Genomic DNA, 47,275 nt, shown 5'->3' with positions numbered 1-47,275 from the left:
CAKTCGTGCTGGCCGCGATGATCGTCGTACGCCTGCAGACCGTCGTCTCCCGGGAACTGGCCGCCACGACCCCGGCCGTGGYCACGGTCGGCAGCATCCACGCGGGCACCGGCCCCAACGTCATTCCCGACAGCGCCGTCATCGAGCTCAACGTGCGCACCTACGACGACGCCACGCGCCGCCACGTCCTGGACGCGATCACCCGGATCGTCCGTGCCGAGTGCGCGGCGTCCCGCTCGCCCGGGGAGCCCGAGATCGAGCGGACCACCTCCTTCCCGCCCACCGTCAACGACGAGGCGGCGACCCGGAGGGTCGCCGAGGCGTTCGCCGCGCACTTCGGAAAGGACGCGCACACCATCGACCTGCAGACCGCGAGCGAGGACATGAGTGAGATCCCCGGGGCGTTCGGMGTGCCGTTCACCTACTGGGGCATCGGATGCGTCGACCCCGCCCGCTACGCCGAGGCCGCCCGCAGGGGCACCCTCGACCAGGACATCCCCGTCAACCACAGCCCCGCCTTCGCCCCYCTCGTCCAGCCCACCCTGGACACCGGCGTCCGCGCCCTGACCGTGGCCGCCCTCGCCTGGCTCGGCACCTGACACGAGCCCGGCCGTCGGAGGAGGCGCGGCAGACGGTGATCCGCACCGGAGCCGGATTACTCGCCGGCCCAGGCCGTGACACGGCAGTAGATCATGCGGCCCCCAGGCTCGGTGCGGCGATGATCTTTGCTGTCCACCGCGAGCCGCTTCGGTCGCCACAGCGACCGCCGCCAGTTCGTCATGCCGATGCGGGGATAGCCAAACCGAGCCGCTTATGAGGGCTTTCGGCTGACTGGGGACGGTCCGGCGCACCGGCCCGTCCGGCTCCGTCAGGGGATGATCTTGATGGCGCTCTGCCAGTTCCGCCCAAGGGGCTCCTGGACGGCGATATGCAGGAACCCGATCGCCTCCAACTCCCGAGCGCGCCGCAGCGGACCGACGTCCATCGGGCGCATCGAAGCCGAGCGGACGAACTCGGCGACCATGTCCTTGGCGGGCCTGGTCGTCCCCCGCGATGAGGACGTCCAGGGGGTAGCCGTGGGCCTCGCCGCTCTCCAGCAGGGTGGCGAAGGTGGTGTTGAACGCCTTGACCACTTTGGCGTCCGGGCCCGTGAGCTGCTGGATCTCTTCGGCCGCCGAGGCGTCCGGCGGGGTCACCCGCCCATCCATGGTGGAGAAGTCCACCGGGTTGGAGATGTCCACCAGGACCTGCCCGGCCAGGTCGTCGCGTGCGGCCCTAGCGACGTCCAGGGCGGCGTTGTAGGGCATGGCGAACACGGTCATGTCAGCCGTACCGCTGGAGGGCGCGTACTCGACGCTGCCATCCGGGAACCGCTGGGTCATCTCGTCGGCGACCGGCCGCCCGCTCTCCGCGCTGGGGTTGACCAGGCGCACGGCATGGCCGCCGGTGAGCGCGCGGACGGCGAGGCTGCGGCCCATGTTCCCGGTTCCCACGATGTTGATGTTCACGGCTGTGCCTTCCTGCCCTGAAGAGGTGAGGCGAATTCAGCTCGTCCTGGTGCTCGGGCACGGGGGCATCGCTCTGGAACAGCTCGCCCCCGATGTCATGGCAAGGGCGGCATCGAGCGCTATATGCCACCACCGGTGGGCTCGCCGCGCTCGCTCGGCCCGTCCTTTTCCGTACGGGTGGAGCGGGAGCGCAGGAGGTGCTCGATCGCCGCGAGCCTGCTCTCCAGCCCGGCGATGTCGGCCCGGGTCGCCTTCATCTCCTCGGGCCTCGGTACGACGACGAGCCGGCCGTCGGGTTCCAGGCGCCCGAGGGCGACGCCCTTGATCGTCCCGCCGGTCTGGGTGCGCACCGCGTGCTCCAGCTTCCCGGACCGCAGCGCCAGGCGCTTCACGGATCGCTCCACGACCTTGCCGTCCTTGATGACGGTGGTCGAGTTGCCCTCCAGCACGCGGGCGGCGTGCGGGTCCAGCACCTGCCACCGGTTCAGCGCAGCGTTGACGGCGACCAGGGTGACGGCGCCGATCACTCCGCCGAGCAGGCTTGTGTCGTTGCCGATGATGGCGTTCTGAACGACGTTCGACAGCAGGAAGATGACGACGAAGTCGAAGGTGTTGAGATTCGCCAGGCCCCGCTTCCCGGTGAACCGGAAAAGGGCCACGATCACCACGTAGACCAATACCGTCCGCCGCACCTTGTCCACGACCGGGATCTGGACCGTCAGCAGCTCCTGCCACATGGCACCCCCGCGGGCGACATCGGGTGATGAATAGGGCAAATGCACTGGCGGCTACTGAATCCGGCGACCGCCGGAGGCGGGACGGCGGTCATCCCGCGTTCGCCGGGTTTCCTCGCGTCCTTCCGCAGTATCCGGCATCCGGTGCGGGCCCGGACAGCTCACAGAGAAGGCGGCGGAGATGAAAGCGGTCACCGTGGTGCCCGGCGAACCCGAGCGGGTGGAGGTCCCGGAGGTGCCCGAGCCGGCGCCGGAGGAAGGCGCGCTGGTCGTCGAGGGCCATCTGCTGGGCGTCTGCGGGACCGACATCGCCATCGTGGAGGGCGCGGCTACGGCGAGCCGCCGCCCGGCCAGGATCGGTCGGTGGTCGGCCATGAGTCGCTCGGGGTGGTGCTTGAGGCTCCGGACGGCTCCGGCTTCAGCGCCGGGGACCCGGTCGCGGGCATCGTACGGCGCCCCGATCCGGTGCCGTGCGAGCCGCGCTCCCACGGCGAGTGGGACTTCTGCCGCAACAGGCAGTACACGGAGCGCGGGATCAAGGGAAGGAACGGCTACGGTGCCGAGCGGTGGAGGATCGAACCGGACTACGCGATCCGGCTCGCCCCCGGGCTCGGGGCCTACAGGGTGCTGCTGGAGCCCGCCTCGGTGTTGGCCAAGGCGTGGGAGCAGACCGACCGCATCTTCAACCGGGCCTCATGGAAGCCCGAGGTGGTACTGATGACCGGCGCGGGACCGATCGGCCTGCTCGCGGCGCTGCTGGGTATCCAGCGCGGACTCGAGGCGCACGTCCTGGACCTGCACGCCAAGGGGCCGAAACCAGACCTGGTGGACGATCTGGGCGCCACATTCCACGCGGGGGACGTCCAGGACATCGAATTGGAGCCCGACGTCGTCATCGAGTGCACCGGGGCTGGCCCTCTGGTCTTCTCGCTCACCAGCGTGGTGGGGCCCAACTCCGTCATCTGCCTCGCCGGTATCTCGTCCGGTTCGCGGAAGATCCCGCTCGGCCTGGACGAGCTCAACAAGGAGATGGTGCTGGAGAATCTGGTGGTGTTCGGATCTGTCAACGCCGGGCGGCGGAACTACCAGCAGGCCGCGGACGCGCTGGCCAAGGCCGACCGGAGCCGGCTGGAGCGGCTGATCACCCGCCGGGTCCCGATGGACGAATACACCGACGCCCTGCACAAGACCCCGGACGACGTGAAGGTCGTCGTCGACCTGCGAGCCTGAGGGGGCCCGCGGCCGGGCGCACCCGGCCGGGCTGACGGCATCCGGCTGCCGAGGCGCGGCGGGCCGTCTGCCACCGCCGCCCCGGCAGCCGGCAAAGCGTAACCGCAAAGGGTTCGCCAGTGGCGCTCCCGCCGACTCGCCGATGCCCCGGCCCGGGACCAGACTTGAGGGGTGGCAGCCCGGCCGTGCGCCGGTCTGAAACCCGTTCCGCATTCAAGGTGATCACCATGTCGACGCCGTTGTTCGGATCGCAGGATCCCTTCGCCGACCTTCTCAACCGCTTCTTCGGAATGAGCCCGCTGACCTCGCCTCCGGCCGTCCAGCGGGTGCCCATCGGCAAGCTTCTGAGCGCGTCCGCCCAGGAACTGCTCTCCATAGCCTCGGAGCAGGCGGTCAAGGACGGCAGCAGCGAGCTGGACACGGACCATCTGCTGTGGGCCGCCACCCAGGTAGGGCCGTCGCGTAGCGTGCTGGAGCAGGCCGGGGTCGATCCGGACCGCCTCGCCTCCGAGCTGCTGCCCGCCCTCGCCAAGGGCAGCGGGGCCGCCGAGCCGTCCCTGACACCCGCGGCCAAGCGCGCCCTGCTGGACGCCCATGTGCGCTCCCGAGCCGCGGGCGCCTCGTACATCGGCCCCGAGCACATCCTCGCCGCCCTCCTCGCCGCCCAGGAGAGCGGCGCGGGCCAGGCGCTGCGCGGCGAGGGCGCCGCACCAAAGACGGTGACCCGGGCGGCGGCCGGGCCCCCGAGCACGACGCCCACGCTGGACGAGTACGGCCGGGACCTGACCGCGGAGGCCCGGGACGGACGGCTTGACCCGGTGGTCGGCCGCGCCGAGGAGATCGAGGAGACCATCGAGGTCCTGTCCCGGCGGACCAAGAACAACCCCGTCCTCATCGGCGAGCCCGGCGTGGGCAAGACCGCGATCGTGGAGGGCCTGGCCCAGCGGATCGTGGCCGGCCAGGTGCCGCGCAGCCTGAAGGACCGCAGGGTCGTCGGCCTCGACCTGGCGGGCCTGGTGGCCGGAACACGGTACCGGGGGGACTTCGAGGAGCGGCTGAAGAAGGTCATCGACGAGGTCACAGCCGACGAGAACACCATCCTGTTCGTCGACGAGCTGCACACCGTCGTCGGCGCGGGCTCCGGCGGAGAGGGCTCCATGGACGCCGGGAACATCCTCAAGCCCGCGCTCGCCCGCGGCGAGCTGCATGTCGTCGGCGCCACGACCATGGACGAATACCGCCGGTATGTGGAGAAGGACGCCGCGTTGGAGCGCCGCTTCCAGCCTGTCATGATCCCCGAGCCCACCGTCGAGGAGACGGTGCAGATTCTGGAGGGCCTGCGCGACTCCTACGAGGCGCACCACCAGGTCCGCTTCTCCGACGACGCGCTGCGCGCCGCCGCCGACCTGTCCGCCCGCTACCTGACGGAGCGGTTCCTGCCTGACAAGGCCATCGACCTCCTCGACCAGGCGGGCGCCCGGGTGCGGCTGCGCAGCCTGGGCCACAGCGGGGAGGCGCTGGAGATCGAGGACCGCCGCGACCAGCTGCGGCGCGAGGTCGACGAGGCGGTGTCCGACGAGAACTACGAGCGGGCCGCAAAGCTCAAGGAGCGCATCAAGGAACTGGACCTGGAGAAGGCGGCGGTCACCGAGAAGCGCGAGGGCGTAGTGGAGGTGACGGTGAACGACATCGCCGATGTGCTGTCCCGGCGCACCGGCATCCCCGTCAGCCAGCTCGCGCAGAGCGAGCGGGAGCGCCTGATGAAGCTGGAGGAACGCCTCCACGCCAAGGTGATCGGCCAGGACGAGGCCGTCACCGCGGTGGCGCAGGCAGTGCGCCGCGGCCGGGCCGGACTGAGCGACCCCAACCGGCCGACCGGCAGCTTCCTGTTCCTCGGCCCCACCGGAGTGGGCAAGACCGAGCTGGCCAAGACCCTGGCAGCCGAGCTCTTCGGCGACCCGGACCGCATGGTGCGCTTCGACATGAGCGAGTTCCAGGAGAAGCACACTGTCTCCCGCCTCGTCGGGGCGCCGCCCGGATACGTCGGCTACGAGGAGGCCGGGCAGCTCACCGAGGCCGTGCGGCGCAGGCCGTACTCCGTCGTCCTGTTCGACGAGATCGAGAAGGCCCACCCGGATGTGTTCAACCTGCTGCTCCAGGTTCTCGAAGACGGCCGTTTGACGGACGCTCAGGGCCGCACCGTCAACTTCCGCAACACCGTGGTCATCATGACCAGCAACATCGGCTCGCAGCGCATCCTGGCCCACCACGGCGACATCGACGCGATCCGCGACGACCTCCTCGCGGACCTGCGCGGCCATCTGCGGCCCGAATTCCTCAACCGGATCGACGACGTCATCGTCTTCCACGGCCTCGGCCGGGACGAACTGCTGCGCATCGTGGACCTGTTGCTGGACAACAGCCGCCGCCTGCTGCGCGCCCAGAACATCACCATGGAGGTGGAGCAGAGCGCCAAGGAATGGCTTATCGACCACGGCTACCAGCCCGAGTTCGGGGCGCGCCCGCTGCGCCGCACCATCCAGTCGCAACTGGACAACAAGATCTCCAACATGCTGCTCGACGGGACGCTGAACGCCGGGGACACCGTGATGGTGGGGGTCGACGACAGCGGGCTGGTCTGCACCCTGGGCGCCCCCACGCCCTCGCGGACCCACGAGGAGGCGCAGGCCGCCGCCGCACAGGAGGCCGCCCGCACCAACCCTCCTGACGCGGAATAGGCGAAGAAGGCGAGCAGCCCGTCGGGTCCCGGCCGACCGGGACCCGGGCTCACCAAGCCCCTCAGGCGGGCCCGGTCCCGGAATTTGCCGATCATGCCGCTGTCTCCAACGCCAGGAGGGTGTGCTTCGCGGCCGGGCCTCCGGCGTAGCCGCCCGCCGAGCCGTCGGACCGCACCACCCGGCGCAACTCTTCCCGTTCCGTGCTCGTCAGCTCGCCCAGTGCCCCTGGCCCGCGGTCGATCGTGTCCTGCTTGACCCGGTTCCGCAGTCCCTCGGCACTGACCCCGGTCTCCCGGGCGACCTCGGTGACGGTCTTGCCGGAGGACCGGACCAGCGCGACCGCGCCGCGCTTGAACTCCTCCCTATACCGCCTGCTGCGGTTGCTCTCGCTTCCCACCTGGCACTGCTTCCTCTGGGCTCTCACGTCCCGGTCTCCAGGTGTCCACGATCAAGGGGAAGCTTCAGGACACCGCCCAGCGCCCGTAACGCACGTCCGCAACAGGGGCCTGACCAGGCGTGGACGGGTCTGCGGTGACGCCGGCGCTGCCATGGTCGGGGTTGGTCGGGTGGCGGGCGTGCCGTCTGCACCGATGACGGCGGTTTGTTGAGGCCCGGGTGGTCTGCGCTGCCTCGGCCTTGGAGCGTGGTTCCCAGGCCGAGGCAGCGGCATGAGCCAGACCGCCACGGAGCGTGGGCTGCGGGTCGCGGCGCTGGCGGCTGCTGGGGATGTCTCGGCGGTCGTGGCGTCAGCCCGGCTGGACTGGGTTGAGCTTCGGTTCAGCGGGTTTTTGCTGCCATGTGACCCATGCGTGGGCGGCAGTCGGCCGCCTTGGTAAGCGCGCCCGCTCACGAGCGCGGGTGAGCCCTGCGCTGCGGTTCTTCCATGGGGGTACGGATTGAGACCGACCAACTCCCCTGGGTCATTGATTTTGGCCACCGCCTTCTTGGACGGCTGCCTCTGCGGGGCCGGCTCGACGACAACGCGGGGTCAATCTCGGTTAGCGTCGGGCGGTGCCTGTCCGGCCGGTTCCTTGCGGCGCGGCGCCCCCTGGTCCAGGGCGTCGAAGAGGAGGTTGAGGCCCTCACCCATGGTGGGGTGGGTGATGACGGCGTTGCGGACCTGCTGGTAGGGCATGCGGCCGAGGATGGCCATCTGCACGGCGGCGATGACTTCCCCGGCGTTGTGTCCCAGCAGAGCGGCGCCGAGGATCTGGCCCGTCTCGGCATCGACGACGGCCTTCCACGTCCCCACTGTGTCATTGAGGGTCTTGGCCCGTGGGATTGCGGAGACCTGGAGCCGGGCCACTTTGACGTCGTGCCCCTGGGCACGGGCCTCGGTCTCGGTGAGCCCGACGCGCGCGAGCTCGGGGGTGATGAACACGGTGTAGGGCACGAGCCGGCCGGTGGTGGTGGCGTCGCGGCCGGTGAGGTTGGCCCGCAGGATGCGGAAGTCGTTCCAGGAGGCGTGGGTGAACTGCGGGCTGCCGGCTACGTCCCCGGCGGCCCAGACATGGTCGGCGGTGGTTCGTAGGTGGTTGTCGACGGCGACGAACCCGCGCTTGGTGAGCTCGACGCCCGCCGTGTCCAGGCCGAGGTCGGCGGTCACAGGGGTGCGCCCGGTGGCCACGAGCAGCTCTTGGGCGCGGACGCTGGAGCCGTCCGCGAGGGTGACGACCACGTCGCCGTGCCCGGGCTCGCGGCGCACGGCACTCGCACGGGCCCCGAGGTGGACGTCGACGCCCTGGTCGGTGAGGATGTCGGCCACCTGGCCGGCGACGTCCGGGTCCTCACGCGGCAGCAGCTGGTCGCGGCCCTGCAGCAGGGTCACGCGCGTGCCGAAGACGGCGAACATCGAGGCGAACTCGCACCCGACGTACCCACCCCCGATGATCAGCAGCGTCTCGGGCAGGCGCTCCAGGTGCAGGATCGTCTCGGAATTCCACACCTCCGCCTCGGTGACGCCGGGCAGAGCCGGCACGGCCGGGGTGGTCCCGGTATTGACGACGACGTCCCGGCCGCGCACCACCCGGGTGGTGCCGTCGTTGGTGCGAATCTCCACGGTGCGTTCGCCCACGAAACGGGCGGTACCCAGGATGAAGTCCATACCCGAGTCGGCGAACATCTTGGCGTGCGCGCTGACCATCCCGCCGACGACCCCTTCCACGTGCGCGCGGAGCCTGTCCAGATCGACGGCGGGCTCACCGCTGATCTCGACGCCCCTCTCGGCGGCGTTACGCGCGGTGAGGAGGGTCCGCGCCGAGCCGACGAGCGTCTTAGTGGGGATGCACGCAACGTTGATGCAGGTGCCCCCGATCTTGTCCCGCTCGACCATGACAACGCGCCAGCCGGCCTTCGCCCGGTCCATCGCCAGGGACTTCCCGGCCTTGCCGTCGCCGACCACCAGCAGGTCGACGTCCTCGATGTCCTCGTCGCTCATCTCGTCCTCCCTCAGTCGCTCCGGCCGCCAAAAACGTCGGTCGGACTGTTCGGGTCTCTCATCGCCGCTCGACGTGCTGCGCGGACCTCAAGGCCGGGCCGGCGTCGCTCCCATGGCCTTGACCGCCTCGTCGGTCGTGATGACCGAGTTGGCGACGAAGCCGAAGTTGACGACCGCGCCGGGGTAGCCGTCGCCGAGCCGGGGATGATTCGGCGCGGCCGTGGCGTCCTTGACGACGGCGACCTCGAAGCCCTGCTCGACGAGCTCGCGCAGGTGGGACTCGACGCACAGGTTGGCCAGCATGCCGGCGAGGATGACCTTGGTCTTGCCGAGCTTGCGCAACTGGAGGACCAGGTCGTTGGCCTGGGGTCCGAAGACCTTGTGGGGGCTGGTCACGATGGTCTTGCCGTCGTCGATGTACTGCTTGTACTGCTCGAGCCAGTCGGCACCGGACCCCTCGAAGCCCTCCATGCTCAGTGCGCTCGGGCGGGCGAACATGCCTGTCTCGTGCATCATCTGCTCGACCGGGCCGCCGAAACGCCAGCCCTGGTCGGTCGGGTAGTAGTAGTGGGGCGAGATCACCACGTCGTAGCCGTTGCGCTTGGCGCTGCTGAAGAGCTGGTCGAGGTGCTCGACCGTGCCGATCTCGAGGATCTTGTCCCCGACCAGACCCCACGCGGCGCCCTTCTCGCTGAGGACGTCGTTCTGCGGATCCGTGACGACGAAGGCGGTGTCCTGCGGGTTGATGTCCATGCCAGAACTCCGAGGGTGAAGTGATGGGCCCTAGCCCCAAGCCCGCGGCTTCTCGGTCGTCGGCTACTTACAGCGTGCTGCGAGCGGCCCCCAGCGGCATCCTGAGGCGGAGCCACCCACCCCCGCCCTTTACTGACTTCGGCGCTTGGGGGTCTCTTCGCTGTCGGTCTGCCTGGTTGGCGGTGCGGGGTGGCAGCGTTACACCGGAAGGTATGAGGTACTCAGACGGTGGCGGGATAACCGCCAGGGAACGCGCGCGACGGGAGGCGCTGCGGATGCGGGCCGCTGAACTGTTCGCGGCCGGGGTCACCGCGCCGGAGGTCGCCGAGCGGCTGCGGGGGGTCCGCTGCACGGACTGGTGACATCTGATCTGGCTTGCCTGTGGGGCGGCCTGGAAGGATGTTGCTGTGCCTGTCCCGTATCCCCAAGAGTTCCGTGACGACGTCGTGCGTGTGGCCCGCAACCGTGAGAAGGGCGTCACCCTTGCGTAGATCGCGAAGGACTTCGGTGTCCATGAGATGACGCTGTCGAAGTGGCTGCGCCAGGCCGCCGTGGAAGACGGTGAGGAGCCTGGTGCCACGAGGTCCGAGTCCGCGGAGAACCGCGAGCTGAAGAAGCGGATCAGGCTGCTGGAGCAGGAGAACGAGGTCCTGCGCCGGGCTGCGGCGTATCTGCCGCAGGCGAACCTGCCGGGAAAAGGCTCTACCCGCTCGTGAGAGAGCTCGCCGCCGACAAGATTCCGGTCGCGGTTGCGTGCCGGGTACTGGGGCTTGCCCGTCGGCACTACTACCGGTGGCTTCGCCGGCCGGTGACCGAGGCCGAGATCACCGAGGCCCACCGGGCGAACGCGCTGTTCGACGCCCATCGCGACGATCCCGAGTTCGGCTACCGGTTCCTCGCCGGGGAAGCCGAGATGGCTGGCGAGCGAATGAGTGAACGGACCGCGTGGCGTATCTGCCGGGACAACGCCTGGTGGTCAGCGTTCGGGAAGAAGCGGTCGAAGACAGGCAAGAAGCCCGGGCCGCCGGTGCACGACGATCTCGTCCAGCGGAATTTCACCGCCGGCGCGGTGAACGAGCTGTGGCTGACGGACATCACCGAACACTCCACCAGTGAAGGCAAGTTGTATCTGTGCGCGGTCAAGGGCGCGTTCTCCGGCCGGATCGTCGGCTACAGCATCGACAGCCGGATGCAAGCACGGCTCGCGGTGAACGCGCTGAACAACGCCGTCGCCAGGAGAGGTGACGTGTCCGGCTGCACCGTCCACTCCGATCGCGGTTCGCAGTTCAGGTCGCGGAAGTTCATGCACGCCCTGAATCGTCACGATCTCGTCGGGTCGATGGGAGGGGTCGGCGCCGCCGGCGACAATGCGGCTATGGAGTCCTTCTTCGCACTTCTGCAGAACAACGTCCTTGATCGCCGCACCTGGGCCACCCGCGAGGCCCTCCGCACCGCGATCGTGACGTGGATCGAACGGACCTGCCACCGGCGCCGCCGACAACTACGGCTGGGCCGGTTGACCCCCATCGAGTACGAGATCACCATGAAGCCCGCCGCAGCTCTGGCGGCATGAAACCCGACTGTCACCTATCCGTGCAGCAGACCCTCCGCTACCGCCGCAGAAAGCCCGGCAGCCAGGACCCCCAAACCCCTGAGCCCTCCATCCGGCCTGGCTTCGCGGACATGGATGACCTGCCAGGCAAGCCGGTACACGTCACGCTGGTACTCAAGAACCAGCGCGGCGCCACCGTGCTCGACCGACAGAGCAGCGCCACCCCGCAACCCGGCTATCCCAACGGCCGCAACTGCGCGCCAGGCGGCCACCAGTCGCGCCTGACGGGCACGGAAGAGGGCTCGCTGATCCCACGCTGACCGTGTGCTCCACCGGGGACCTGCGGTCGTTGCGCTGACGGGGCGAACCTGATGTCGTCGATCTTGAGCGGTGGCGACCGCCGAGGGGTCGTGCACACGGGCTCCCCCTGCGGCGATGGCTTTACGAGCCCCACACCCTCCGCGGGCGGTCCCGCCGTGCCCGGGAGATGCGCGACCAGGTCGAGGTGGTGCAGCGTCCACTCCAGGACGTACGCGGAGAGGTAGTCTCCCGCGGTGAGGATCTCGTCGCGGGTGCCGACCCGGAGGCCCGGGTCGGCGAGTTCGGCTGCGCGCCCGGCGGCGGAGCCGACGTCGTCGGGGTGGAACTTGAGCAGTCGCGGCTCCTCGTACGCGGCGGCCAGCCGGACGATCAGCGCGTCGAGCGGGTCGGCGGCGTTTCGGCGACGCCCCAGTAGGTCACCGCGTCGCGGGTCGGTTCCGTCTCGGCGGGCGTCACGAGAGTGATCAGGACATCCTGTGTGTCGATGATCAGGTGACACACCAGGCTCCGCACGAGCCAGCAGGTACAGCCGGACGGCCGCGTGAAGTCCTCGTCCGCGAGCTCGGCGACCGTCGTGCGCAAGGCTGTCCACGAGGGGGAAGCCGCCGTCCTGTTCGGCGATGGGCGTCACCACGCCGAGGGCGGTGGCTGCGCTGTCGGGGCCGGGCAGCGGAACGAGGTCCGAGAAGGACGAGACGCCCGGCACAGGTGAGAGAACCGGTAGAACGGGAACAGTTCCCGAGGTATCCGGTGGATATGCAAGGAAAGGTCGTTTGAGGTGAGCGGACCGGTCAGTACCGCCGACGTCCCTGCCGGCCGGGCCGGGACCGGCCGTCTGGAGCCGCCGTGCCCGGACCGAGGTCGCCAGGGCCGCCCGCGACGCAGGTTCGAACCGGACTCTAACCGAACCGGTCGGCATCCGCGCGTCACAGATCGACGGCTGCGCCTCCTGTTCGGATGTTCACGTGCGCGCCGCGGTCAGGGGCGAAGAGCCCCTTCAGCGCATCGCCGTTCTGCCCGTCTGTCGTGACACCGGCCTGTTCGCCCCGGACGAACGCGCTGCTGTGGTCCTGACCGCATCCCTCACCGCCTTCCCGGCCCCGTATCCAGGACCAGGACCACGCCGAAGCCGCCCGGCACCTGACATCCGAGCAGACTTCGGCCGTGACCTGGGCCGTCCTCACCATCCATGCCATCAACCGCGTGCCGGTCGTCAGCCGTCATACCGTGCCGAGCCGGGCGGTCGCCGCACCGCTTGCGGTCCGCCCCAAGAGCCTGCAGGAGGGTCCCGCATGACCACCACCGTCCGCGACAACCCCGAGCAGCGCCGCTACGAGATCCACGACGGGCAGACCCCGGCGGGTTTCTCCGCCCACAGGACCACCGGCCGGAAGAACGCCTTCCCGCCCACCGAGCCCCTCCCGGAGTTCTCCGGCTGCGGCCCGGTCCGGCAACCGGTCGCCGCCGAGCCGGAGGATGCCCGCATCCGGGACCCGGCGGTTCTGCCGTTCCGTCCCTGCGTCCGCAAGACCACCGCCCAGGACCCCGAGGCGTATGGCGGACCTCGTACCCGAGGAAGAACGGCACCACTTCGGTCTCCCCGGGACGGAGACGACGTGGCCACGACACGACGCCGGAGCAACCACTCTCCCCCGGGCGCCTCTGCGGTCCGGGACCCCCGCTGCGGAAGGCGGCCGGCGCTCCACCACCGGAGCGGGGGCGCCTACGGGGGCAGCGGAACGGCGCGGTGGCAACGGTGATGCGGAAGAACAGCACGCGGAAGAACAACGCCCAGGCTCCCCAGACCCCGGCCGGGAGGCGCACGCTGGTGGCTCAGCTCGCCGACCGGGTGCGCGACTTCCTGACGACCGAGACAGGCAGCGTCGGCCTGCTCCTGGCCGCTGTCGTGGTGGCCCTGGTGTGGGCGAACTCGCCCTGGTCGGACGCGTACACATCGCTGTGGGCGACCGAGGCGTCCTTCTCGCTCGGCAGTGCCACTTTGTCGATGGACCTGGGGCACTGGGTCAGCGACGGCCTGATGGCCCTGTTCTTCTTCGTCATCGGCCTGGAGGTCCGGTACGAGATCTCCGTGGGCGTGCTGACCGACCGCCGGCGTGCCGTGATCCCGGCCCTGGCCGGGATCGGCGGCATGCTCGTCCCCGCGTTGCTGTACCTGGCGGTTGCCCCCGGGGGCGAGGCCGCCAGGGGGTGGGGCGTGGTCATCGGCACCGACACGGCGTTCATGCTGGGGGCTCTCACCCTGGTCGGCCCCCGGTTCGTCACGCAACTGCGTGTTTTCCTGCTGGCCATCACCGTTGTCGACGACATCGTGGCCGTCGCCGTGATCGGCCTGGTCTACTCGGGGGCGCTCCACCTGCCGTCTCTGCTGCTCACGATCGCTCTGTGCGTGGTCCTGGCCGGGCTGACCCGCCTGGGCCTTTGGCATACGGCCCCGTATGTGCTGGTCGTTCTCGCGCTGTGGCTCGCCGCCCTCGAAGCCGGCCTGCATGCCTCCATCGCCGGCATGCTCGGCGGTCTGCTCATCCCCGCCCACACCCCCGCACGCCAGGTGGTGGAACGGGCCGCCCGGCTCTTCCGGGCCTTCCGTCAGTCCCCCAGCCCGGATGTGGGTCTGGCGGCACGCAGGGGGCTGAAACGCGCCGTCTCTGTCAACGAGCGGCTGCAGACGGTGCTCCACCCCTGGGCGAGTTACGTCGTCGTCCCGTTGTTCGCGCTGGCCAACGCCGGCATCGACCTGCGCGGCGGTGTCCTCGCCGACGCTCTGTCCTCCTCGGTCACCTGGGCCGTCGTCATCGGCCTGGTCGTCGGCAAATTCCTGGGTCTGGGAGGCGGCGCTCTGCTCGGTGCCCGCCTCGGCCTCGGCAAGCTCCCGCAGGGAGTCGGCCCGGGCCAGGTCCTGGGAGGCGGCGTCCTGTCCGGGATCGGCTTCACCGTCTCCCTGCTGATCGCCGGACTCGCCTTCACCCACCCGGTCCTGCGCGCCCAGGCGACCGTCGGCGTCCTGCTGGCGGCCGTGCTCGCCACGGTCCTGGGATGGCTGACGTTCCGCCTCGCCGCGGTCCTGGGCGGCGAGACGGACGCCGACCTGCCCCGTACCCTCGACCGCCCCGTCGACCCGGCCACGGACCACCTTGCCGGCTCCCCAAACGCGCCCCTGACCCTGGTGGAATACGGCGACTACCAATGTCCCTTCTGCGCCCATGCCACCGGTGTCGCCCAGGAACTGAAGCAGCGATTCGGCGACCGGCTCCGCTACGTCTTCCGGCACCTGCCGCTCCCCGACGTGCACGAGCACGCCGAGCTCGCCGCCCGGGCAGCCGTCGCCGCAGACGCGCAGGGGCGCTTCTGGCAGATGCACGACCTGCTCTTCACCCACCAGGACCAGCTCGAATTCGACGACATCGTCGGCTACGCCGCCCGCATAGGCCTCGATGTCGAGAAGTTCCTCCGGGACCTCGACGAGGAGCACACGGCCGCCCGGGTCCGGGCCGACGCCGCCAGCGCCGAAGCCAGCGGAGCCCGCGGCGTCCCGACCTTCTTCATCGGCAACCGCCGCCACACCGGACCCCACGACGCGGCGACACTCGCCCGCGAACTCGAGGCATCCGACCCTCACGGCCACCCGGCATGACCGCACCGTTCCTCGTTGTGTTCTTCGCGGTCCTGCAAGAGGGCCGCACCAAGGTGTGGGCCGACCCGAACCTACGTGTCCGGGCCGGCCGGGAGTTCGGTCAGCAGAGGGGGACGCCAGGGAGTAGGGCGGCCGGGTGGTCGATGTAGATGTTGCTGATGAAGCCGTTCTGGTCCCGCAGCTTGCTCCACCAGTTGTTGGCGCAGCCCTCGGCGTTCACCGTGTCGCCCTGCTTCTGGCACAGGCCCCGCACGCTGGTGGGGCCGCTGAGCGTGGTCACCACCGGCGCGCTCAGGCGGGCGTCGCTGCACACCCGGACGCCGCTGCCCCACGTCATGAACGGCGTGCCGGCGCCGCTGCAGGCGTTGCCGCTGGTGAGGTAGTACTGGCTGTAGCTGCCGGGGTAGGACATCGGGGCCGATCACCTCGCCACTGCACGGTGATCACCGTCTACCGCTATATCCCGTTCCGATATTCCAAGCGCCGCCAATTGCATCGGATGCGAATAGGCGACACCCGTTCTGGAGATTGCTCCTGAGCCGCGCGGAAGCGGCTCTACCAGGGACGTTGACCTCGACATAGCGCGGAATCACGGTAGCGGTCGCGGCGGCGGTCACCTGTGGGACTCACTCCATCGAGCGATTGAACTGCGAAGGCGCCCCCGAGTCGCATCTGATGCGAAATTTTCGCATCAGATGCGATAGACGGAGAGTGATGGCGGACGGGTGGGGACGGTCTGGTGCCGGGGTCGGCTCAACTACGTCTGGTCGACGGCCTGCCGCTGCTGCGGCCGGACGAGCAGATCTTCGAGGCGATGCTGACGGGGTGGCGCAACCATGGGCGACCTACCGTCTCCCCTCCCGGAGCCCGTCGCCGACCTGATGCGGGCCTACGTCCGATCCCGCCGCCACCTGCCCTACGCCAACAACGGAAGCTCCCGCTGGCTCTTTCCCGGCCGCCAGCCAGGGCAGCCGATGAACCCGGTCGGCCTCCAAGCCCACCTACACGAGATCGGTGTTCCTCCGCAGCGCGGCAGGACCTCCGCGATACCGCCGGCTCGTCCTCCAGGCCCCGGCCCCGTGATCGCCAAGGCTCTCGGCCACCACGACAAGACCACCACCCGCCTGGTCACCGAAGCCGGCGGAACCTGGAGCCGATACGCCCGCGGCGACCGCACACGGTGACTGTGAGGTCTCAGGACTTCCTTGACGGTCCTTCTGGGTGCCCATGCCTTTGACGTAGAGCATGGTGATCGGTCCGGGGTTCTTGCGGGGCCTGCCGGCGAGTTCGTCTTCCCCGTGCAGGATCCGGTAGTGGGTGTCCTCGATGACGACGGTGACGACCTTTCCGGCATGCCACGGACCGAGCTTGATGAGCTGTCCGTTGATCATGAAACGGCCGCTCGCGTGCACCTTCCGCTGGGCCCGGACGGCCTCGGCCGGCAGGGGCGGAGGAGGCAGCGGAGACGTCGCCGTCCGCGCCCCGCTGATCTGCCCCAGACGGTCGGCCGGAACGGGGCAGGGCCATGTCCCCCTCAGGGCGTTGTCGGCGATGGCATGCATCAGGTGCCCGTCCAGCCGGAGGGTGACCGTGCGGCCGGCGAGGGCGAACTCGACCTGGTAGCGGCCTCCGGCCAGGCAGACGATCCCGTCACGCAGGACCTTGCGGTCGGCCTCGACCGGTTTGCCGGCGGCGAGGATGGCCGTGCCGCTGCCGGTCCTGGGCAGGGCGGTGGGTGCGGGCTCGGGCCCGGCCGGGTGGGCGCCGTAGCGCATGGTCAGGTAGGCGATGTCCTCCGGCCGCAGCCGGGACGGGACGGTGGTGACCGGGTGCCCGTCGAGGAGGAAGTGGACGCTGCGGTGGTTCGCCCAGACGGTCAGCGTCCTGCCGGCCAGGGCCTGATGGATGCCGACGCGCTGCCTGCTCGCCACCAGGGTGATCTCGCCGCTGGGCGGCACCCGCACGTCGAACTCGACCGCGGTCCCCTGCGGCGGCAGCGCCGGCGGTTCGACGACATCGACGGACAACTCCGGCTCGACCACCGTCTGTTCGAGATTTTCGTCGTCGCGGACGTCACGCTGCTGGCGCAGGGCAGCCGGGCGCTCGCCGCACGCCTGGCCGACGGCGGGGAACAATGAGGTGACGTACCCCGGGAGTCACCTTGCCCGGGCCGTGGCGAGAGTTCTCTCCGGCCCCGGGCGAGGTGGCCCCCGCCCGGCTCACGCCCCGACCGCGCGCCGCCCCGGCGGGCTCAACGCGGGTCTCATGCCTTGTGCTGCATGGTGCGCCGGGCGGGATTGCCTTGTTCGGCAGCCTTGGGATCCTTCTCCTTCTCCTTGGCCTTGGCGCGAACACCGTCGGCGATGCCCTTGCCGATGTTCTCGCCGCTGTCGGCCCAGTACTCGAAGGCCCGCTCGCGGGCGGGTCCGGTGACACCGTTGAGGAGGTGTCCGACGACGTTGTCGACCAAGCGGTCCCGGGCGGCGTCGTCCACGACCTCGCGCACCAGGGTGCCGGGCTGCCCTCAGCCCGGCTCGACCTCTTCCGACCTGCACCGTCACGCCGAGGAACTCGGTGGTCACTCGATCCCGTAAAGAGCCGCCAGGTCGACCAGGAGCAGATCGTCACGGCCGGCCGCGGCCTCGATCAGGTCCGGATAGAACCCATGCAGGGAGAACAGGGCCGGGGTGGTGCCCGTGGTGTCGTGGCCCTGGTCGGTGAGCAGGGTGCGGGTGTGCTCCAGACGCTGCAGGTCGCCGGTGCCGCGACGGGCGGCGGTGGCCTCGGCCTCGCCGAGGAGATCGACCTGGACCAGTCCGGGATCGGTGGAAGCTCTACGCGTTGACTCCAGCTGCCGGTCGGGGGCCGGTGTTGAGCGTAGTGGTTGGTCTCGTGCTCGTGGGGTGGGATGTCGCCGATCACTGTGTGGAGGTGCTGGTTGTCGAACCGGTCGAGCCTCCCCCAGCCTTCTGCCGGGGGTGCCCCTACCGCGGTGGCGAGTTCGCCACGGCTGCGGGACCCGCCACGAGGACGGAGCCCGCAGCCGGTTGTTCGCCGGACAGAGGTCAGCCGCTGACCGTGATGTTCGAGCTTCCGCTGCTCTGGTAACCCTCGGTGGCCATGATCATGTAGTACCTGAACTGGCCCATGTTCATGCCCGCGCGCGCCCAGGCGTCGAAGTGGCTGCCGGTGGTGATGGTGCCGGAGCCGCTGGTCACCTTCGACTGCCGGACGCTCCAGTACTGGTCGAAGGTGCGGGTGCCCTCGACGGAGGGGGCGTTGTACCGCGTCGTCTTGTAGATGTCGTACGTGCCGCCGTCGCTGTAGACGGTGCCCCTGTACTCGCCGGTGGGCCGGTAGCTGCCCCAGTTGTCGACGATGTAGTACTCCACCAGCGGGTTCGACGTCCAGCCGTAGAGGCAGCCGTAGCCGTTGCCCGACGGGTTGAAGTAGCCGGTGTAGCGGACCGTCCTGCGCCCGCCGGTGTTCCAGCCCTTGCCGGCGACGAAGTTGCCGCAGTTGGTCCACCGGGTGCTGTAACTGCCGCCGCCGTTGAGCGTCATGGAGACGGAGCCGCCGCCGTCGGTCCAGAACGAGTAGTACATGCCGTCGTAGCCGGTCTGGTTGGTGGTGATGGTGGTGGCGGCGTGGGCGGTGCCGGGCAGCAGCAGCCCGGATGCGGTGGCGAGCGCGACGGTGCCGACGCCGCCGAGGAAGCCTCGTCGGCTCAAGCCGCTGAAGGGAGCGGGGTTCTGCTGGATCTGGTCCTGCTGCATGCGTCCTCCCGATGAAGGCTGGTGGGGGGCGGGCGGCTTCTGCTGCCCGCGGCCTTGCATGGAACACGGCGGGGGTCGCCCGTCGTCGTGCCGCAACGACCGACCGCCATCCCCGGTCACACGACGCGGGGGGAATGACGGTCTCCTGTCGTTCGGTGGCCACAGTTTTCGTAGAACGCCATGGACCTGTCAATACTTTCGACATTCTTTCGGAAACAGTTCTTTCACCAGAAGGGGTCTTGAAATTACGTCTTCGCTGGTCAAGCCACCTCTTACGCGAACCGTTGCGGGAGAGGGAATGAGATGAGGAAGGGGCGCAACGCAAGCATGTGAGCAACGTTCGAAACTTTCGAACGGGCGTGGACGCGACTGCGGCGGCCTCACTGGGAACGACTGCGCGCGAACGGCCTGGCCTGGGTCACCGCGTACGACGCGGCGAAATCCGCGACCGTCGCCTACGTCGAGGTGCGGTGCCGCGCGCGGACCCTCGAATCCGTCAGCCTCGCCCTGACGGACGCCTCGGCTCCCTCGACCGCGGGGCGGCGGCCGGGATGAGCGAGCACACCACCCGTCGCCGGCTACAGCGGATGGCCCGGGACAGTGTCATCACCTTCCGCTGCGGCCCGGCCCGCCCCCTCGCGGGGCTCTCGACGCGTGTTCCACCGCACGGTGGTCCCCCGCACCCATCTCGCGGCACGGGCAACGCGCCGGCCCGGAGGGAGGAGGTCCGCCTCGCCGTGTCCGTCAGCGACTCCGACAACCTGCTCGTGATGGTCTGGCTCCGCGGCCCGCACGCCGTCGACCCCTTCGAAGCACAGCTCGCGGAACGCTTCCCGCATCTGAAGATCAGCGACGGCACCGCTTTCCTCCACTCCCGCACACGCATGGGCCGGCTCCCCGACACCACCGGCCGCGCCACCGGATACACCCCCTTCTCCCTGTCGCAGGTTCGACCTCGTTCCACCGCGTCCGGGCGGCATCCCACCAGCCTTCGCCGCACCGCCGCCGGTCTCCGCGATGGTCACTTCTGCGGTGGCCTGGTTGATGCCGAGGATGATGTCGAGCACGTTGCGGCGCGGCAATGGCCACGGCACGGGCGACACCGACGAGGCCGTCGACGTCGCCCAGTCTCTCGGCGGCACGACAGGGAGCATCGACTTCGGCGTCCACCTCGCCGCGACCCTCCCGGTCCCTGGCGGCTACCTCGCCCCGCCCACAGCAGCCCGTACCCGCTCCCGCCCCCAACGGCCGCCAGCCCCGTCGAAGGCCCGACCAGCCGAGTACAGGGCGGACTGAATCGAGGTATCGGCATCCGGCAGACCAGCAGTACCCATCCACCTGATGCCCGATCAGGTCGAGCGTCAAATGAGCGTCGCGGCGATGCACTCCCGTCCATGCGGAATCGGGGCCTTGCATCCGTGATCCCACACACAAGCCTGGGAAACAGCAGATCAGCAGCACTGTCCGACACCTCGACACAGTCCACGTCACACGCCCACGGAAACAGGTCGAGACCACCGCCCGAAGCTAGCAGGAACAGAAGAAACAGCAGCTCATAGGCCCTTTGCTGCAGGCTCCAGAATCGCCACGCACTCCACGTGGTGCGTCATCGGGAACAGGTCGAACACCCTGAGCATCCGCACCCGGTACCCCCCGTCCCGGAAGTACGCCAGGTCGCGGGCCAGGGCGGCCGGGTCGCAGGCGACGTAGGCGATGCGGCGGGCGCCCAGGGAGGTCAGGTGCTCCACCGTCTTGCGGCCGGCGCCCGCGCGGGGCGGGTCGAGGACGACGAGGTCGACCTCGGTGATGCCGGTGCGGGGCAGGACGGAGTCGACCTTGCCCTGCTCTATGCGGACGCGGGGGAAGTCGGCGAGGTTGTGCCGGGCGTCCTCGACCGCGCGCTTGCCGGACTCGATGCCGAGGACCGCGCCCTGCTCGCCGACCCGGTCGGCCAGGGCGCCCGCGAACAGGCCGACGCCGCAGTACAGGTCGAGGGCCGTGTCGCCCTTGCGGGGCAGCAGGCCCTGCATGACCGCGGTGACCAGGGTGTCCGCCGACTTCGGGTGGACCTGCCAGAAGCCGCCGTTCGCGACCCGGTGGGTACGGCCGTCGGCGCGTTCGCGGACGAAGGGACGGCCGTGGACGCGGTGGACCTGGCCGTTGCGTTCGTCGATGCGCAGGACGGAGACGGGGCGGTCCAGCTCGACCAGGGGCAGGCGCGCGCCCGGTTTCGGGGTCAGGACGACCTGGCGGTCCTGCGAGCCCGTCGCGGCGATCGCCTCGACGGAGTCCATGCCCGTCCAGTCCCGCTTCTCGATGCCCAGCTCGCTGACGCCCTCCGCGGCGATCATGCAGTGGTCGATGGGCTCGACCTCGTGCGAGCGGTGCCGCCGCAGTCCCGCGCGGCCGTCGGCGGTCACCGCGTACTGCACGCGCGTGCGCCACGCCGGGACCTGGCCGGCGGGGAGTTTGTCGCCCTCGGCGGGGACCACCGTGCCGTCCCAGCCGACCTCCTCGGGCGTGAGCCCGGCGAGCCGCCGCAGCTGCTCGGCGACGACCTCGCCCTTCAGCCGCCGCTGCGCTCCCGGCTTGGCGTGCTGCCAGTCGCAGCCGCCGCAGCGGCCGGGACCGGCGTACGGGCAGGGGGCGTCGATCCGGTCCTTGGAGGCGTCGAGCACCGTCACCGCGTCCGCGCGCAGGAAGCGGGCACCTTCCTCGCCCTCGGTCACCCGCGCGACGACCCGCTCGCCGGGCAGCGCGTGCCGGACGAACAGCACCTGTCCCTCGGACGTACGGGCGATGCAGTGGCCGCCGTGGGCGACGGGGCCGACCTCGACCTCGTACTCCTCCCCCACCAGCGATTTCCTCGGTTCTGCCTGCATGGCGGGGTGACTCCACAACATCGGGGGCGAAGATGCGGGCGGTGGCCCGCGACAACAGCCGTCCAGTCTACGTGTGCGGGGAGGAGTCCTTCGACCGCTCCGCCGGACCGCGCCGCACCGAACCCGGCGCCGCCCAGTCCGCCCGCTTGCGGGCGCGCCGCCTGGCCGCCTCGGAGGACTCCAACTGGTACGGCACCGAGGTCACCATCACGCCCGGGGTGAACAGCAGCCGGCCCTTGAGCCGCAGCGCGCTCTGGTTGTGCAGCAGTTGCTCGTACCAGTGGCCGACCACGTACTCGGGGATGAACACGGACACCACGTCCCGCGGCGACTCCCTGCGCAGGTTCTTGACGTACTCGATGACCGGCCGTGTGACTTCGCGGTACGGGGAGTCCAGCACCTTCAGGGGCACATCGATGCCGCGCCGCTCCCACTCCTCGTGCAGGGCCCGGGTCTCCGCCGCGTCGACGTTGACGCTGAGCGCCTCGAGGCTGTCCGAGCGCATCAGCTTGGCGTAGGCGAGGGCCCGCAGGGTGGGGCGGTGGATCCTGGAGACCAGGACGACCGAGTGGACCCGGGACGGGCGCACCATGTCGTCGCTCGGCTCCTCCGGTGCGGCGACCTCCTCGGCGACGCGGTCGTAGTGCCGACGGATCATCGTCATCATCATGTAGAAGACGCACATGCCGAGCAGCGCGACCCAGGCGCCGTGGGTGAACTTGGAGACGAGCACGACGACCAGGACCAGGCCGGTGAAGAAGGCGCCGAAGGCGTTGATGGCCCGGGAGCGGATCATGTGGCGGCGCTTGGCCTGCTCCTTCTCGGCGGCCAGCAGGCGGTTCCAGTGCCGGACCATGCCGATCTGGCTGAGGGTGAAGGACACGAAGACACCGACGATGTAGAGCTGGATCAGGCGGGTCGTGCTGGCCCCGTACACCCACACCAGCACGCTGGCGGCGCCGGCGAGCAGCAGGATGCCGTTGGAGAAGGCGAGCCGGTCGCCGCGGGTGTGCAGCTGACGCGGGAGGTAGCGGTCCTGGGCGAGGATCGAGCCGAGCAGCGGGAAACCGTTGTAGGCGGTGTTCGCGGCGAGGAACAGCACCAGTGCCGTGGCGGCGGCCAGCAGGAGGAACAGCAGGCTGCCCTGGCCGAACACGGCTGCGGCCACCTGCGAGATCACCGGATGCTGTACGTAGCCCGGGCCCAGCGGTACGCCGTCGTGGAAGAGGTCCGTGGCCGGGTTCTCGGCCAGGCGCACCCGGGTCGTGCCGGCCAGGACGATGATGCCGCAGAACATGGTGACGGCGAGCAGTCCCATCATCGCGAGCGTGGTCGCCGCGTTCTTGGACTTGGGCTTGCGGAAGGCCGGGACGCCGTTGGAGATCGCCTCGACGCCGGTGAGCGCGGCGCAGCCGGAGGAGAAGGCGCGCAGCAGCAGGAAGAACAGGGCGAAGCCTGCCAGGCCGGGGTGTTCGGGTTTGATCTCGAAGTCCGCCGTCGGCGCCCGCATCTCGTCGCCGAGCACCACGCCGCGGAACGCGCCCCACGCGATCATGATGAAGACACTCGTCACGAAGACGTACGTCGGGATGGCGAAGAGCGTGCCCGACTCCCGGACGCCGCGCAGGTTCATCAGCGTCAGCAGTACGATCACGGCGATGGCGCAGGCCACCTTGTGCTCGACCATGAACGGGATCGCCGAGCCCAGGTTCTCGACGCCGGCGGAGATCGACACGGCGACGGTGAGGACGTAGTCGACCAGCAGGGCGCTCGCGACGGTCCGGCCGGCCCTGGAACCGAGGTTGGTGGTCACCACCTCGTAGGCACCGCCCCCGCTGGGGTAGGCGTGCACGTTCTGCCGGTAGGAAGCGACCACGGTGACCATCAGGGCGATGATCGCGAGCGCGATCCAGGGACTGAAGTGGTACGCCGACAGACCGGCGACGGAGAGGACGAGCAGGACCTCACCGGGCGCGTACGCCACGGAGGACAGCGGGTCGGAGGCGAAGACGGGGAGTGCGACGCGCTTGGGAAGAAGCGTTTCGCCCAAGCGGTCGCTGCGCAACGCGCGCCCGATGAGAATGCGTTTGGGCACGTCGGTCAGTTTGGACACAACTGAGGATCGTATGCCTTCGAACACGGGGACACCCGTCCGCCGCTCACATCCATACGGCTTCCGTACGGGTTCCGAACGGGTTCCGTACGGAACCCGTGTCGCGGGGCGCGGCACGGGCGGGCGCCTCTGCTCTCCGGGTGAAAACACGGGGTGGTGGCGCTGCGGGTTCCGCGGGAGGCGACGGTTCCATGCCTATATGACTGGGCCCCGTCCGCTGCCTCTCCGTGGAGGTTCCATGCACGCGTCCGCCGAACTGATCGGTGCCGTGGCCGCGCTTCTCGGCCTCGGGGTTCTGACCCTGGCGAGCGTGCGCAGCATCACCCGCCGCTGACCGCCCCGCCGTGCCGATACGTTGGACCCGGGTGCCCGGACGCGGCACCCGCAGGCTGCGGCCGGAGCCCCGGAGGGCATCGGAAGCGCGCCACCCCAGCATGATGTTGCCCGGCGGTCCGCACTCAGGCCGCCACGGGTTGCCCGGCGAGCCGAAAGAGAGACATGAGCACGATGGTCATGAAGATCGACGGGCCTGCAGGAAGCGCGGTGTGAGGCGATGCACATTGTCATCATGGGTTGCGGAAGGGTGGGTTCCACCCTGGCCCAGACCCTGGAGGAGGAGGGGCACACGGTCGCCGTGATCGACCGGGACCCGACCTCCTTCCGCCGTCTGGGCTCCGCGTTCAACGGCCGCCGGATCACCGGGATCGGCTTCGACCAGGACACCCTGCGCGAGGCGGGCATCGAGGAGGCCGGCGCCTTCGCCGCCGTCTCCAGTGGGGACAACTCCAACATCATCGCCGCGCGGGTGGCCCGTGAGATGTTCGGCGTCGAGAACGTCGCCGCCCGCATCTACGACCCCCGCCGCGCGGAGGTCTACCAACGCCTGGGCATCCCCACGGTCGCGACGGTCCGCTGGACCGCCGACCAGATGCTGCGCCGGCTGCTCCCCTCGGGCGCGGAGCCGCTGTGGCGCGACCCCACCGGCGGGGTCCAGCTCGCCGAGGTGCACACCTCACCGGCCTGGGTGGGGCACAGGATCAGCAAACTGCAGGACCAGACCGGCGTCCGCGTGGCCTTCCTCACCCGGCTCGGCGAGGCGATCCTGCCCAGCTCCCAGACGGTGTTGCAGGAGGGGGACCTGGTGCACGTGATGATGCGCACCGAAGAGATCGACCGGGTCGAGGCGGCGTTCGCCAAGGGCCCCGAAGAGGAGGGCGGTCACTGATGAGGGTCGCCATCGCCGGAGCCGGAGCCGTCGGCCGCTCGATCGCGGGCGAGCTGCTGGAGAACGGCCACGAGGTCCTGCTCATCGACAAGGCGCCGACCGCCATCTCGGTCGAGCGCGTTCCGCAGGCCGAGTGGCTGCTCGCCGACGCCTGCGAGATCACGTCCCTGGACGAGGCGGCGATCCAGCGCTGCAACGTCGTCATCGCCGCGACCGGCGACGACAAGGTCAACCTGGTCGTGTCCCTGCTGGCGAAGACGGAGTACGGCGTCCCGCGCGTCGTCTCCCGGGTGAACAACCCCAAGAACGAGTGGTTGTTCAACGAGTCCTGGGGCGTGGACGTCGCCGTCTCCACCCCGCGCCTGATGTCGGCCCTGGTGGAGGAGGCGGTCAGCGTCGGCGACCTGGTCCGGCTGCTGCGCTTCAGCCACGGTGACGCCAACCTGGTCGAGCTGACCCTGCCCGAGGAGTCGGCGCTGGCGGGCACCCAGGTCGGCGCCGTCCAGTGGCCCCAGGACACCTCACTGGTCACGATCATCCGTGGGACGCGCGTTCTCACGCCGACCCGGGAGGACTCCCTGGAGGCGGGCGACGAGCTGCTCTTCGTGGCCGCCCAGTCCCGCGAGGAGCAACTGGAGGACCTGCTGTCGGTACGCCGGAACGACGCGCGCTAGCGACGGCTGTACGTGAGTGGGGGCGCCCGGTGATCACCGGGCGCCCCCACTCACGTATGCGGGTGCGGAACTCAGGAGCGGCGGTGCCGGCCGGTCGTCGCCCCGCCGTTCTCCGCTGTCTCCGCCTCGCGGGCGGCCTTGCGCTCCTCCTCGGCCCGCTCCTCCGCCTCCATCTCCGCGAACACGTCGATCGGCGGCGGCGCCTTCGCCAGGAACACCCACGTCAGGTACACGGCGAGCAGGAACGGCGGGATCTTCAGGGCGACCAGGACCCAGCCCAGCTGCGTCGTGTCCGCCCACCAGTACAGCGGGAACAGGATCGCGCTCTTGCCGAGCAGGATCAGGCCCCAGGCCCAACTGGCCTTGGTGTACGCCTTCTTGCGGCCCGGGTTACGGGTGCGCCAGGAGAGGTTCTCCCGGAAGACGGGGCCCAGCATCAGGCCGATCAGCGGGACGCCGGCCATCGCGGTGATGATGTACGCCAGGGCCAGGCCCAGGGTGTAGAGCATGCCGGGCAGGTAGAAGTCCTTGGCGTTGCCGGTCATCATCGCGAAGACCACGCCGAAGCCGACGCCGAAGACGCCGCTGAAGGCGTGCTTGACGGTGTCCTTCATCGCCAGCCGGACCACGACCATCACCAGCGACACGGCGAGCGCCGCGATCGCTGACATGTGCAGGTCCTTGTTGATCGTGTAGATGCTGACGAAGAGGAGTCCGGGCAGCACCGTCTCGACCATGCCCCGCACTCCGCCGAACGCCTCGAACAGGGCGGCCTCGGTCACCGCCTTGGCGTCGTTGGCGGATGTGTCTTCGGCTGTCGGCTTGTCGAGCGACGTCACCGGCTACTCCCGTCCGAGGGGTCTCAGTTCGTATTTCGGATTGAACAGCACCCGGCGACCCCTGCTCATGGCGATGCGGCCCGATGCGATCAGCTTGCGCCCCGGTTCGATCCCGACGATGGAGCGCCGACCGAGCCACACCACGTCCAGCGCGGCGGAGCCGTCGAACAGCTCGGCCTCCAGGGCCGGGACTCCCGCGCGCGGCCGCAGCGTGACCGTGCGCAAGGTACCAGTAACCGTGACGATCTGCCGGTCCTGGCAGTCGTCTATCCGCGTACAGCCGGTGGTCTCCGTGTCCTCACGCAGCTCCTCGGACTCCAGGTCCTCCTGCGACGAGGAGAGCCGATCGAGCATACGCCGGAACCGGCCCGCCGGTTTGTCCGAGCGAGGAACAGCACTCATGTCTGAAAGCGTACCGGGGTGCCCTGACGGTTACGTACCCCAAGGTGACCCGGCTCGAACCGCCGGGGCGTGCGTTCACCGGGGCGTGCGTTCACCGGGGCGTGCGTTCACCGGGGCGTGCGTTCACCGCTCGAAGCGGTAACCCATGCCCGGCTCGGTGATGAAGTGCTTCGGGTGGGACGGGTCGGCCTCCAGCTTGCGGCGCAGCTGCGCCATGTACACGCGCAGGTAGTTGGTCTCCGTCCCGTACGAGGGCCCCCAGACCTCCTTCAGCAGCTGCTTCTGCGCGACCAGGCGGCCGCCGTTGCGCACCAGCACCTCCAGCAGATGCCACTCGGTGGGGGTCAGCCGTACGTCCTTGCCGTCCCGGTGCACCTTCTTCGCGGCCAGGTCGACGGTGAACCCGTCGGTCTCCACCCTCAGGTCGTCCTCGCCGGAGGGCTCGGCCCGGCGCACGGCGGCGCGGAGCCTGGCCAGCAGCTCGTCCATGCCGAAGGGCTTGGTGACGTAGTCGTCGGCTCCCGCGTCGAGCGCCTGCACCTTCTCGTCGGAGGCCTGCCGGGCGGAGAGCACCAGGATCGGCACCCGGGTCCAGCCGCGCAGTCCCCTGATCACCTCGACGCCGTCCATGTCGGGCAGGCCCAGGTCGAGGACGACCACGTCGGGGTGGCGGGCGGCGGCCAGGCGGAGGGCCTCGGCACCGTCCTGGGCGGCGTCGACCTCGTACGAGCGGGCCTTGAGGTTGATCACGAGGGCGCGCACGATCGCCGGCTCGTCGTCGACCACCAGCACACGGGTCATGAGGACTGCCTTTCAGGTCTTTCCGGTTCTGCGGGACGGGCCGGCCCCGCCGACTCCGCGGGGCGGCCGGGTTCCGGTGGTGTTACCGCCGCGCGGAGGGTCAGCGTCATGGTGAGGCCGCCCCCGGGGGTGTCGTCCGCGTTCAGGGAGCCGCCCATGGCCTCCACGAAGCCGCGCGCCACCGCCAGGCCGAGGCCGACACCGGCACCGCGCGGGGCGTCACCATAACGCTGGAAGGGCTCGAAGATGCGGTCCTTCGCGTCGTCGGGGACGCCGGGGCCGCGGTCGACCACCCGCACCTCGACCCGGTCGGCGAGCGCGCTCGCCGCGACCAGGACGGTGGTGCCGGGCGGAGCGTACTTGACGGCGTTCTCGACCAGGTTGGCCACCGCCCGCTCCAGCAGTCCGGGGTCGACGGCGACCATGGGCAGCGTCTCCGGGATGTCCAGGGCGACGCTTCCCTCGGGGACACCGCCGAGGGCCATGGGCACCACCTCGTCGAGGTCGAGTTCGCGGATCAGCGGGGTGACCGTGCCGGTGTTCAGCCGGGACATGTCGAGCAGGTTCCCCACCAGGTGGTCCAGCCGGTCGGCGCCACCCTCGATGCCCTCCAGCAGCTCGGCCCGGTCCTCGGGCGACCAGTCGACGTCCTCGGAGCGCAGCGAGGAGACCGCCGCCTTGATCCCGGCGAGCGGGGTGCGCAGGTCGTGGCTGACGGCGGCCAGCAGGGCGGTGCGGATGCGGTTGCCCTCGGCGAGGGTGCGCGCCCGGTCGGCCTCGGCGCGCAGCCGCCGGCGGTCCAGGGCGGCGGCGGCCTGGGCCGCGAAGGCGCCCAGCACCCTGCGGTCCTCGGCGGGCAGGACCCGGCCGGTCAGTACGAGCGCCATGTGGTCCCCGACCGGAACGTCCACGTCCGCGTCGTCGGGCCGTTCGAGGACCGGTTCCGTACCGGCCCGCCCGGCGCAGGTCCAGGGCTCGACGTCGCCGGCGCGTTCCAGCAGCGCCGCCGACTCCATGCCGAATGTCTCGCGGACCCGTTCCAGCAGCGCCTCCAGACCGGTCTCGCCGCGCAGCACGTTGCCGGCCAGGAAGGAGAGGATCTCCGACTCGGCGCGCAGCCGGGCCGCCTGATGGGTACGGCGGGCGGCGAGGTCGACCGCGGACGCCACCGCCGCACCGACCGCGACGAAGATCACGATGGCGACGATGTTCTTCGGGTCGGAGATCGTCCAGCGGTGCAGGGGCGGGGTGTAGAAGTAGTTCAGCAGCAGCGAGCCGAAGGCCGCCGAGGCCAGGGCCGGCCGCAGGCCGCCGAGCAGGGCCGCCGCCACGGTCAGTGCCAGGAACAGCAGCATGTCGTTGGCCAAGCCCGGGTCGAAGGCGTTGAGCAGCAGGGCCAGCACCGCGGGACCCGCCACCCCGACCGCCCAGCCCCACGCCACCCGTGACCGTCCGAGCCGGGCGCCCCGGGCCACCGGCAGTCCGCGTCCCTTGGCGATCGCCTCGTGGGTGACGATGTGCACGTCCAGGTCGGGACCGGAGTCCCGCGCGACGGTCGCGCCGACGCCGGGACCGAAGACGTACTGCCACGTCTTGCGGCGCGAGGAACCCAGCACGATCTGGGTGGCGTTCGCCGCGCGCGCGAAGGCGAGCAGGGCGGCCGGGATGTCGTCGCCGACGACGTGGTGGAAGGTGCCGCCCAGGTTCTCCACCAGGGTCCGCTGTTCGGCCAGCTCCCCCGGCGAGGCGGCGGTGAGTCCGTCGCCGCGGGCGATGTAGACCGCGAGCACCTCGCCCCCGGCGCCCTTCTCCGCGAGCCGCGCGGCACGGCGGATCAGGGTGCGGCCCTCGGGCCCGCCGGTCAGGCCGACCATGATCCGTTCGCGTGAGCCCCAGATGGCCGAGACGTCGTGCTCGCTGCGGTACCGCTGCAGGTACTCGTCGACCCGGTCGGCCACCCACAGCAGCGCGAGTTCTCTCAGCGCGGTGAGGTTGCCGGGGCGGAAGTAGTTCGACAGGGCCGCGTCGACCTTGTCCGGCTGGTAGACGTTGCCGTGCGCCATCCGGCGGCGCAGCGCCTCGGGCGTCATGTCGACCAGTTCTATCTGTTCGGCCCGCCGTACCACCTCGTCCGGTACGGTCTCCCGCTGCCGTACGCCGGTGATCGACTCCACGACGTCGCCGAGGGACTCCAGGTGCTGGATGTTGAGGGTCGACAGCACGTCGATCCCGGCGGCCAGCAGCTCCTCCACGTCCTGCCAGCGCTTGGCGTTGCGCGCGCCGGGCACATTGGTGTGGGCGAGTTCGTCGACGAGGACCACCTGGGGGCGGCGGGCGAGGACGGCGTCGAGGTCCATCTCGGGGAGGAGGACGCCGCGGTGCTCCAGTTCCTTGCGCGGTACCTGTTCGAGGCCGTCCAGCAACGCCTTGGTGCGCGGCCGGTCGTAGTGCTCGACGAACCCCACCACGCAGTCGGTGCCCCGCTCGACACGGCGCTGCGCCTCGGACAGCATCGCGTACGTCTTGCCGACGCCCGGTGCCGCGCCGAGATGGATCCGAAGTCTGCCGCGTCCCATGCCCTCATTGTCTTCCGGTCGGCGGGCAGCGCTGTCCGTGCTGCCCGTGCGGAGTCGACCCTACGGTCGTCCGGCGCGGCGAAAGGTGCTGGTCGGGGTGGGGAGCGCGTCCTTGACGGAACCCTGACGGACGCCGACGGACTCGGGCTGGACGCCGCCGATCGGCCGCCAGGGTCCACCGGCCTCCGTCAGGGTTCGCCGGCCTCCGTCAGGGTTCGACGATCTCGCCGTCGCCCAGTTCCAGGACGCGGTCGGCGAGGTCGAGCAGGGTCGCGTCGTGCGTGGCGACGACCGCGGTGACCTGCTCACTGCGCACGACCGCGCGCAGCAGTTCCATCACGGAGTGCCCGGTCTCCGCGTCGAGCTGACCGGTCGGCTCGTCGGCGATGAGCAGGGCCGGGTCGTTGGCGAGGGCGCGGGCGATGGCGACCCGCTGCTGCTGGCCGCCGGACAGTTCGCCCGGCCGCTGTGCCGCGTGGTCGGCGAGGCCCACCAGGGACAGCAGCAGGTCCACGCGTTCCTCGCGCTCGCGCGGGTCGGCGCGGCGCAGCCGGAGCGGGACCCCCACGTTCTCGGCCGCGGTGAGGATGGGGATCAGCCCGAAGGACTGGAAGACGAAGCCGATCCGGTCCCGGCGCAGGGCGAGCAGCCCGTTCTCGTCCAGGTCGGCGATGGCGAGCCCGTCGACGGTGACCCGCCCCTCGTCCGGGGTGTCGAGACCGCCGACGATGTTGAGCAGGGTGGTCTTGCCGGAGCCCGAGCGCCCCTTGAGGGCGACCAGCTCACCGCGCGGTACGTCGAAGGAGACACCGCGCAGGGCGTGGACCGCGGCGGCTCCGGTGCCGTAGGACTTGTGCACGTTCTCGACGCGCACCATGGTCTCGGTGGCCACCTGGCCGATCGCCTGGCTCATTCGCCCGCCCTCCCCCGGGTACCGGTCGCGCGCCTCGCCGCCGGACCGGGCCGCCAGTATCGCTGCCGGGCGCCCTGCCGATCAACGGGTCGGAACGGGTGGGACGGGCAGGGGCCGCACCCGGTCGGGTGCGGCCCCTGCTCCGCTCGACTGACTCAGCTGATCCGACGGGCTCAGCGGACCTCGGTGATCTCCGGGCCGCGCGCCAGCTGTCCCATGCCGCCCGCGAAGCGGGAGCCCTCGGAGCCCTCGTCCTGCTGCACGCCCTCGGGGACCATCTGGGCGTCGTTCGGCAGCTTCAGGACGATCGGGTCGCGCGGCGCCATCGGGCCGTCCCCGCGCACCACGACCGTGTCCTGGAAGATCTGCTCCAGCAGCCCGGCGGCCTGCGGCTGCACCGCGCCCTGACCCGAGATCACCCCGCGCAGGAACCAGCGCGGGCCGTCCACGCCGACAAACCGTACGACCTGGAAACCGCCCGTGCCGTCCGGCAGTTGCACCGGCACCTGGGCACGCAGCTCCCAGCCCAGCGGGCCCTCGACCTCGTCGATGATGCCGCCCTGCTGGGTGATGCCGGACGCGATCTCCTCGCGGACCTCGCTCCAGATGCCCTCGCGCTTGGGGGCCGCGAAGCCCTGCAGCTGGATGGCGCTGTCGTGCAGCACGACGGTGGCCGCGACGATCGCGTCGCCCGCGACCTCGACCCGCAGCTCCATGCCGTCCACGCCGGGCACGAACAGGCCGCCCAGGTCGACCCGGCCCTCACCGGGCGCGCTCACCTCGGAACTGTCCCAGGGCCCGTCGGGCCGCGGTGCGGGCTCGAGCCTCAGTCGCTCGCGCTCGCCTTCCGCCTCCGTGTCGACACCGTCGACGACCTGCTCGGCCTCGCCGGCCGCGTCCTCGGCGGCATCCCTCTTCTTGCGACGTCCGAACACGTCACTGTCCTTCCCGGTCGGATACGACCGAAGCGTATCGATTCCCACCCGCTGCGCCGCCTTCGGCGGCCTGAACGCTTGTGCCGCTCTTACCTTCCACGGCGGCATGGCCGCCGGTGGACCCGAAGCCCCCCTCGGCCCGTACCGAGCAGGACAGCTCCGCGACCGGCACGAAACGGACCCGCTCGACCTGCTGGACGACCAGTTGGGCAATCCGGTCGAAGCGCTCGAACCGCACGGCCTCGCGCGGGTCGAGATTCACCACGATCACCTTGATCTCCCCACGGTACCCGGCATCAACCGTCCCCGGGGCATTCACCAGGGCGACGCCGCAGCGGGCGGCAAGACCGGATCGCGGGTGCACGAAGGCCGCGTACCCCTCGGGCAGGGCCACAGACACTCCGGTGGGCAGAACGGCCCGTTCACCGGGCGCCAGTTCGCACGCCTCGGTGGTGCGCAGGTCGGCTCCCGCGTCACCGGGGTGCTCGTACGCCGGAAGCGGTACGTCCGGGTCGACGCGCCGGAGCAGCACCCGGAGTTCGCCGCTGCGGGGCTCGCTCACGGGTTCACCTCGAAGGCGCGGGCGCGACGGACCTGGTCCGGGTCCTCCATGACGGCCCGGATCTCCTCGGGGCGGCCGTGGTCGATGAAGTGGTCGATCTCGACCTCGACGAAGAGCGCGTCGGCGCGGACGGCGACCGGGCCGACGGGGCCGCCGATGCGTCCGGTGGCGGTGGAGTAGATCTTCCGGCCCGCCACCGCGGTCACCTCCGCCTCCAGATGGAGCGTGGTGTCGACCGGCACGGGCTGGACGAAGTCGGTCTCGAGCCTGCCGGTCACGGCGATCGTCCGCAGCAGCCAGTTCAGCGAGCCGAGCGTCTCGTCCAGGGCGCTGGCGAGCACCCCGCCGTGCGCCAGGCCGGGGGCGCCCTGGTGGGCGGGCCGCACGGTGAACGCGGCGGTGACCGACACCTCTTCGCCGGCCCGCGCCTCGAGGTGCAGTCCGTGGGGCTGTTCGCCGCCACAGCCGAAACACTGGCCGTAGTGTGCGCCCAGCAGCTCGCCGGGTGCGGGCGCGTCCGGGTGGCGCACCGGTTTCACGGCGTCGGCGGGAGGCTGAAGAACTGAGGAAGTACCACTCACAGGCGCAGACCTTACCCGCGCGTCGGCCATCCTCCGACACCTGCCAAGCTGGATCCATGCAGCTCTCCGCCGCCCCGTACGAAGAACGCCTGACCGCGCCCCGCTCCTGGTGGCTGATCTCCTTGCTCGCGGGTGTCTCGCTGGCCCTGATCGTGCTGCCGCTCGGCACCCTGCCGATGCTCGGCGGCCTGGCCGTCGGCAGCGCCGCGGCGGCGGTCGTGGTCAGCGCGTACGGCTCGGTGCGCATCCGGGTCGTGGGCGGCCTGCTGATCGCCGGTGAGGCGAGGATCCCGGTGACGGCACTGGGCGAGGCGGAGGTCCTGGACGCCGAGGAAGCCCGCGCCTGGCGCACCCACCGGGCGGACCCGCGCTGCTTCATGCTGCTGCGGGCCTACATCCCCGGGGCGGTGCGGGTGGAGATCACCGACCCGGAGGACCCGACGCCGTACGCCTTCCTGTCGACGCGTGAGCCGCAGCGGCTGGCGGATGCACTGCGGGCGGCGAAGGCCGCCGCCTAGCACGGCTGGGCAGGGCCTCTCCGGGGCGGAACGGCAGCACGGGCCGGGCGGGGTTCATGGGACTCCGCGTCCGCCCTTCTCGCCGATGAACGCGTCCAGGTCCAGGGCGTCGGCCGGGGTCTCGAGGGCCGGGAGCTCGGGCAGGGCGTCCCAGGGAACCTGGGTCCTGCGCAGGTCGGTCTGGATACGGGCGGCGAGCTTTCTGGTGTCCCTGCGGTTCATGACCGCGCCGACGGCGGCTCCCACCAGGAACGGCATGAGGTTCGGCAGATTGCGCACGGTGCGCTTCATGATCCGCTGGCGCAGTTCGCGCTTCATGTGGCTGTTCATCGCCGCGCCCACGATGGAGGGCCTGGTCGCCTCGATTCCGCGCTCCTGCGACCAGGCGTTCAGATACGCGGTGCTGCGCTGTGCGAGGCTGCCCGCGGGTCGTACGCCGTAGACCTCGTGGAGTTCGGCGATCAGTTTCAGTTCGATCGCGGCGACGCCGGTGACCTCGGCGGCCAGCTCCGCCGGCATCGCCGGCGGCACGGGCATCATCGCCGCCGCGCCGACTCCGGCCCCGACCGTCGCCGTGGCCCTCGCCGCGCCCGCCACGAGCTTGTCCGCGAGCTCCTCGGGACCGAGCCCGGGGAACTGCCTCCGCAGCGTCCGCAGGTCCCTCACGGGCACCCGCGGGGCCATCTCGATGACCCGGTCCGTGAGATACGCCAGGCCCGCACGCGCGCGGGCACCGCCCTTGCGGGCGCCTTCCCCGGCCTTGTCCCGGAACTCCGCGGCCCGCCGGCGAGCCACCGGTGCGGTGGTGGTGACCTCCGCGGATACCGGGAGGTCACCCCGGTCGACTGCGAGTTCGAGCGAGGCCGCCCCGGTGTCGGTTGAGCCTCGCTCGTGGTCACGCGTGTCGCGCTGAGGGCCGTCCTGCGGCCCCGAGTCCGCTCCCCTCGCGAGGAAGCGGCGCTTCCGAGGAGGGGTCGAGCCAGTCACGGCCGACCCGCCCTCAGTCGCAGTCGCGGCAGATCGGCTGACCGTTCTTCTCCCGGGCCAGCTGGCTGCGGTGGTGCACGAGGAAGCAGCTCATGCACGTGAACTCGTCCTGCTGCTTGGGCAGGACCCGGACGGCCAGTTCCTCGTTCGAAAGGTCCGCTCCGGGCAGTTCGAGGCCTTCGGCGGCCTCGAACTCGTCGACGTCCACGGCCGAGGCCGACTTGTCGTTGCGGCGGGCCTTCAGCTCTTCAAGACTGTCCGAGTCGACGTCGTCGTCGGTCTTGCGTGGAGTGTCGTAATCGGTTGCCATTGTCGCTCTCCCCCTCTGGGTGTATGCGGTGTCTCCAGCGCACTAACGCGTGAGAGGCCGGACTTGTGCCCGACCTGAGGCGGAGATTTTGCCTCACATCAAGGTCTGTTACTCAATCGACACCCAACCGAACTCCTCATGAGTGACCGGCTTGGATGCGATGGGGACCGTACACGGTCCGAACGCGGCACTTCAAAGCCGCCCCACCGTGTACTTCCCGTGATCAAGGCTCCCGAAAACCGGGACTTTCCCGGCCTTTCGGCGAGTTCATGATCACAGAGGGTGGATGAATCGAGAAACGCTCTTGTGAGCGATCCCACACGGGGACGACGGGGGCACCCTTCGAAAATTCCGCCGAACGCGAACACCCCGTGTGTCGGCGACATGATGTCAGATCGGCAGGGTGACCCGCATCACGAGTCCGCCCCCCTCACGCGGCTGGGCGTAGATGTGCCCGCCGTGCGCCCGCGCCACCGACCGGACGATGGAGAGCCCGAGCCCGACCCCCTTGTCGCTGCCCGTCCGCTCGGTGCGCAACCGCCGGAACGGCTCGAACAGGTTGTCGATCTCGTACGCCGGAACCACCGGACCGGTGTTGCTCACCACCAGGACCGCCTGTCCGTGCTGGACCTGGGTGGTGACCTCCACCCATCCCCGCTCGGCCACGTTGTAGCGCACGGCGTTCTGCACCAGGTTCAGCGCGATCCGCTCCAGCAGTACGCCGTTGCCCTGGACGACCGCGGGCTTGTGGTCGCTCCGGATCTCCACGCCCTTGGCCTGCGCCTCGGCGTGCACCTGGTCGATGGCCTGGGAGGCCACCTCGGCGAGATCCACCGGCTTGCGCTCGACGATCTGGTTGTCGCTGCGGGCGAGCAGCAGCAGGCCCTCGACGAGCTGTTCGCTGCGCTCGTTGGTGGCCAGCAGCGTCTTGCCGAGCTGCTGGAGCTCCACCGGCGCGTTCGGGTCGGAGAGGTGCACCTCGAGGAGTGTGCGGTTGATCGCCAACGGGGTGCGCAGTTCGTGCGAGGCGTTGCCGACGAAGCGCTGCTGGGCGGTGAAGGCCCGCTGCAGCCGCTCCAGCATCTCGTCGAAGGTGTCGGCCAGCTCCTTGAGCTCGTCGTCCGGGCCGTCCAGCTCGATCCGGCGGGACAGGTCGGAGCCCGCCACCGCGCGTGCGGTGCGGGTGATCCGGCCCAGCGGCGACAGCACGCGGCCGGCCATCGCGTATCCGAAGGCGAAGGCGATGATCGCGAGGCCGAGCAGGGCGAGGAGGGAACGGCTGAGCAGGTTGTCCAGGGCGTGCTGGCGCTGCTTGTTGACGCACTCGTTCAGCGCTCTGTTCAGCTCGTCCGCGGGCATCTGCGCGCTGCGCAGATGGCAGATGTCGCTCTTCACCTGTCCGAAGAGGATTTGAAAGGGCAGGTCACTGCCCACCTTCAGCGCGTTCGCGGCGAACAGGTAGATGATCGACAGCAGCAGGATGCCGGCGATCAGGAACATGCCGCCGTAGAGCAGGGTGAGCCGTATCCGGATGGTGGGGCGCAGCCAGGGGAAGGGCGGCACCGGCCTGTGGGGGTCCCAGGTGGGCTTCGGAGGTGCCTGCGGGGACCCCGGGGCGGGCGTGGGGGTGGCGGCCACGGGATCAGATCCGGTAGCCCGAGCCGGGCACGGTCACGATGACCGGCGGCTCGCCCAGCTTGCGGCGCAGGGTCATGACGGTCACCCGCACCACGTTGGTGAACGGGTCGGTGTTCTCGTCCCAGGCCTTCTCCAGCAGTTGCTCCGCGGAGACGACGGCGCCCTCGCTGCGCATGAGCACCTCGAGGACGGCGAACTCCTTGGGCGCGAGCTGGACCTCCTGGCCTTCGCGGAACACCTCGCGGCGGTTGGGGTCAAGCTTGATCCCGGCGCGCTCCAGGACCGGCGGGAGCGGCACGCTGGTACGCCGCCCCAGGGCGCGCACGCGCGCGATGAGCTCGCTGAACGCGAAGGGCTTGGGCAGATAGTCGTCGGCGCCGATCTCCAGGCCCTCGACCCGGTCGCTGACGTCGCCGGAGGCCGTGAGCATCAGCACGCGCGTGGGCATGCCGAGTTCGACGATCCTGCGGCACACGTCGTCGCCGTGCACGAGGGGGAGGTCGCGGTCGAGGACGACCACGTCGTAGTCGTTGACGCCGATGCGCTCCAGGGCGGCCGCCCCGTCGTACACGACGTCGACGGCCATGGCCTCCCGGCGTAGTCCGGTGGCCACCGCATCGGCGAGCAGCTGCTCGTCCTCGACGACGAGTACGCGCACGTCGCTTGTCCTTCCTCGAGTCCCGCCGGGCAGCGCTCCGGAGCGCATGCGGGCAGGGTGCCGGTGGGTGTGTTGCCTCCATCCTGCCCTTTTCGGCCATAAGTCGGCTGTAAGAGCCCCGAACGAAATGGGCGCCCGGCTCGCGGCGCCTGGCACGCACTCCCCCCGAGCTCTGCGAGCAGGGGGACGGACCCCCAGTCGCGTTACCGAAAGGCCCTAGTAGCTCCTCCCCCACTCTCGACTTCGCTCGAGCGGGAGGGACCCCATGAGCGGAGGGGGACCCCATGACGCCGCGAGCTGATCGGACGCCCATTTCGTCCGGAGCTCCAAGGCGGGGTCCGCGACCGGGAACGGGCGGTGGCGCGGGGCACGGGACAGGGAAAGTCCGGACGAACGGCACGGGAATACGAGATTTTCTCGTACGGTGAGGTTTCCGCGGAAGGGAGCCTGGGGAGGACGGGTTTACATCCCGCGATCACGCTCTGCTCGCACCGTGCCACACCGCGGTGCGCATCAATCCGTTTCCTGCAGAGCGGACCCGGGTGTCCGACGCCGTGGCCCCAGGCCGAGCGGCGCCGGTCATCCACCGCAGACGTGATCGTCCCTTTCGAACGGCACACCTTCGTGCCGTCGACCCACGACCCAGGACGAGGGGGCGCAGCATGGACGCTTTCACCGCAGGACTTCTGCAGCGCATAAGGACGACCGAGTCCGATCTGTCCCGGGCCCGCGACGAGGGTGACGACTTCCTCGTCGAGGTGGAGCAGGGCGAGCTCGACGACCTGCGCCGGCTCGCCGCCGAGCACGGTGTGGAGGTCGGTGCGTCCCTAGCCTGATCAGCCCGACCGCGTCAGGACCGGCGCGTCGGTACCTGCGCATGAGCGCGTTCGAAGCGGGCCCCGGCGAATCCAGCGCCGGGGCCCGCTTCACCGTCTCCCGCGGGATCCTCCCCCGGTGGTCCGTCCGTCAGTCGTGCCAGGCGCCGAAGTCCTCCAGCAGCCGCTGGAGGGGCTCGAAGACGCCCGGGGTGGCCGCGACCGCGAGATCCCACGAGGGGCGCTCACCGGGCCGTCCACCGGTCAGCGCGCCCGCCTCCCGGGCGATCAGGTCACCCGCCGCCAGGTCCCAGGGGTGCAGTCCGCGCTCGTAGTAGCCGTCGAGGCGGCCGCAGGCGAGGTCGCAGAGGTCGACCGCGGCCGAGCCGCCCCGCCGGATGTCCCGCAGGAGCGGGATCAGCCGCTGCGCGACGCCGGCCTGATGGGTGCGGACCTCGGTGACGTAGTTGAAGCCGGTCGAGACCAGGGCCTGGTCGAGGGACGGCGCGGGACGGCAGGTCAGCGTGCGCTCGCCCTCCCAGGCGCCGGTGGCACGGGCGCCGCCGCCGCGGACGGCGTGGTACGTCTCGCCGCGCATCGGGGCCGCGACCACCCCGACCACGGTCTCGCCGTCCTGCTCGGCGGCGATGGAGACGGCCCAGGTGGGCAGCCCGTACAGGTAGTTGACCGTGCCGTCGAGCGGGTCGATCACCCAGCGGACGCCACTGGTGCCCTCGGTCGTGCCGCCCTCCTCGCCGAGGACTCCGTCGTCCGGCCGGTGCTCGGCGATCAGACCGGTGATCAGCTTCTCGGCCGCGATGTCCATCTCGGTGACGACGTCGATCGGGCTGGACTTGGTCGCGGCGACCTCCAGGTCGGCCGGCCGGCCGTCCCGCAGCAGCTCGCCCGCGCGCCGCGCCGCCTCGCGGGCCAGCTCCAGCAGTTCCGCGTGCAGGGGGTCGGTCACGGCGCTCCTCACGCGTAGGGGCTGTCGGCGCCCGCGGCGGCGGGACGCGGGGCGCGGGCCGGGCAGCAGCCCACCGGGCAGAGGTTGTGACTCGGACCCAGGGCGCCCAGGGCGCAGGGGGTGACGTCGTCCTGGCCGCGCTCGGTGGCCGCGCGCTCCACGATCAGGTCGCGGATCGCGGCGACGAACCGCGGGTCGGCGCCCACGGTCGCCGAGCGGCTCACCGGCAGTCCCAGCTCCCCCGCCTTGGCCGCGGCCTCGGTGTCGAGGTCGTAGATGACCTCCATGTGGTCGGAGACGAAGCCGATGGGGGCCATGACCACGGCCGGGACCCCGGCCGCGTGCCGCTCCTCGAGGTGGTCGCAGATGTCGGGCTCCAGCCAGGGGATGTGCGGGGCGCCGGAGCGGGACTGGTAGACGAGCTGCCAGGGGTGGTCCACGCCGGTGCGCTCCCGTACGGCGTCGGCGATCAGCCGGGCCGCGTCCAGGTGCTGCCGTACGTACGCGCCGCCGTCACCGTGCTCCTCGACGGGGCCGGAGGTGTCGGCGGAGGCGGTGGGGATCGAGTGGGTGCAGAAGGCGATGTGCGCGCCGTCGCGCACCTCCTCGGGCAGCTCGGCGAGCGAGCGGAGGACCCCGTCGACCATGGGGTCCAGGAAACCGGGGTGGTTGAAGTAGTGCCGCAGCTTGTCGACCTCGGGCAGCTCCAGACCCTCGGCCTCCAGTGTCGCCAGGGCCTCGGCGAGGTCCTCGCGGTACTGGCGGCAGCCGGAGTACGAGGCGTAGGCGCTGGTCGCCAGGACGATGATGCGGCGGCGGCCGTCGTGGATCATCTCGCGCAGGGTGTCGGTGAGGTACGGCGCCCAGTTGCGGTTGCCCCAGTAGACCGGCAGGTTCAGCCCGTGGTCGGCGAAGTCCTCGCGCAGCGCGCCCAGGAGGGCACGGTTCTGTTCGTTGATGGGGCTTACCCCGCCGAACAGGAAGTAGTGCTCCCCGACTTCCTTCAGGCGTTCCTTGGGGATGCCGCGCCCGCGTGTCACGTTCTCCAGGAACGGGACCACGTCGTCCGGGCCTTCGGGGCCTCCGAAGGAGAGCAGCAGCAGGGCGTCGTAGGGGGTGGGATCGAGCTCGTCAGGCATGCCTCGATCCTGCCATCAGGCACCGACAGCCGGGGAACGACGGGGGCCGACCGGACCACGGGATATATTAGGGTCACCTAACCAGTAAGCTGTATCCACTGCGGTCGCACCTTACTGGGAGTCCGGTCTCCCGCGGTCGTTCCTTGCTGAGATTTTCGGAGACCTCGTGCCCAGTCCCTACACCGCCCTGTTCGCCGCCCCCGGCAGCAAGAGCTTCTCGGCCGCGGGGTTCCTCGGCCGGATGCCGCTGTCCATGATGGGCATCGGCGTGGTCACGATGGTCTCCCAGCTGACCGGACGGTACGGCCTGGCCGGCGCCCTGGCGGCCACCATCGCCCTGGCCGCCGCGGTGGCCGGCCCCCAGGTCTCCCGCCTGGTGGACCAGTACGGGCAGCGGCGGATCCTGCGCCCGACGACGCTGTTCTCCCTCACCGCGGCGGCGCTGCTGCTGTTCGCCGCGCACTACGGCTGGCCGGACTGGGTGCTCTTCGTCGCCTGCGTCGGCATCGGCTGCGTGCCGAGCGTCGGCGCGATGGTCCGGGCCCGCTGGGCCGAGCTGTACCGGGGCACCCCGCAGCTGCACACCGCGTACTCCTTCGAGTCCGTGGTGGACGAGCTCTGCTTCATCTTCGGGCCGATCGTCTCCATCGGGCTCTCCACGGCCTGGTTCCCGGAGGCCGGTCCGCTGCTCGCGGCCTGCTTCCTGGCGGTCGGCGTCTTCTGGCTGACGGCACAGCGCGCCACCGAGCCCGCCCCGCACCCGCGCGAACGCACGGGCGAGGGCCGTGCGTCGGTGCTCGGCGGCACGGCGCTGCGCTCCGCGGGGCTGCGGGTCCTGGTGGCCACGTTCGCGGCGACCGGGGCGATCTTCGGTGGCGTGGACGTGGTCACCGTGGCCTTCGCGGAGGAGCGCGGGCACAAGGCCGCCGCCAGTGTGGTGCTCGCCGTGTACGCGCTGGGCTCCTGCACGGCGGGGGTCGTCTTCGGGCTGATGCGCTTCGCCGGAGCGCCCGAGCGCCGCTGGCTGCTGGGCGTGTGCGCCATGGCCGTGAGTATGATCCCCCTCCTACTGGTCGGGAACCTGCCGTTTCTGACCGTGGCGCTGTTCTTTGCGGGGATGTCCATCGCTCCCACGATGATCACGACGATGTCCCTCATCGAAGAGCACGTACCACGCGCGCAGCTCACCGAGGGCATGACCTGGGTGAGCACCGGGCTCGCGGTCGGGGTCGCGCTCGGCTCCGCCGCGTCCGGCTGGGTGATCGACGCGGCCGGGGCGCGTGCCGGGTACGGGGTTCCGGCGGTGGCCGGAGCCGTCGCGGTCGTGGTCGGTTTCCTCGGGTACCGCCGGCTCGAGCGGCCGGCTCCGGGTCGGGGAGGCTCCGTTGGGCAGCACGGCGAGCACGAAGAACGGAACATGGCGTAACTGGGGAGGCACCGTCCTCGCCCGCCCCGCGCGGGAGGTCACGCCGGCCTCCGTCGAGGAGCTGGCGTCGGCCGTACGCAGTGCCGCCGAGGACGGTCTCCCGGTGAAGGCGGTCGGCACCGGGCACTCCTTCACCTCCATAGCCGCCACCGACGGCGTGCAGATCCGCCCCCGTCTGCTGACGGGGATACGCGACATCGACCGGGCGGCGGGCACCGTCACGGTGGAGGCCGGCACCCCGCTCAAGCGGCTCAACACCGCTCTCGCGCGGGAGGGGCTGTCGCTCACCAACATGGGCGACATCATGGAGCAGACCGTCGCCGGGGCCACCAGTACCGGCACCCACGGCACCGGCCGTGACTCGGCCTCCGTCGCCGCGCAGATCCGGGGCCTGGAACTGGTCACCGCCGACGGCTCGGTACTCGCCTGCTCCGAGAAAGAGAATCCTGATGTCTTCGCGGCCGCCAGGATCGGCCTCGGCGCCCTCGGCATCGTCTCCGCGATCACCTTCGCCGTCGAGCCGGTCTTCCTGCTGACGGCCCGCGAGGAACCGATGCCCCTCGACCGCGTCCTCGCCGAGTTCGACGAGCTCCACGCCGAGAACGAACACTTCGAGTTCTACTGGTTCCCCCACACCGGCAACACCAACACCAAGCGGAACAACCGCAGCGCGGGCCCGGAACGGCCGGTGCATCCCGTCAAGGGCTGGCTCGAGGACGAGTTCCTCTCCAACGGCGTCTTCCAGGCAGCCAACTGGGTCGGCCGCGCGGTGCCCGCGACCGTCCCCGCCATCGCGCGGATCTCCAGCAGGGCCCTGTCCGCGCGGACCTACACCGACATCCCGTACAAGGTGCTCACCTCGCCGCGCCGGGTGCGCTTCGTGGAGATGGAGTACGCAGTGCCGCGCGAGGCCCTGGTGGACACGCTGCGCGAGCTGAAGGCCATGGTCGACCGTTCACCCCTCCGGGTCAGTTTCCCCGTCGAGGTGCGTACGGCCCCGGCCGACGACATCACCCTGTCCACGGCCTCCGGCCGCGACACCGCGTACATCGCGGTCCACATGTTCCGGGGCACCCCCTATCAGGGGTACTTCACGGCGGCGGAACGCATCTTCACCGCCCACGAGGGGCGGCCCCACTGGGGGAAGATCAACACGCGGGACGCCGATTACCTCTCCCGGGTGTATCCGCGTTTCGCCGAGTTCACGGCGCTGCGGGACCGCCTTGATCCTGAACGCCGCTTCCGGAACGACTATCTGCGGAGGGTTCTGGGGTCGTAGCGGGCGCGTCCGGTTCCGGGCTCACGGGGGCGTCGGAGCCCTGGCTCCCGGTGCCGTCCGGGGTGCCCGCCGACGCGTCGACGCCGTCCGGCGTGTCGCCGCCGGAGCCTGTGGCGACACCTCCGTCCTGAGGCGTCACGGAGGGCGCGGGCGCCGGTCCGTCCCCGCCGAAGTCCTCGGAACCGTCCGAGGTACCGGGGTCGTTCGACGTCCCGGAGTCGTCGGGGTCGCCGGAGTACTGGTCGTCCGAACCGCCGGAACCCCCGGATCCGGACGTGTGCTGACCGGTGACGGCGTTGCCGATGGTGGTGCTGGGTGCGCCGCTGAGGCTCTGGCCCGCAACGAGTTCGTAGGTGGTGATTCCGGCCATCGTGACCCCGAACACCAGCGCGGTCGCGACCAGCATCCGCTTCCCGTTCCACCGCACTCCCCTGGCCCGGCCCCGGTACACGGTGCCCTCGGTGAACTCGCCGGGCGCGGGCACGGTCCGTCTCCCGGCCGCCGCGGCGGCCGGGCGGCCGGACCCCACGGCGGCCACGCGGAACTGCTCGCCGGTGCGCTTGAAGAAGTGCTGGAAGAGCGTTCCGCCGCAGGTGGCGACGATACTCATGACTCCGGCGCCGATGATCGTCCCGTAGACGCCGAAGGACGAGGCGAGTTGGGCGCCCAGCACCGCGGCCACCGCGCTGCCGGCGACCTGCGCCATGCTCAGGTCGATCCGAGGGCTCTTCGCCTCCCCCGCGGCACTCGCCTCCCCGGTGACACTCGACTCGCCTGCGACATCCGACCTTTCACGCATCCTCGGCCCTTGCCCGCCTTCCCATACGTTCCCTCACATGAGCGATCAACTGCATGACAACGCACACCAAGTCGACGTCCAAACGAAACCATTAGTTCCGTTTCTGACGATTACGTGAAGTACGCCACGCCGAGATCGAGGGAGCCCGGCCACGGCGGCGCGAGGACGGCCGAGCAGCACCTCTTGCCAGAAGTCGGGCGGCGCGCCGATCCACGCACTTGGCCCGAATGGAGTACTGTTGCGAGCCCTGGGTCCGGACGCCCATCAGGGTGCTCCGGCCCTTGAGGACCGCCGGGAGGGGGCCAGTTGCACAGGGTGACGCGGTTGGTCACTTAGCGTTGCGAATAGGTAACCGTGCCATAACGGCGATCCAGGGCCCATGCCCGACACGCCGGGCAACTCGGCAAGGTTGTGGCAGGCTGCACCCGGGCAGGCCACACTCGACTAGCGGAAGCAGCGACGCACGTGACGTCGGCAGGCACCACCCGGGAGGTCCCCATGCCCGAACTGCGTGTCGTGGCCGTCTCGAATGACGGCACACGGCTGGTGCTGAAGGCTGCGGACAGCACGGAGTACACGCTTCCGATCGACGAACGTCTCCGCGCCGCCGTACGGGGCGACCGTCCACGCCTCGGCCAGATCGAGATCGAGGTGGAGAGCCATCTCCGCCCCCGCGACATCCAGGCGCGTATACGTGCCGGCGCGACCGCGGAAGAGGTCGCACAGATGGCCGGCATTCCCGTGGACCGCGTCCGGCGCTTCGAGGGCCCCGTGCTCGCCGAGCGCGCCTTCATGGCGGAGCGCGCCCGCAAGACCCCCGTCCGCCGGCCCGGCGAGAACTCCGGCCCGCCGCTGGGCGAGGCCGTGCAGGAGCGACTGCTGCTGCGCGGCGCCGAGAAGGACACCGTGCAGTGGGACTCCTGGCGCCGCGACGACGGCACCTGGGAGGTGCTGCTGGTCTACCGGGTCGCGGGCGAACCGCACTCGGCGAGCTGGACGTACGACCCGCCCCGGCGGCTCGTCCAGGCCGTCGACGACGAGGCGCGCTCGCTGATCGGCGAGTCCGACGACCTCGCCGCGGCGCCCGAACCGAGCTTCCCGTTCGTGCCGCGCATCGCCCGGCTGCCGCGCGAGCGCCAGCAGGACCGTCCCGGCGAGCGTGACCGGCAGAGCCCGCCACCCGGCCACGGACCCGAGTACGACGAGGAGTCGGCGGTCCCGGCAGGCGGTGAACGGGACTCGCTCACCAGTCTGTTGGAGGCGGTGCCGAGCTTCCGGGGCGACCTGGTGGTTCCCGAGCGGGTGCCCGAGCCCCTCCCCGAGGAGCCCGACTCCGAGCCCGAGGCGGAGGAGCCCCCGGCCCCGGCGGCCTCGGCCGGTTCCGCCTACGCGGACGTCCTGATGCCCCGTGCCGTCAGCAGTCACCGGGACCGTCTCGTCGGCTCCACCGACCGCCAGGCGGAGGCGGACGGCGTCCGGCCGGGCCGCCGCGCCGCGGTGCCGAGTTGGGACGAGATCGTGTTCGGAACGCGGCGCAAGAAGCAGGAGTGACCGGGACCCGGCACTGAGGTGATCCGGCGTCGGCCAGTACGGAAAGGGGGTGCTCGCCCGGGCGAGCACCCCCTTTCCGCTTCCGCCACGCGCCTATCGGGGGTCCGGCCCCACCGCGACCGGCCGCTCCGGGTCCGACGACCATTCCGACCAGGATCCGACGTACAGCGCCGCCGGGATGCCCGCCACCGCCAGCGCCAGCACCTCGTGCGCCGCCGAGACGCCGGAACCGCAGTACACGCCGACCGGCGTGTCCTCGGACGCGCCCAACGCCCGGAACCGCGTGCTCAGTTCCGCGGCGGGCAGGAAGCGACCGTCCGGGCCCACGTTCTCGGTGGTGGGCGCCGAGACCGCGCCCGGGATGTGGCCGCCGACCCGGTCGATCGGCTCCACCTCGCCCCGGTAGCGCTCCCCCGCCCGCGCGTCCAGCAGCAGCCCGGACCGGGCCAGCGCCGCCGCGCCGTCGGCGTCGAGCAGCCCGGCCACCGCCGGCACCGGCGTGAAGTCGCCCTCGTCCGGCTGCTGCACCGAGGTCTCGAGCGGGCCGTCCCAGGACGACAACCCGCCGTCGAGGACCCGCACGTCCGGGTGACCGGTCCAGCGCAGCAGCCACCACGCGCGGGCGGCCCCCCAGCCCAGCCCGCCGTCGTACACGACCACCGGCCGGCCCGCCGACACGCCCGCGCGGCGCATCGCGGCACCGAACTCCTCCTGATCGGGCAGCGGATGACGTCCCCGCCCGGCCGGCGGGGCGGCCAACTCCCGGTCCAGGTCGACGAAAACGGCACCGGGCAGATGCCCGGCCAGGTATGCGGCCCGGCCGTCGAACGGCGGCTGACCGGCCGCCGCGGGCGTGCTGAGCTGCCAGCGGACGTCGAGCAGCACCGGCGGGTCACCGCCCGCCAGTTCACCGGCGAGTTCGGATGCGGAGATGATGGCGTTCATGGCCACCATCCTCGCGCACGGGGTGGCCGAGTCGTCCATGTCCGGCTAATCTGCTCGGCCGGGCAGACCCGATCACGAGGCGTATGGGATCGGGCACATGCCGTACTACCGATCGACATCATCCGGCAAGCGCGCCGAAACGGGCGGAGGCCCGCGCATCGGGCATCCTCCGGAGGCGGAACCGCCGTACGGGGGCGGGCCCAGGGCGCGCGGCGCCGTGGCTGATGCCTGGAGCAGCACGGCGATGATCCGCGGAGCGAACGCGACACGACCCTCGCCCGGGTCGAGAAGAGAGCGACGATGACCGACACACGGGGGTCCGTCCACCGAGACGGTGAAGCGCCCTTTCGGCACGCGCCCGGCACACCCTGCTGGGTGAGCCTCATGGTGCACGGACCGGACACGGCCCGGAGGTTCTACGAGGCGCTGTTCGGCTGGGAGTTCCGGCCCGGCCCGCAGCAACCCGGCCCGTACGCACGCGCGCTGCTCGACGGCCGCGAGGTGGCCGGCATCGGCCTGCTGCCGCCGGACCGTCATCTGCCCATCGCCTGGACGCCCTACTTCGCCTCCGCGGACGTGGACCGCACGGCCTCGGCCGTGCGGTCCTGCGGCGGCACGGTCGGGGTCGGCCCGCTGGACGCCTCCGACGCCGGGCGGCTGGCGATCTGTTCCGATCCCTCGGGGGCCGTCTTCGGCATCTGGCAGGCGTCCGCGCACCTCGGCACGGCCGTCACCGGGGTGCCCGGCGCGCCCGCCTGGAACGAGCTGACGACCTTCGAGTCGGAACGGGCAGCCAAGTTCTACGCGTCGGTGTTCGGTTACACGGTGGAACCGGAGATCTCCACCGACATCGACTGCACGACCCTGAACCTGGAGGGCCGTCCCGTGGCCGACATCCACGGCGTGGGCAACACCCTGCTCCGGGACCGGGGACCGCACTGGACGACGTACTTCACCGTGGCCGACCTCGACGACGCGGTGGACCGTGTCCTGCACCTGGGCGGCCAGATCCTCAGACAGGCCCGCGACAGCGCCCACG

At 70.7% G+C, this 47,275-nt stretch carries 43 protein-coding genes and 6 pseudogenes (1 of these 49 running past the window's edge); 19 read left to right on the top strand and 30 right to left on the bottom strand.

All coding sequences use genetic code 11. The annotated features are described in order from the left end of the window. On the top strand, window positions 1-599 hold a 599-nt coding region (locus DIZ27_RS22210; RefSeq protein ID WP_258308502.1), incomplete at its 5' end, for a peptidase dimerization domain-containing protein. 269 nt (window positions 600-868) lie between these two features. Here DIZ27_RS22210 and DIZ27_RS47265 read toward each other — a convergent pair. From DIZ27_RS47265 to DIZ27_RS22200, 3 genes and pseudogenes are all read right to left on the bottom strand, one after another. Further along, window positions 869-1,024 (bottom strand): hypothetical protein, encoded by a 156-nt coding sequence (locus DIZ27_RS47265; protein ID WP_258308501.1) that lies wholly within the window; start codon window positions 1,022-1,024, stop codon window positions 869-871. Window positions 1,025-1,283: 259 nt separating this feature from the next. After that, a pseudogene (locus DIZ27_RS47260) lies at window positions 1,284-1,478 on the bottom strand (hypothetical protein); the annotation flags it as partial. 149 nt (window positions 1,479-1,627) lie between these two features. After that, window positions 1,628-2,245: a DUF421 domain-containing protein gene (locus DIZ27_RS22200; RefSeq protein ID WP_109380188.1), complete on the bottom strand. Its 618-nt coding sequence runs from the start codon at window positions 2,243-2,245 to the stop codon at window positions 1,628-1,630. A 360-nt stretch (window positions 2,246-2,605) separates the two neighbouring features. On the opposite strand from DIZ27_RS22200, the gene DIZ27_RS22195 reads away from it, so the two are divergent. Together DIZ27_RS22195 and DIZ27_RS22190 are read left to right on the top strand one after the other, a co-directional pair. After that, entirely contained in the window at window positions 2,606-3,472 is an 867-nt protein-coding gene (locus tag DIZ27_RS22195) for a theronine dehydrogenase (protein WP_309074890.1), read from the top strand. Between the two features lie 227 nt (window positions 3,473-3,699). Next, window positions 3,700-6,210 carry an ATP-dependent Clp protease ATP-binding subunit gene (locus tag DIZ27_RS22190; protein WP_109380187.1) on the top strand — a complete coding sequence of 837 codons (2,511 nt, stop codon included), beginning with the start codon at window positions 3,700-3,702 and terminating at the stop codon, window positions 6,208-6,210. 91 nt (window positions 6,211-6,301) lie between these two features. Here the strand turns inward: DIZ27_RS22190 and DIZ27_RS45845 are convergent, their stop codons facing one another. From DIZ27_RS45845 to DIZ27_RS22175, 3 genes are all read right to left on the bottom strand, one after another. Then, window positions 6,302-6,607: a transposase gene (locus DIZ27_RS45845; RefSeq protein ID WP_109380186.1), complete on the bottom strand. Its 306-nt coding sequence runs from the start codon at window positions 6,605-6,607 to the stop codon at window positions 6,302-6,304. Between the two features lie 591 nt (window positions 6,608-7,198). Further along, window positions 7,199-8,647, bottom strand: coding sequence for an NAD(P)/FAD-dependent oxidoreductase (locus tag DIZ27_RS22180; RefSeq protein WP_109380185.1), 1,449 nt, complete (start codon window positions 8,645-8,647; stop codon window positions 7,199-7,201). A gap of 87 nt (window positions 8,648-8,734) precedes the next feature. Beyond that, entirely contained in the window at window positions 8,735-9,400 is a 666-nt protein-coding gene (locus tag DIZ27_RS22175; protein WP_109380184.1) for an isochorismatase family protein, read from the bottom strand. A gap of 212 nt (window positions 9,401-9,612) precedes the next feature. On the opposite strand from DIZ27_RS22175, the gene DIZ27_RS45840 reads away from it, so the two are divergent. The 3 genes and pseudogenes from DIZ27_RS45840 to DIZ27_RS45835 all read left to right on the top strand — a co-directional run bounded on the left by DIZ27_RS45840 (window position 9,613) and on the right by DIZ27_RS45835 (window position 11,272). Next, window positions 9,613-9,762, top strand: coding sequence for a hypothetical protein (locus DIZ27_RS45840; protein ID WP_181383636.1), 150 nt, complete (start codon window positions 9,613-9,615; stop codon window positions 9,760-9,762). Window positions 9,763-9,807: 45 nt separating this feature from the next. Next, window positions 9,808-10,973, top strand: a pseudogene (locus tag DIZ27_RS22165) (IS3 family transposase). A gap of 20 nt (window positions 10,974-10,993) precedes the next feature. Next, a complete protein-coding gene (locus DIZ27_RS45835) occupies window positions 10,994-11,272 on the top strand; it encodes a hypothetical protein (RefSeq protein WP_181383639.1) in 279 nt (92 codons plus the stop codon). On the opposite strand, the pseudogene DIZ27_RS22160 reads toward DIZ27_RS45835, so the two are convergent. Continuing rightward, window positions 11,188-11,855, bottom strand: a pseudogene (locus DIZ27_RS22160) (maleylpyruvate isomerase N-terminal domain-containing protein). The gene DIZ27_RS45835 and the pseudogene DIZ27_RS22160 overlap by 85 nt on opposite strands. A gap of 227 nt (window positions 11,856-12,082) precedes the next feature. Between DIZ27_RS22160 and DIZ27_RS48800 the strand changes: the two are divergent. From DIZ27_RS48800 to nhaA, 4 genes and pseudogenes are all read left to right on the top strand, one after another. Continuing rightward, window positions 12,083-12,328: pseudogene (locus tag DIZ27_RS48800) on the top strand (carboxymuconolactone decarboxylase family protein); the annotation flags it as partial. A gap of 109 nt (window positions 12,329-12,437) precedes the next feature. Next, entirely contained in the window at window positions 12,438-12,569 is a 132-nt protein-coding gene (locus DIZ27_RS47255) for a hypothetical protein (RefSeq protein ID WP_258308500.1), read from the top strand. Beyond that, the gene (locus tag DIZ27_RS47250) at window positions 12,566-13,033 is read left to right on the top strand and encodes a hypothetical protein (RefSeq protein WP_109380183.1); all 468 of its coding nucleotides are present in this window, start codon (window positions 12,566-12,568) and stop codon (window positions 13,031-13,033) included. Before DIZ27_RS47255 ends, DIZ27_RS47250 begins: the two co-directional genes overlap by 4 nt. 68 nt (window positions 13,034-13,101) lie before the next feature. Further along, entirely contained in the window at window positions 13,102-14,925 is a 1,824-nt protein-coding gene (gene nhaA / locus DIZ27_RS22145) for a Na+/H+ antiporter NhaA (RefSeq protein WP_109380198.1), read from the top strand. A 100-nt stretch (window positions 14,926-15,025) separates the two neighbouring features. On the opposite strand, the gene DIZ27_RS22140 is transcribed toward nhaA, so the two are convergent. From DIZ27_RS22140 to DIZ27_RS22120, 5 genes and pseudogenes are all read right to left on the bottom strand, one after another. Further along, entirely contained in the window at window positions 15,026-15,337 is a 312-nt protein-coding gene (locus DIZ27_RS22140) for a hypothetical protein (RefSeq protein ID WP_258308499.1), read from the bottom strand. A 589-nt stretch (window positions 15,338-15,926) separates the two neighbouring features. Further along, window positions 15,927-17,060 carry a helix-turn-helix domain-containing protein gene (locus DIZ27_RS22135; RefSeq protein WP_258308498.1) on the bottom strand — a complete coding sequence of 378 codons (1,134 nt, stop codon included), beginning with the start codon at window positions 17,058-17,060 and terminating at the stop codon, window positions 15,927-15,929. Window positions 17,061-17,188: 128 nt separating this feature from the next. Further along, window positions 17,189-17,449, bottom strand: a pseudogene (locus tag DIZ27_RS22130) (catalase-related domain-containing protein); the annotation flags it as partial. Between the two features lie 54 nt (window positions 17,450-17,503). Then, window positions 17,504-17,734 (bottom strand): annotated as a pseudogene (locus tag DIZ27_RS47245) (ATP-binding protein); the annotation flags it as partial. Window positions 17,735-17,990: 256 nt separating this feature from the next. Next, window positions 17,991-18,701 (bottom strand): glycoside hydrolase family 11 protein, encoded by a 711-nt coding sequence (locus tag DIZ27_RS22120; protein ID WP_109380182.1) that lies wholly within the window; start codon window positions 18,699-18,701, stop codon window positions 17,991-17,993. Window positions 18,702-19,757: 1,056 nt separating this feature from the next. Between DIZ27_RS22120 and DIZ27_RS22115 the strand changes: the two genes are divergently transcribed. Next, the gene (locus DIZ27_RS22115; protein ID WP_146228977.1) at window positions 19,758-19,997 is read left to right on the top strand and encodes a hypothetical protein; all 240 of its coding nucleotides are present in this window, start codon (window positions 19,758-19,760) and stop codon (window positions 19,995-19,997) included. Window positions 19,998-20,254: 257 nt separating this feature from the next. Here DIZ27_RS22115 and DIZ27_RS22110 read toward each other — a convergent pair whose 3' ends face one another. Next, a complete protein-coding gene (locus DIZ27_RS22110; protein WP_109380180.1) occupies window positions 20,255-21,583 on the bottom strand; it encodes a class I SAM-dependent RNA methyltransferase in 1,329 nt (442 codons plus the stop codon). A 67-nt stretch (window positions 21,584-21,650) separates the two neighbouring features. Further along, window positions 21,651-23,696 carry an APC family permease gene (locus DIZ27_RS22105; protein ID WP_109380179.1) on the bottom strand — a complete coding sequence of 682 codons (2,046 nt, stop codon included), beginning with the start codon at window positions 23,694-23,696 and terminating at the stop codon, window positions 21,651-21,653. A 553-nt stretch (window positions 23,697-24,249) separates the two neighbouring features. Here DIZ27_RS22105 and DIZ27_RS22100 point away from each other — a divergent pair. Together DIZ27_RS22100 and DIZ27_RS22095 are read left to right on the top strand one after the other, a co-directional pair. Beyond that, a complete protein-coding gene (locus DIZ27_RS22100) occupies window positions 24,250-24,921 on the top strand; it encodes a TrkA family potassium uptake protein (protein WP_109380178.1) in 672 nt (223 codons plus the stop codon). Continuing rightward, entirely contained in the window at window positions 24,921-25,595 is a 675-nt protein-coding gene (locus DIZ27_RS22095) for a TrkA family potassium uptake protein (RefSeq protein ID WP_109380177.1), read from the top strand. Before DIZ27_RS22100 ends, DIZ27_RS22095 begins: the two co-directional genes overlap by 1 nt. 71 nt (window positions 25,596-25,666) lie before the next feature. Here the strand turns inward: DIZ27_RS22095 and DIZ27_RS22090 are convergent, their stop codons facing one another. The 8 genes from DIZ27_RS22090 to DIZ27_RS22055 all read right to left on the bottom strand — a co-directional run bounded on the left by DIZ27_RS22090 (window position 25,667) and on the right by DIZ27_RS22055 (window position 33,204). Further along, window positions 25,667-26,434 (bottom strand): DUF3159 domain-containing protein, encoded by a 768-nt coding sequence (locus DIZ27_RS22090; RefSeq protein WP_109380176.1) that lies wholly within the window; start codon window positions 26,432-26,434, stop codon window positions 25,667-25,669. 3 nt (window positions 26,435-26,437) lie between these two features. Next, window positions 26,438-26,836: an OB-fold nucleic acid binding domain-containing protein gene (locus tag DIZ27_RS22085; protein WP_109380175.1), complete on the bottom strand. Its 399-nt coding sequence runs from the start codon at window positions 26,834-26,836 to the stop codon at window positions 26,438-26,440. Window positions 26,837-26,959: 123 nt separating this feature from the next. Then, complete coding sequence (locus DIZ27_RS22080) at window positions 26,960-27,637, bottom strand: response regulator (RefSeq protein WP_109380174.1); 678 nt, start codon at window positions 27,635-27,637, stop codon at window positions 26,960-26,962. Next, entirely contained in the window at window positions 27,634-30,213 is a 2,580-nt protein-coding gene (locus DIZ27_RS22075; protein ID WP_109380173.1) for an ATP-binding protein, read from the bottom strand. Before DIZ27_RS22075 ends, DIZ27_RS22080 begins: the two co-directional genes overlap by 4 nt. A 208-nt stretch (window positions 30,214-30,421) precedes the next feature. Continuing rightward, a complete protein-coding gene (locus DIZ27_RS22070) occupies window positions 30,422-31,126 on the bottom strand; it encodes an ABC transporter ATP-binding protein (RefSeq protein ID WP_375231992.1) in 705 nt (234 codons plus the stop codon). A gap of 173 nt (window positions 31,127-31,299) precedes the next feature. Beyond that, window positions 31,300-32,061 (bottom strand): DUF3710 domain-containing protein, encoded by a 762-nt coding sequence (locus tag DIZ27_RS22065; RefSeq protein ID WP_109380172.1) that lies wholly within the window; start codon window positions 32,059-32,061, stop codon window positions 31,300-31,302. 1 nt (window position 32,062) lies between these two features. Continuing rightward, window positions 32,063-32,623 carry a dUTP diphosphatase gene (dut, locus tag DIZ27_RS22060; RefSeq protein WP_109380171.1) on the bottom strand — a complete coding sequence of 187 codons (561 nt, stop codon included), beginning with the start codon at window positions 32,621-32,623 and terminating at the stop codon, window positions 32,063-32,065. Continuing rightward, window positions 32,620-33,204, bottom strand: coding sequence for a PaaI family thioesterase (locus DIZ27_RS22055; RefSeq protein WP_109380170.1), 585 nt, complete (start codon window positions 33,202-33,204; stop codon window positions 32,620-32,622). The genes dut and DIZ27_RS22055 overlap by 4 nt, the downstream gene beginning before the upstream one ends. Window positions 33,205-33,260: 56 nt before the next feature. Between DIZ27_RS22055 and DIZ27_RS22050 the strand changes: the two genes are divergently transcribed. Further along, window positions 33,261-33,722, top strand: coding sequence for a DUF3093 domain-containing protein (locus DIZ27_RS22050; RefSeq protein WP_109380169.1), 462 nt, complete (start codon window positions 33,261-33,263; stop codon window positions 33,720-33,722). A 54-nt stretch (window positions 33,723-33,776) separates the two neighbouring features. Here the strand turns inward: DIZ27_RS22050 and DIZ27_RS22045 are convergent, their stop codons facing one another. From DIZ27_RS22045 to DIZ27_RS22030, 4 genes are all read right to left on the bottom strand, one after another. Continuing rightward, a complete protein-coding gene (locus tag DIZ27_RS22045; RefSeq protein WP_109380168.1) occupies window positions 33,777-34,709 on the bottom strand; it encodes a hypothetical protein in 933 nt (310 codons plus the stop codon). A gap of 13 nt (window positions 34,710-34,722) precedes the next feature. After that, window positions 34,723-35,019, bottom strand: a complete 297-nt coding sequence (locus tag DIZ27_RS22040; RefSeq protein ID WP_003993510.1) for a DUF4193 domain-containing protein — start codon at window positions 35,017-35,019, stop codon at window positions 34,723-34,725. Window positions 35,020-35,409: 390 nt separating this feature from the next. Beyond that, on the bottom strand, window positions 35,410-36,657 hold the full coding sequence (locus DIZ27_RS22035; protein WP_109380167.1) for a HAMP domain-containing sensor histidine kinase: 1,248 nt from the start codon (window positions 36,655-36,657) through the stop codon (window positions 35,410-35,412). Window positions 36,658-36,661: 4 nt separating this feature from the next. Beyond that, window positions 36,662-37,315 carry a response regulator transcription factor gene (locus DIZ27_RS22030; protein ID WP_109380166.1) on the bottom strand — a complete coding sequence of 218 codons (654 nt, stop codon included), beginning with the start codon at window positions 37,313-37,315 and terminating at the stop codon, window positions 36,662-36,664. 662 nt (window positions 37,316-37,977) lie between these two features. Here DIZ27_RS22030 and DIZ27_RS45825 point away from each other — a divergent pair. Then, complete coding sequence (locus DIZ27_RS45825; RefSeq protein ID WP_181383634.1) at window positions 37,978-38,151, top strand: hypothetical protein; 174 nt, start codon at window positions 37,978-37,980, stop codon at window positions 38,149-38,151. A 130-nt stretch (window positions 38,152-38,281) separates the two neighbouring features. Here DIZ27_RS45825 and DIZ27_RS22025 read toward each other — a convergent pair whose 3' ends face one another. Continuing rightward, complete coding sequence (locus tag DIZ27_RS22025; RefSeq protein ID WP_109380165.1) at window positions 38,282-39,097, bottom strand: inositol monophosphatase family protein; 816 nt, start codon at window positions 39,095-39,097, stop codon at window positions 38,282-38,284. 8 nt (window positions 39,098-39,105) lie between these two features. Continuing rightward, window positions 39,106-40,236: a ferrochelatase gene (locus tag DIZ27_RS22020; RefSeq protein ID WP_109380164.1), complete on the bottom strand. Its 1,131-nt coding sequence runs from the start codon at window positions 40,234-40,236 to the stop codon at window positions 39,106-39,108. A 166-nt stretch (window positions 40,237-40,402) separates the two neighbouring features. On the opposite strand from DIZ27_RS22020, the gene DIZ27_RS22015 reads away from it, so the two are divergent. Both DIZ27_RS22015 and DIZ27_RS22010 read left to right on the top strand, forming a co-directional pair. Then, window positions 40,403-41,662 carry an MFS transporter gene (locus DIZ27_RS22015; RefSeq protein ID WP_109380163.1) on the top strand — a complete coding sequence of 420 codons (1,260 nt, stop codon included), beginning with the start codon at window positions 40,403-40,405 and terminating at the stop codon, window positions 41,660-41,662. Next, complete coding sequence (locus DIZ27_RS22010) at window positions 41,622-42,941, top strand: D-arabinono-1,4-lactone oxidase (RefSeq protein WP_109380162.1); 1,320 nt, start codon at window positions 41,622-41,624, stop codon at window positions 42,939-42,941. Before DIZ27_RS22015 ends, DIZ27_RS22010 begins: the two co-directional genes overlap by 41 nt. On the opposite strand, the gene DIZ27_RS22005 is transcribed toward DIZ27_RS22010, so the two are convergent. After that, window positions 42,865-43,740: a hypothetical protein gene (locus tag DIZ27_RS22005; RefSeq protein WP_109380161.1), complete on the bottom strand. Its 876-nt coding sequence runs from the start codon at window positions 43,738-43,740 to the stop codon at window positions 42,865-42,867. The genes DIZ27_RS22010 and DIZ27_RS22005 overlap by 77 nt on opposite strands. 498 nt (window positions 43,741-44,238) lie before the next feature. Between DIZ27_RS22005 and sepH the strand changes: the two genes are divergently transcribed. Beyond that, window positions 44,239-45,291 (top strand): septation protein SepH, encoded by a 1,053-nt coding sequence (sepH, locus tag DIZ27_RS22000; protein ID WP_109380160.1) that lies wholly within the window; start codon window positions 44,239-44,241, stop codon window positions 45,289-45,291. A gap of 93 nt (window positions 45,292-45,384) precedes the next feature. Here sepH and DIZ27_RS21995 read toward each other — a convergent pair whose 3' ends face one another. Further along, the gene (locus tag DIZ27_RS21995) at window positions 45,385-46,236 is read right to left on the bottom strand and encodes a sulfurtransferase (protein WP_109380159.1); all 852 of its coding nucleotides are present in this window, start codon (window positions 46,234-46,236) and stop codon (window positions 45,385-45,387) included. Window positions 46,237-46,536: 300 nt separating this feature from the next. Between DIZ27_RS21995 and DIZ27_RS21990 the strand changes: the two genes are divergently transcribed. Beyond that, window positions 46,537-47,275 carry the 5' portion of a VOC family protein gene (locus DIZ27_RS21990; RefSeq protein ID WP_109380158.1) on the top strand. Its footprint extends 65 nt past the window's final position, so only the first 739 of its 804 coding nucleotides appear in the window; it begins with the start codon at window positions 46,537-46,539; its stop codon lies off the right edge, out of view.

This window comes from Streptomyces sp. NWU339 (assembly GCF_003143855.1).
Lineage (GTDB): Bacteria > Actinomycetota > Actinomycetes > Streptomycetales > Streptomycetaceae > Streptomyces.
Note: the sequence above shows the minus strand (reverse complement) of the source record. Positions and strands in the feature narration are given on the sequence as shown.

Bases quoted from the DNA above. Each gene is read 5' to 3' on its own strand.
- DIZ27_RS47265 (WP_258308501.1), bottom strand. From the start codon at position 1,024: ATGGTCGCCGAGTTCGTCCGCTCGGCTTCGATGCGCCCGATGGACGTC.
- DIZ27_RS22200 (WP_109380188.1), bottom strand. From the start codon at position 2,245: ATGTGGCAGGAGCTGCTGACGGTCCAGATCCCGGTCGTGGACAAGGTG.
- DIZ27_RS22190 (WP_109380187.1), top strand. From the start codon at position 3,700: ATGTCGACGCCGTTGTTCGGATCGCAGGATCCCTTCGCCGACCTTCTC.
- DIZ27_RS22180 (WP_109380185.1), bottom strand. From the start codon at position 8,647: ATGAGCGACGAGGACATCGAGGACGTCGACCTGCTGGTGGTCGGCGAC.
- DIZ27_RS22175 (WP_109380184.1), bottom strand. From the start codon at position 9,400: ATGGACATCAACCCGCAGGACACCGCCTTCGTCGTCACGGATCCGCAG.
- DIZ27_RS45840 (WP_181383636.1), top strand. From the start codon at position 9,613: ATGAGGTACTCAGACGGTGGCGGGATAACCGCCAGGGAACGCGCGCGA.
- DIZ27_RS47250 (WP_109380183.1), top strand. From the start codon at position 12,566: ATGACCACCACCGTCCGCGACAACCCCGAGCAGCGCCGCTACGAGATC.
- DIZ27_RS22140 (WP_258308499.1), bottom strand. From the start codon at position 15,337: ATGTCCTACCCCGGCAGCTACAGCCAGTACTACCTCACCAGCGGCAAC.
- DIZ27_RS22120 (WP_109380182.1), bottom strand. From the start codon at position 18,701: ATGCAGCAGGACCAGATCCAGCAGAACCCCGCTCCCTTCAGCGGCTTG.
- DIZ27_RS22115 (WP_146228977.1), top strand. From the start codon at position 19,758: ATGTCGAGCACGTTGCGGCGCGGCAATGGCCACGGCACGGGCGACACC.
- DIZ27_RS22110 (WP_109380180.1), bottom strand. From the start codon at position 21,583: ATGCAGGCAGAACCGAGGAAATCGCTGGTGGGGGAGGAGTACGAGGTC.
- DIZ27_RS22100 (WP_109380178.1), top strand. From the start codon at position 24,250: ATGCACATTGTCATCATGGGTTGCGGAAGGGTGGGTTCCACCCTGGCC.
- DIZ27_RS22095 (WP_109380177.1), top strand. From the start codon at position 24,921: ATGAGGGTCGCCATCGCCGGAGCCGGAGCCGTCGGCCGCTCGATCGCG.
- DIZ27_RS22085 (WP_109380175.1), bottom strand. From the start codon at position 26,836: ATGAGTGCTGTTCCTCGCTCGGACAAACCGGCGGGCCGGTTCCGGCGT.
- DIZ27_RS22080 (WP_109380174.1), bottom strand. From the start codon at position 27,637: ATGACCCGTGTGCTGGTGGTCGACGACGAGCCGGCGATCGTGCGCGCC.
- DIZ27_RS22075 (WP_109380173.1), bottom strand. From the start codon at position 30,213: ATGGGACGCGGCAGACTTCGGATCCATCTCGGCGCGGCACCGGGCGTC.
- DIZ27_RS22070 (WP_375231992.1), bottom strand. From the start codon at position 31,126: ATGAGCCAGGCGATCGGCCAGGTGGCCACCGAGACCATGGTGCGCGTC.
- DIZ27_RS22050 (WP_109380169.1), top strand. From the start codon at position 33,261: ATGCAGCTCTCCGCCGCCCCGTACGAAGAACGCCTGACCGCGCCCCGC.
- DIZ27_RS22040 (WP_003993510.1), bottom strand. From the start codon at position 35,019: ATGGCAACCGATTACGACACTCCACGCAAGACCGACGACGACGTCGAC.
- DIZ27_RS45825 (WP_181383634.1), top strand. From the start codon at position 37,978: ATGGACGCTTTCACCGCAGGACTTCTGCAGCGCATAAGGACGACCGAG.
- DIZ27_RS22020 (WP_109380164.1), bottom strand. From the start codon at position 40,236: ATGCCTGACGAGCTCGATCCCACCCCCTACGACGCCCTGCTGCTGCTC.
- DIZ27_RS22005 (WP_109380161.1), bottom strand. From the start codon at position 43,740: ATGCGTGAAAGGTCGGATGTCGCAGGCGAGTCGAGTGTCACCGGGGAG.
- sepH (WP_109380160.1), top strand. From the start codon at position 44,239: ATGCCCGAACTGCGTGTCGTGGCCGTCTCGAATGACGGCACACGGCTG.
- DIZ27_RS21995 (WP_109380159.1), bottom strand. From the start codon at position 46,236: ATGAACGCCATCATCTCCGCATCCGAACTCGCCGGTGAACTGGCGGGC.